The organism is Bradyrhizobium sp. S3.7.6 (assembly GCF_054061875.1).
This window is the reverse complement of sequence record NZ_JBSSEQ010000001.1, coordinates 6,843,081-6,900,751: the sequence shown is the minus strand read 5'-3', so window position 1 is coordinate 6,900,751 and position 57,671 is coordinate 6,843,081. Positions and strand designations below refer to the sequence as shown.

36 protein-coding genes, 1 pseudogene and 3 riboswitches (2 of these 40 cut by a window edge) are annotated in these 57,671 nt (G+C 66.3%); of the genes and pseudogenes, 29 read left to right on the top strand and 8 right to left on the bottom strand.

All coding sequences use genetic code 11. The annotated features are described in order from the left end of the window. On the bottom strand, positions 1-479 hold the 5' end (the start) of the coding sequence (locus tag ACVJ5M_RS33675) for an ABC transporter substrate-binding protein (RefSeq protein ID WP_063984444.1). 553 nt of this gene lie to the left of the window's left edge; the window shows 479 of its 1,032 coding nt (coding positions 1-479); its start codon is at positions 477-479; its stop codon lies off the left edge, out of view. Between the two features lie 295 nt (positions 480-774). Between ACVJ5M_RS33675 and ACVJ5M_RS33670 the strand changes: the two genes are divergently transcribed. The 3 genes and pseudogenes from ACVJ5M_RS33670 (at position 775) to ACVJ5M_RS33660 (ending at position 20,339) form a co-directional block, all read left to right on the top strand. Continuing rightward, positions 775-1,530, top strand: a complete 756-nt coding sequence (locus ACVJ5M_RS33670) for a hypothetical protein (RefSeq protein ID WP_063986535.1) — start codon at positions 775-777, stop codon at positions 1,528-1,530. Between the two features lie 71 nt (positions 1,531-1,601). Next, positions 1,602-18,633: pseudogene (locus ACVJ5M_RS33665) on the top strand (leukotoxin LktA family filamentous adhesin). A gap of 11 nt (positions 18,634-18,644) precedes the next feature. Further along, positions 18,645-20,339, top strand: coding sequence for a ShlB/FhaC/HecB family hemolysin secretion/activation protein (locus tag ACVJ5M_RS33660; protein WP_063984442.1), 1,695 nt, complete (start codon positions 18,645-18,647; stop codon positions 20,337-20,339). A gap of 160 nt (positions 20,340-20,499) precedes the next feature. Here ACVJ5M_RS33660 and bluB read toward each other — a convergent pair whose 3' ends face one another. From bluB to cobU, 3 genes are read right to left on the bottom strand one after another with little or no spacing between them, the layout of a single operon-like run. Next, positions 20,500-21,132, bottom strand: a complete 633-nt coding sequence (gene bluB / locus ACVJ5M_RS33655; protein ID WP_063984441.1) for a 5,6-dimethylbenzimidazole synthase — start codon at positions 21,130-21,132, stop codon at positions 20,500-20,502. A gap of 4 nt (positions 21,133-21,136) precedes the next feature. After that, positions 21,137-21,919, bottom strand: coding sequence for an adenosylcobinamide-GDP ribazoletransferase (gene cobS, locus ACVJ5M_RS33650; protein WP_283018574.1), 783 nt, complete (start codon positions 21,917-21,919; stop codon positions 21,137-21,139). After that, positions 21,916-22,422, bottom strand: a complete 507-nt coding sequence (gene cobU / locus ACVJ5M_RS33645) for a bifunctional adenosylcobinamide kinase/adenosylcobinamide-phosphate guanylyltransferase (RefSeq protein WP_063984439.1) — start codon at positions 22,420-22,422, stop codon at positions 21,916-21,918. The genes cobS and cobU overlap by 4 nt, the downstream gene beginning before the upstream one ends. Before the next feature lie 121 nt (positions 22,423-22,543). Here cobU and cbiB point away from each other — a divergent pair, with 121 nt between their 5' ends. Continuing rightward, entirely contained in the window at positions 22,544-23,485 is a 942-nt protein-coding gene (gene cbiB, locus ACVJ5M_RS33640) for an adenosylcobinamide-phosphate synthase CbiB (RefSeq protein WP_063986534.1), read from the top strand. An 11-nt stretch (positions 23,486-23,496) separates the two neighbouring features. Further along, positions 23,497-24,462 (top strand): threonine-phosphate decarboxylase CobD, encoded by a 966-nt coding sequence (cobD, locus tag ACVJ5M_RS33635; protein WP_063984438.1) that lies wholly within the window; start codon positions 23,497-23,499, stop codon positions 24,460-24,462. Here cobD and ACVJ5M_RS33630 read toward each other — a convergent pair. Both ACVJ5M_RS33630 and cobO read right to left on the bottom strand, forming a co-directional pair. Further along, positions 24,451-25,899, bottom strand: coding sequence for a cobyric acid synthase (locus ACVJ5M_RS33630; RefSeq protein ID WP_063984437.1), 1,449 nt, complete (start codon positions 25,897-25,899; stop codon positions 24,451-24,453). The genes cobD and ACVJ5M_RS33630 overlap by 12 nt on opposite strands. Positions 25,900-25,922: 23 nt before the next feature. Next, the gene (gene cobO, locus ACVJ5M_RS33625) at positions 25,923-26,558 is read right to left on the bottom strand and encodes a cob(I)yrinic acid a,c-diamide adenosyltransferase (protein WP_028148472.1); all 636 of its coding nucleotides are present in this window, start codon (positions 26,556-26,558) and stop codon (positions 25,923-25,925) included. Positions 26,559-26,598: 40 nt separating this feature from the next. Then, positions 26,599-26,822: riboswitch (cobalamin riboswitch) on the top strand. 96 nt (positions 26,823-26,918) lie between these two features. Here cobO and ACVJ5M_RS33620 point away from each other — a divergent pair. The 7 genes from ACVJ5M_RS33620 to cobJ are packed head-to-tail and all read left to right on the top strand — an operon-like array spanning position 26,919 to position 34,841. Next, positions 26,919-27,293, top strand: a complete 375-nt coding sequence (locus ACVJ5M_RS33620) for a DUF1636 domain-containing protein (protein ID WP_354099333.1) — start codon at positions 26,919-26,921, stop codon at positions 27,291-27,293. Beyond that, positions 27,290-28,339 (top strand): cobalamin biosynthesis protein CobW, encoded by a 1,050-nt coding sequence (gene cobW / locus ACVJ5M_RS33615; protein ID WP_063984436.1) that lies wholly within the window; start codon positions 27,290-27,292, stop codon positions 28,337-28,339. Before ACVJ5M_RS33620 ends, cobW begins: the two co-directional genes overlap by 4 nt. Then, positions 28,339-31,587: a cobaltochelatase subunit CobN gene (gene cobN, locus ACVJ5M_RS33610; protein WP_063984435.1), complete on the top strand. Its 3,249-nt coding sequence runs from the start codon at positions 28,339-28,341 to the stop codon at positions 31,585-31,587. Before cobW ends, cobN begins: the two co-directional genes overlap by 1 nt. After that, entirely contained in the window at positions 31,584-32,747 is a 1,164-nt protein-coding gene (gene cobG / locus ACVJ5M_RS33605) for a precorrin-3B synthase (RefSeq protein ID WP_063984434.1), read from the top strand. Before cobN ends, cobG begins: the two co-directional genes overlap by 4 nt. Beyond that, positions 32,747-33,376, top strand: coding sequence for a precorrin-8X methylmutase (locus ACVJ5M_RS33600; RefSeq protein ID WP_063984433.1), 630 nt, complete (start codon positions 32,747-32,749; stop codon positions 33,374-33,376). The genes cobG and ACVJ5M_RS33600 overlap by 1 nt, the downstream gene beginning before the upstream one ends. Positions 33,377-33,378: 2 nt before the next feature. Beyond that, a complete protein-coding gene (locus ACVJ5M_RS33595) occupies positions 33,379-34,110 on the top strand; it encodes a precorrin-2 C(20)-methyltransferase (RefSeq protein ID WP_063984432.1) in 732 nt (243 codons plus the stop codon). After that, positions 34,107-34,841, top strand: coding sequence for a precorrin-3B C(17)-methyltransferase (cobJ, locus tag ACVJ5M_RS33590; protein ID WP_063984431.1), 735 nt, complete (start codon positions 34,107-34,109; stop codon positions 34,839-34,841). Before ACVJ5M_RS33595 ends, cobJ begins: the two co-directional genes overlap by 4 nt. On the opposite strand, the gene ACVJ5M_RS33585 is transcribed toward cobJ, so the two are convergent. Beyond that, positions 34,817-35,563 carry a cobalt-precorrin-6A reductase gene (locus ACVJ5M_RS33585; protein ID WP_063984430.1) on the bottom strand — a complete coding sequence of 249 codons (747 nt, stop codon included), beginning with the start codon at positions 35,561-35,563 and terminating at the stop codon, positions 34,817-34,819. The two genes, cobJ and ACVJ5M_RS33585, sit on opposite strands and share 25 nt — an antisense overlap. Here ACVJ5M_RS33585 and ACVJ5M_RS33580 point away from each other — a divergent pair. The 8 genes from ACVJ5M_RS33580 to cobT all read left to right on the top strand — a co-directional run bounded on the left by ACVJ5M_RS33580 (position 35,562) and on the right by cobT (position 42,764). Beyond that, the gene (locus ACVJ5M_RS33580; protein WP_063984429.1) at positions 35,562-36,743 is read left to right on the top strand and encodes a bifunctional cobalt-precorrin-7 (C(5))-methyltransferase/cobalt-precorrin-6B (C(15))-methyltransferase; all 1,182 of its coding nucleotides are present in this window, start codon (positions 35,562-35,564) and stop codon (positions 36,741-36,743) included. The two genes, ACVJ5M_RS33585 and ACVJ5M_RS33580, sit on opposite strands and share 2 nt — an antisense overlap. After that, positions 36,740-37,108 carry a cobalamin biosynthesis protein gene (locus ACVJ5M_RS33575; protein WP_063984428.1) on the top strand — a complete coding sequence of 123 codons (369 nt, stop codon included), beginning with the start codon at positions 36,740-36,742 and terminating at the stop codon, positions 37,106-37,108. Before ACVJ5M_RS33580 ends, ACVJ5M_RS33575 begins: the two co-directional genes overlap by 4 nt. Next, on the top strand, positions 37,105-37,887 hold the full coding sequence (cobM, locus tag ACVJ5M_RS33570) for a precorrin-4 C(11)-methyltransferase (protein ID WP_063984427.1): 783 nt from the start codon (positions 37,105-37,107) through the stop codon (positions 37,885-37,887). The genes ACVJ5M_RS33575 and cobM overlap by 4 nt, the downstream gene beginning before the upstream one ends. Further along, positions 37,887-39,197, top strand: coding sequence for a cobyrinate a,c-diamide synthase (locus tag ACVJ5M_RS33565; protein WP_456679574.1), 1,311 nt, complete (start codon positions 37,887-37,889; stop codon positions 39,195-39,197). Before cobM ends, ACVJ5M_RS33565 begins: the two co-directional genes overlap by 1 nt. Then, the gene (gene cobA / locus ACVJ5M_RS33560; protein WP_456679573.1) at positions 39,194-39,925 is read left to right on the top strand and encodes a uroporphyrinogen-III C-methyltransferase; all 732 of its coding nucleotides are present in this window, start codon (positions 39,194-39,196) and stop codon (positions 39,923-39,925) included. The genes ACVJ5M_RS33565 and cobA overlap by 4 nt, the downstream gene beginning before the upstream one ends. A 45-nt stretch (positions 39,926-39,970) precedes the next feature. Further along, positions 39,971-40,188: riboswitch (cobalamin riboswitch) on the top strand. A 37-nt stretch (positions 40,189-40,225) separates the two neighbouring features. Next, a complete protein-coding gene (locus ACVJ5M_RS33555; protein WP_063984424.1) occupies positions 40,226-40,903 on the top strand; it encodes an energy-coupling factor ABC transporter permease in 678 nt (225 codons plus the stop codon). A 48-nt stretch (positions 40,904-40,951) separates the two neighbouring features. Further along, complete coding sequence (gene cobF, locus ACVJ5M_RS33550; protein WP_063984423.1) at positions 40,952-41,701, top strand: precorrin-6A synthase (deacetylating); 750 nt, start codon at positions 40,952-40,954, stop codon at positions 41,699-41,701. A gap of 10 nt (positions 41,702-41,711) precedes the next feature. Beyond that, positions 41,712-42,764, top strand: a complete 1,053-nt coding sequence (gene cobT, locus ACVJ5M_RS33545; protein WP_063984422.1) for a nicotinate-nucleotide--dimethylbenzimidazole phosphoribosyltransferase — start codon at positions 41,712-41,714, stop codon at positions 42,762-42,764. Between the two features lie 6 nt (positions 42,765-42,770). Here the strand turns inward: cobT and ACVJ5M_RS33540 are convergent, their stop codons facing one another. Next, positions 42,771-43,343 carry a histidine phosphatase family protein gene (locus ACVJ5M_RS33540; protein WP_063984421.1) on the bottom strand — a complete coding sequence of 191 codons (573 nt, stop codon included), beginning with the start codon at positions 43,341-43,343 and terminating at the stop codon, positions 42,771-42,773. 71 nt (positions 43,344-43,414) lie between these two features. Then, positions 43,415-43,616, top strand: a riboswitch (cobalamin riboswitch). Positions 43,617-43,733: 117 nt separating this feature from the next. Here ACVJ5M_RS33540 and ACVJ5M_RS33535 point away from each other — a divergent pair. From ACVJ5M_RS33535 to ACVJ5M_RS33495, 9 genes are all read left to right on the top strand, one after another. After that, on the top strand, positions 43,734-46,106 hold the full coding sequence (locus ACVJ5M_RS33535; RefSeq protein ID WP_354099331.1) for a TonB-dependent receptor: 2,373 nt from the start codon (positions 43,734-43,736) through the stop codon (positions 46,104-46,106). A 12-nt stretch (positions 46,107-46,118) separates the two neighbouring features. After that, positions 46,119-47,540 (top strand): PepSY domain-containing protein, encoded by a 1,422-nt coding sequence (locus tag ACVJ5M_RS33530; RefSeq protein ID WP_231144490.1) that lies wholly within the window; start codon positions 46,119-46,121, stop codon positions 47,538-47,540. A 121-nt stretch (positions 47,541-47,661) separates the two neighbouring features. Continuing rightward, complete coding sequence (locus ACVJ5M_RS33525; RefSeq protein WP_063984418.1) at positions 47,662-48,402, top strand: maleate cis-trans isomerase family protein; 741 nt, start codon at positions 47,662-47,664, stop codon at positions 48,400-48,402. An 11-nt stretch (positions 48,403-48,413) separates the two neighbouring features. Continuing rightward, positions 48,414-49,823 (top strand): dihydropyrimidinase, encoded by a 1,410-nt coding sequence (gene hydA, locus ACVJ5M_RS33520; protein WP_063986533.1) that lies wholly within the window; start codon positions 48,414-48,416, stop codon positions 49,821-49,823. A 179-nt stretch (positions 49,824-50,002) separates the two neighbouring features. Further along, positions 50,003-51,436 carry an NAD-dependent succinate-semialdehyde dehydrogenase gene (locus ACVJ5M_RS33515; protein WP_038934240.1) on the top strand — a complete coding sequence of 478 codons (1,434 nt, stop codon included), beginning with the start codon at positions 50,003-50,005 and terminating at the stop codon, positions 51,434-51,436. 153 nt (positions 51,437-51,589) lie between these two features. Continuing rightward, the gene (pdxR, locus tag ACVJ5M_RS33510; protein ID WP_063984417.1) at positions 51,590-53,137 is read left to right on the top strand and encodes a MocR-like pyridoxine biosynthesis transcription factor PdxR; all 1,548 of its coding nucleotides are present in this window, start codon (positions 51,590-51,592) and stop codon (positions 53,135-53,137) included. A gap of 425 nt (positions 53,138-53,562) precedes the next feature. Then, positions 53,563-55,572 carry a hydantoinase/oxoprolinase family protein gene (locus ACVJ5M_RS33505; RefSeq protein WP_063984416.1) on the top strand — a complete coding sequence of 670 codons (2,010 nt, stop codon included), beginning with the start codon at positions 53,563-53,565 and terminating at the stop codon, positions 55,570-55,572. Then, complete coding sequence (locus ACVJ5M_RS33500; RefSeq protein ID WP_354097020.1) at positions 55,569-57,149, top strand: hydantoinase B/oxoprolinase family protein; 1,581 nt, start codon at positions 55,569-55,571, stop codon at positions 57,147-57,149. The genes ACVJ5M_RS33505 and ACVJ5M_RS33500 overlap by 4 nt, the downstream gene beginning before the upstream one ends. Positions 57,150-57,159: 10 nt before the next feature. Further along, on the top strand, positions 57,160-57,671 hold the 5' portion of the coding sequence (locus ACVJ5M_RS33495; RefSeq protein WP_063986532.1) for a class-III pyridoxal-phosphate-dependent aminotransferase. The gene runs 784 nt beyond the window's last position; 512 of the gene's 1,296 nt are visible here — the first part of the coding sequence; its start codon is at positions 57,160-57,162; its stop codon lies beyond the right edge, outside the window.

Below are 57,671 nucleotides of genomic sequence, written 5' to 3'. Positions count from 1 at the left end.
TTGGTGAAGCCGGTGACGTTGCCGCCGGGATGCGCGAGGCTTTCGACGAAGCCGTTGCCGACCGGATCGTTGGCGGTCGCGAAAACGATCGGGATGGTTTTGGTGGCGGCAAAGACTGCGGCGGTTTCGATGGTCGAGCCGGTCAGGATCACGTCCGGCTTGAGCTCGAGCAACTCCTGGACCGCGGTCTTGAGCTTGTCCGGTCCGCCGAAGGTCGAACGAAGTTCGAGGCGGAAGTTGACGCCCTCGACCCAGCCTCGCTGTCTCAAGCCGACGATGAGACCACCCAGGCGGGAGGTCGGGCTGTCGGTCATGCTCCGTCTGGTCAGTTCGTCGTCGAGCGGCAATCCCGTCAGCGAGGCAACGATCCGCATGCGATCTGACGTTGCGCCGAGCGCAATCCAGCCTGCAGCGGTTGTGCCTGCGAGGCGAATGAAGCCGCGGCGATCGAGCGCGAACGCGGAAGGCCGTTCGGTCATGGAATTCTTTGCACGATGGTCTGTCCCAACCGGATGCTTAACGCGAAAGGGCGGTGTCCACAATTGATGAAAAAATGCGCTTATGAATGTTCATTCGCAGCATTCGGCAGTCCGATACCGTATTCCTACCCCGCCAAAGAGTCGCTGTTTCGAGCTTTGTCTGCTCCGTGACGATCTGCAACGCATTGTGGCGTTGCAACATTTTCCGTCTCGTTGAGACGACGGTTCGGAGAAGTCGATTTCTGAGCGGCTGATTTTTTGAAGCGTTGTTTCAGGTTTGTTTCGAAGGTTGTCGATGCGCAAAATCTATCTTCTTCCGGCCCTCGTGGGCCTGCTGACCTCAGTTGCAGCCGGGCCGCTCGCGGCTCAGGGAGTAGTGCCGAAGCAGAAGGCTGCGCCGGCACCCAGAGCCGCCGCTGCCGGTGCGCCGCCGGCTGCCGCCGCCGGTGCGCCGGTCGCTGCTGCGACCGAGACGCCGACCGCCGGTGCGGACGACAAGACGGCCAAGGCGATCGACGGCTTCCGCTCCGCCAAATTCGGCATGAACGAATCCGACGTGCGCGCGGCGATGACCAAGGACTTCAGCGCCAAGCCCGACGCGATCAGGGCGCAGGACAACGCGTCCGAGCTGACGCACAGCCTGCTGCTCTCCGTTCCCGAGCTGCTGCCGAACGGCGGGACTGCCGAGCTCTCTTATGTGTTCGGCTACAAGTCCAAGTCGCTGATCCAGATCGGCGCGGTCTGGTCGAAAGGGACCGACACGGCGATGACGCCGGAGAAGCTGTTCTCCAACGCCAACATCCTGCGCGCCCATTTCATGGGCGAAGGCTTCAAGCCCGATTCGATCGCGATGAACATGCCCGTCGCCGGCGGCATCGTGATGTTCCGTGGCAGCGACGCCAAGGATCGCTCGGTGATCCTGCTTCTGCAGGGCACGTTCGAGAACAAGGAGAACAACCAGCGTGTGCTGACCCCGACCAGCCTGCTGCTGTTCTACGTGGCCGACGCCAAGAGCCCCGACATCTTCAAGCTGCCGCCCGGCCAGTTCTGATGCCGGACGACCTCACGACATTCTCCCACCCGGTTGTGGATCGGCGCCAATGCCGATGAAGAGGATATGACATGCGCGGACCATCTGCGACGCGACACAACGACGGGCTGACGACGCTGCGGGGGCTGGCACGCTTCCGTTCGATGTCGCTGCTCTGCGCGATGCAGATGGTCTTCCTGCCGGTGTTCAGCGTCCGCCTGCAGGCACAGACGGCGAACGTCATCACCCCGGATGGGCGCACGGGCACGTCCTTGCAAACCTCCGGCAGCGTGACCAACGTCACGACGTCGACGATTTCGGGCAACAACGCCTTCAACTCGTTCTCGCAGTTCAGCGTCGGGCAGGGCAACACCGTCAATCTGCAGCTGCCGACCGGCACGCAGAACCTCGTCAACATCGTTCGCGACGCCCCGGTCTACGTCAATGGCACGCTGAACTCCTACATGAACGGCGCGATCGGCGGTAACGTCTATTTCGCCGACCCCAAGGGGTTCGTGGTCGGCCGCAGCGGCACGGTGAATGTCGGCAGCCTCAACGTCTCGACGCCGACGCGCGAGTTCACCGACAGCCTGATTGGCGCGGGCGGGGCGATCAACCAGTCGGCGGTCGGCAACCTGATGGCCGGGTCGTTTCCGGTCTCGCCCGACGGCAACATCCGTATCTATGGCCGCATCAACGCGATCGACGGCGTGCGCCTGACCGGGCAGAACGTCTTTGTCGGCGGCGCCACCCAGCGCGACATCGCCAATCTCGACCACGCCGCGAAGTTCGCAGCCTCCGTCAACTCCAAGGGCCTGCGCAGCGCCAGCGCGATTACCGTGAGCAACGGCTCGATCCATATCGGCGCCGTCAACAATGCCAGGGTCAACGGGCGTCTCACCGCGCAAAGCAAGAGCGCGACGCCGAGCAACATCACGGTTCAGGCCGGCAACAACATCGATGTCGGCAAGAAGGCCAATCTCAACATCGCAAGCGCAAACGGCAATGCCGGAGAGATCCGCCTGAAGGCGGCGCAGAACCTGACCGTCGCGGGCGGCGCCAGGTTCGATGCCAGCGCGAAGACGGGCAATGCCGGTCTCGTCGACTTCAGCGCGAACGGGATCATCGACATTGGGAAAGGCATCAAGGTCGACCTCAGTGCGGACAACGGCAAGGCCGGCACGCTGCTGATCGACCCGACCGACGTGGTCGTGGGTGATGCCGCTCAGGGCGACACCGGCGTGACGCTGTCGAACAGCTCCATCGTGAATGCGCTCGCCGGGCTCAGCGCCGGTGCCGACTACCTCATCCAGGCCGATCATTCCATCACGCTCGCTGCGCATGCGATGATCGATGCCCGCCGTCTCGATGGCTCCGGCCATTCGACCGGCAACGCCAACAACGTCATCATCGACGCGCCGAACATCGAGATCATGAATGGCGCGCAGATCCTGGCCCAGTCGGTCAACTTCGGCGGGACCACCTACGCCGACGGCAACGTGACGCTGAGGGCAACGGCGAGCGACATCAAGCTGTCCGGCCAGGCCACCGCCGCGACGTCGATCACGGTCGACGGCAAGATTACCGGCGGCATCGTCTCGATCAGCGCGACCTCGACGGCCGTGTCGAGTTTCCTGAACGGTTCGGTGGCCGGTGATTTCGCGCTTGTCGGCTCGACGCTTGCCGCCTCGCTGCTCGGGCTCAATGGCGGCTATGTCGCGGCGAGCGCCACGGCGACCATCAACATCAACAGCCATGCCGACATCAACGGGCGCGGCGATGTGACCATTTCCGCACACGCCACGGAGACCGCGTCGGATCCGGCGGTCGCCTCCACCTTGCTCGGCAGCCTCACGCCGGTCGCGGCCGGCGTGGTCGTCGGCAAGATCGACGGCACTGCCACGACCAACGTGGCCTCGGGCGCGACGGTCAACGCCGGCGGCAACCTCGAGATCAAGGCGCTCAATGATGCGACCATCGCCATCTCGGCCCTCGCGGCGTCGACGAGTGCGCAGATTGTCCCGACGGTGGCCTATTCCACGGGATCGGTGACGACGACCGCAAACGTCGCGACCGGCGCGCATATTGCTGCCGGCACGGTGAACACGAGCGGCAGCACCCTGAAGGTGCGCGCGATTAACAACAACTCGTTCTCGACCAGCGCAACGTCGGTGGCGGCACCCGGGACGGGGGCGAGCGGCGCCGTCGGCGGGGCATTCGCCATCAGCGACATCACGACATCCGCGACCGCAACGCTCGGCGCATCGCTCGGAACCGATGTCAACAACCGAATGAACGGGTCCGTTCTGGTCGAAGCGACGTCCGATACCACGCTCAATTCCACGATGGCTTCGTCCATCGCCGGCCTCCCGGCACTGATCGCGGCAATCGAAAGAGGACTGCGTGCCGTCACCGCGCCGACGTCGATCATCAGGGACCATATGGGCTCGCTGATGCCGTTGAGCTTCGATTTCAAAGTCGCAGGCGCGCTCTCGCTGGCCAACAGCACGCAGAGCGCAACCGCTGCGATCGCGCAGAATCCGAGCGGCGGCGCGCCGAGCATCTATGCCAGCGGCAACGTCGCCGTCGCCAGCAACGTCATCGATCGCGGCGTTCGCAGCAATGCGACGTCCAGCGCGATCACGAAGGACCCGGTGTCCGGCGAGAGCACCGCGATCAGCGCGGCCGTCGCCTGGGGCAATTTCACCCACAATTCGAACGCCTATATCGGCGGCGGAACCCTGGTCAACGCGGCGAATATCGCCGTCGATGCCACCACCGAATTGCCGATCACCAACACCTGGCTGAAGTGGGATGGTTTGGGCGCGGTGCTGAGCCACCTCAACGGCAATCTCGGCGTCGGCGGCAACATCCTGACCAGCTACGCCAATGCCACCGCGGACGCTGGCGACACGATCGGCATCGCCGGTTCGCTGAACCATTTCGTCGTGAACAACAACACGACGGCGTGGGTGGCCGGCAGCGCGAGCCTGACGACAACCTGCGCGACCGCGGCCTGCGGCAGTGGCACCGGCTGGTCGGTCGGGATGGACAATGGCGACGTCCATACCTACAACGCCAGCCTCCAGATCGCGGCCACCACGACCACGGCGTCGATCGACGCCGCCGGCAATGTCGGCACGCTCGGCTTCCTGTTCGGCAACACCTCGGGCGGCTCCTCCGTCGGCGGCGCGCTCAATCTCGTCCAGTTCAACACCAATACCATCGCCGGCGTTTCGGACCGTGCGACGCTGCGTGCGGCGGACGACATCGCCGTCAACGCGATCACTTCCGACCGGTTCGTCGCTGTCGCACCGTCGTCCGGCAAGGCTGCCGGCACGCTGGCGCTGAACGGCATCACTTCGCTCGGTTTCCTGAACAACTCGACGCACGCGTCGATCTCGAGCCAGGCCACCGTCTATGCCCCGACCGTCGGCATTCTGGCGCAGCAGGATCTGTCGGTCGTGACGCTGTCCGGCGCGATGAGCTATAACGGGAGCGGCGGTTCGGCGGTCGGCTTGTCGGTCGCCTATCTCGGCGCAAACACCGACACCTCCGCCTATATCGGCGACAACCATTCCGACATCCGGCCCGGCGTGTTCAGCGCCAACGATCCGTTCGCCGGCACCAGCGGCGGAAGCGGGGCGGTCAATGTCGACAATCTGACACTCAGCGCGACCACTTCGGGACGCATCACCGCGGCCGCCGTCGCAGCAGCCGTCTCCGATCCGGCATCGTCCAGCTTCTCCGACAAGGCAGGCGCTGCCGGCGCCGCCTCGACCGGAGGCGCAGCCGGCGTGACGACGGCGGCGGGCAAGATCGGTTCGACCTCGGGATCGAGCACCAGCGGCTTCAGCCTCGATCTCGCCGGCAGCTCGTCGGTGAGCGACGTCTCGCTCCGCACAAGCGCCTATATCAGGAACACGACGGTCAACAAGTACACCACGACCGGCGCCGTGCTGACCAACACGATCGTTCAGGCGCTGAACGACACCATGCTCAACAATGGTTCGGGCTCGGCGGCGCTCAATCTGGCCGGAGGGTCCGCCACGGGGGCTGCGATCGGCGGCGCGATCGCGGCGGCGATGTCGAACAATGCGACGCTCGCCTATATCTACGGCACCACCATGAACAACCAGAGTTCGGTGACGGTGCAGGCGCTCAATGGCGGCTCGGAGACCGTCGTCGCCATCGGCGTGGCGGGATCGAAATCCAACGCGGCGTCGCTGTCGGCCTCGGTCGGCATCATCACCGACAGCGCCAACGCCTATATCGAGAGCTCGACGATCACGGGGCAGGCGAGCGGCGTCAATCGCGCGCTCGAGGTCGACGCCTACCAGACCACGAACATCGCGATCGGCGGCGGCTCGCTCTATATTTCGGGCGGTCAGGCCGGCGTCGGCATCGGGCTGACCTATGCCTCGATCGCCGATCCCACGGGCGGAAACGCGACCGATGCGCATATCCGCAGCACGGCGATCTCGAATTACGACACCCTGTTGGTGATGGCCGACAGCGCCAGCGTGATTGCGGCCGGTGCGGCCTCAGGCGGGGGCGGGGCCAGCGCCAACGGACTTGCCGGCGCGATCGTCGTCAGCGAGATCACGCCGACCACGACAGCCTATATCAACAGCGGCTCGACGGTGAGCATCAATGTCGGCCGCGTGACGGTGCTGGCGGACAGCGGCGCGGTGTCGGCGCTCGACACTGCGCTCGGCAACCTCGTCAAGAAGTCGAACAACAATCTTCTCGCGTCGGATACCTGCACGGTCGCCGGTGGCACGGGCGGGCAGAACTGCATCGACTTCAGCGCGGCTGCGCTCAACGACGGCACGGGGAACGGTCCGGGCGCCAGCATCGTCTCCGTTGCGGGCCTCATCCAGGCCGGCAAGAACAATGTCGGCGCCTCGATCGTCTACAACACGATCGCGACCACGCATTCGGCCTATATCGCCAACGTCCTGATGACGGCCGGCAGCAACGGCAATGTCAGCGTGAGCGCGGTGGATTCCTCCAAGATCCAGGCGGTCACGATCGGCTTCGGCCTTGCGACCGGCCAGTTCGCCGGCGTCGGCGGCACCACGATCAGCTCGATCGCCAACACCGTTTCGGCGGCCATCGGCAACAATTTGTCCAGCACGACGCAATCGTCCGTCACGGCCCGCAACATTTCAGTCAACGCGACCGACAATTCCAGCATTATCGGAACTGCCGCCGTCGCGGGCGCCTCGACGCAGGGCAGCGCGGCGGGCCTTGCGCTCGTCTACAGCAGCATCGCCAACAACGTCAGCGCTGGCGTGACCGGGTCCAAGCTGACCGCTTCGGGCAATGTCGCGGTCGGTGCGAACTCGAACGCCAGCATCTCGACCGTCGCCGTCGGTATCGCGATGTCCTCGCAGGTCGGGCTGGCCGGTTCGGTCGCCACCAATCTGATGGGCACCAACGTCACCGCCAGCATCACCGCCGCCGGCACCAACGGGATCAACGGCGCCGACGTCACCGCGACCAACAACGTCGCGGTGATCGCCGGCAACAACGACAAGGCGGCCGTGTTTGCGGGTGCCGTGTCGATCAGCAAGGGCGCTGCCGGCGGTGCCGGCTCGCTGGTCACCAATCAGATTACCGGGACGACGGCGGCCTATATCAGCGGGGCGAGCACCAAGGTCGACGCGCTCGGGACCAGCACCACCGATACGCTGTCGGTCAACAACGGCACGCTGGTGCATGCCTTCGATCTCGGCGCCGCCCACGCGCCGACCGACTCGACGCCCGATCTCTCCGAGAACCAGGACATCCTGCGCGGCCTTGCCGTGGTCGCGAGTTCGCACCAGGCGGTCGTGACCAACGTCGCGTCGGTCGCCGCGAGCAGCGGCATCGCCATCATGATCAACCCGATCACCAACGTGATGAGCGGGGAGACCAGGGCCTATATCGACAGTGCTTCCATCGACACACGCCTGACCTCGTCGACGCTGGCGCCGCAGATCGAGGTTGCCGCGTCGAGTTTCTCCTATTCCGGCGCGTTCGGTGCCGGCATCGTGGCTCCGACCGGCAACGGCGGCGGCGGTGCCACTATCATCAGCACCACGATGCAGCGCGGAACGTTCGCCTACATCACCAATTCGACTGTCGGCGGCGTGCAGTCGTCGAGCGCGACGGTCGGCGCCGTCACCGTGAAGGCCAATGCCGAGCAGGACGCGTCCTCGATCGCGATCGGCTTCAACACTGGCTCGGTCGGGTTGAACGTCTTCCAGGCGACGACGGAAGCCTATGTCGATGGTGGCGCGCTGACGGCCGCATCGCTGACGGTGAACGCCACCAACAACACCGGCATCTTCTCCGCGAACGGCTCCGGGGCCTATGGCAGCCAGGCCGCGATCGGCGCGGCGTTCCTGGTCCAGGTCTCTTCGAACCGGACCGAGGCCTATGTCGGCGACGAATTCCACTATCAGGGCAATGGCGCCGCACACACGACCGCGCTCAATCTGAGCGGCGCGCTCGACGTCGAGGCCACCACCAAGAATCGCTTCGAGGCCTATGCGATCGGCGGTGCGCTCTCGACCGGCACGGCGGCGATCGCCGGCATGGCGAACATCGAGATCGCCAACAACACCACCATCGCCGGCGTCTACGACACCACGTTACAATCGGTGACGGGCGGTGCGGCCGGCGCGGTCACCATCAACGCGACCGAGGACGTGGCGATCAAGGAGATCGCGGGGGCGCTCGCGGTTGGCGCCAGCGGGGCAGGGGTCGGCATCGGCGCCGCCGCCAACGTCATCAGCTTCAAGAGCCAGACCATTGCAGAAAGCCGCAACAGTAATCTGAACTCGGCTGGCGCGATCAACGTCAATGCGCTCAGCACCAAGGAGGTGCTGTCCTACGCGGTCACCGCGGGCATCGGCGGCAGCGTCGGTATCGGCGCGACGGTCGGAGTCATCATCATCGGCACCAACACCGCCGATGCGGACACCCAGGGCCAGCAGACCGGCCAGCTCAATCAGGGCAACAACGGCACCATCGCGTCCGTGAACAACGGCACCAACCACACGCAAGGCAGCAACGCGGTCGCCAGCGGCACGGCCGGCAATCCGAACAATGCCAACGTCAGCTCGACCTACGACGTCAGCAGCGTGCTGAGCGGCGGCAACGACGCCGTCGTCGCGCAGATCGCTGGCGGCAACGTCACGGGCACGCAGGTCAATGTCACTGCCACCAGCGCCAATGCGGCCAAGATGTATCTGCTCGGCGCCGGCTTTGCGAAAAATGTCGGCATCGGGGCCGGCATTGGCTACACCAGCGTCAACAGCACCGTGCTCGCCAATCTGAGTGACTACGGACGCAACGGCTCCGGCGTGCTGGTGGCCGCAGATACGCCTTTGGCCATCTCGGCACCGATTGTCACCGTTGCGGCGGTGGTCAAGGACGCGACCACCGGACCTTATGCCGGCAAGACCATCGACACCGAGGCGATCGCCGGCGGTGCGGCGCTCTACTTCGGCGCCGATGCGGCTGTCGCGGTCGGCAATGTCAGCAACTCCGTGGTGGCGATGCTTGGCGGCCAGATCACCGGCACGGGCGGCACCGGCACTGGCGCCGCCGTCATGGCGCAGGATTCGACGACCCAGGTGGTCTTCACCGGCGGCGTCACCGGCGGCGCCGTGGCTGTCGGCACTTCGGTCGCGTCGGCAAGCCGAACGAGCTCGGTCGCTGCGAGGGTTCTGAACGGCTCCACCGTCAACGTCACGACTCTGGCAGTTGGAGCAAGCGGCGCCGGCACCTTGACCACGACGTCCACAGCACTTGGCGGCGGCATCGTCGCGGGCGTCGGTGCGGATGCGGAGGCCCACGAGAACTCGTCCGTGTTGGCGGAGATCGGCAGCAGTGCCTCGATCACGACGTCGGCGGCCGGCGTCGGCACGCTGGTGTCGGCGTCGATCGCGCCCAACCTGTCGAGCGAGGCAATCGGCGTCTCGGTCGGTGGCGGTGCCGTCGGCGTCGCCATCGCCAAGTCCACGGTCGGCGCCACGGTTACGGCCGATGTCGGCGACAACGTCAGCTTCTCGGGCGGTGCGCTCGCGGTAACCGCCATGGCGCTGGTTCCGACCGTCGGCACCACGACGTGGGCCAAGGCGCTCGCCGGCGGCGGCGGCTCGCTGATCGGCGCACAGGGCAGCCTTGCCGTGGCGTCCGAGAACGCGACGGTGAGCGCCTATGGCGGGACGGGGATCCGGCTTCCCAACGCCGACGTCACCATCGCGGCCGAGAACGACAGCGCCCAATACGCCGAGGGGACGGGCCTTTCGAGCGGCTTCCTGGCGCTCGGTGCGACGGTCGCGCAAACGTCGTCGAACGCGCACACCTATGCCTATCTGGGTGCGCCCGCCGATATGGATAATCTCAATCACAGCAATTACACGGGCATCCTCCGGATCACGGCCACCGGCACGGACACCAACGTGTCCAACGCGACGGTCGGCGCGGGCGGCACCTATGCCGGCGCGGCGGCGGTCGCGACGACCAGCTCGACCGCCGTGACCAACGCACGGTTCGACGGTGGCGCGACGGACGACACGCTCTACTTCGGCGGCCTCCGCATCAATGCCAAGCACACCACGAATTACGCCGCCAGCGGCGACGCCTATCAGGCCTCGACGGCCGGTGTCTCCGCCGGCAAGGCGCAGAACGACGTCGACTCGACCACCACTGCCGAGATCGGAACCCACCTGATCATCAATTCGGCGGGCGGCAACATGGTCGTCATCTCCAACGACATCGTCACCCAGGGCGGCGGCGGCGCACGTTCGGGCTCAGGCGGCTCGTTCTCGGGGGCTGCTGCGCTCAGTGACTCCCACGTCACCCAGACCGTCACCACCAATATCGGCGCCAGCACGGTGCTGAGCCTCAACGGCGATCCGCGGACGTCGGCGGCGTTCATCAATATCGAGGCCTACAACACGCTGAACACCAACGATACGGCGAGCCTCGCCACGGCCAGCTTCTTCGCCGGCGGCGGCGCCGAATCCAACATGACGGCGAACGCCACGCTCGCGGTCAACATCAATGCCCGCGAGCTGTTCAGCGTGGGCAAGATCTATATCGGCACGGCCGCGAAGATGGCGGCGGCGAACAACGCCAATGCCAGCCTCTACGGCGCGATCGCGGGCGTCGGCGCCAGCACCAACAGCTGGGTCCACGCCAACCAGTCCGTCAATGTCGGCGACAACGCGAAGATCGCGGCCTGGCGCGACATCACCATCTACGCGGGCCTCGCCGGCGACGGCACCGTCTTCAGCAGCGTGCAGGCGACGGCGACGACGGTCGTCTACAACAATACCGCCGTTCCGATCTCCACGCTTTATCGCGGCACGGCCAATGCCGACGACACCACGAGCCTAACGCTGGCCCCCACCTCGAGCATCCTCGGCGCGCGCGACATCTATCTCGGTGCAACGCAAGGGCAGGTCACGGCGGCCGGAAACGGCAGCAACTACAATCCGTATCTGGACATCTTCAGCGCCAAGAACAGCGACAACCACAGCCACACCAGCGGAACCGGCGATGTCGCGCTCAACGGCTTGGTGGTGGCGGGCGTCAATAACGATTTGACGATTACGATCGAGCTCGGTGCGACCGCGCCGACACTGAGCACGACCAGTCCCTATTCCCTGCTGACAAACGGCTCTTCGTCGGTCCTCGAGCTCGTCTCTGACGTCAATCACTTGAGCCCGGTGATGAGCTGGAACCATCAGACGGTCCAGTATGCCGTCGTCGGCAACTTCAATCCTTACCAGCTGGTGGTCAACCAGCTGGCGTCGCTGACCGGCTTGACCGAGGCGCAGGTCCGCTCCCAGCTCGCGGCGGCGACGCCCACGGCGCCTGCCAGCATGTCGCCGACCGGCACCGACCCGACCGGCGACAAGCAGCGCCAGATCGACACGTTGATCAAGCAGGCGCCGTTTACCTCCGACGCGCCCGGCAACGCCTTCGCGTTCGGCGACATCATGGTGTCCGCCGGCAACGTCTCGATCCTGGCCCAGAAGCTCACCGGCAACAGCGGCACGAACCCGGCCGCGCCCGCGGTCATCGCGCGCAGCTCGCCGTTGATCAAGATCGAGAACAAGGGCCTCGACTTTATGAGCCTGGCCAACCTCACGGTCACAGATGTGACCGGAGGCAACATCACCTACCGCCAGATCGACCATGTCGACCCGGATTCGCACTCCAATGTGACCTTCACCGCGATGCCGAGCGCGACGCCGGTCATCGACGTCTCGGCCACCTACAACCGCCTGGATCCTGACTCCGGTCAAGGCATCGACCAGAGCGGCAACGTGCTGACCCGCACGCCCGACATCTATTTCAACGGCGCCGTCAACAACGCGAACGGCCTGCTCAAGATCATCAACAATCTCGGCAGCGTCGTCGCATCGCAGTCGCTCAGTGCCGCGACCGTCCAGATCGTGGTGCCCAAAGGCACCTTCACCTTCCTCGGCGGTATCGGGAGCTTCTACGACAGCGGCAGCGCGGTCACCTCGCAATGGGCCACCACTGAAAACAGGCCGGAAGACACGCTGACCGCGGTGATGACGGCGGCGACCTATCTCGGCGCCTACGGCGACTACTATACCGCTCCGCATATCGCTTCGGGAACCGATCACCCCTATTTCTATTACTGCTGCACCGACGGCAGCCACGGCGTGTATCAACCCGTCGGCAACGCCGACGCCAGCACGATCTTCACCGCGCGCATGCTGATGACGTATTACGACGGCACCTCGCTCTATTCATCGATCTTCCTGCCGGTGGGCAGGGGTACGCCTGGGAACACCAGCACTCCCGATGCCGGCAGCGTGCCTGACATCGCGACCCTCAAGATCATCGAGGGGCAGTCGCAGGACTCGTCCAATGTCGTGCTCGCGCAGTGGAAGAAAACGACTTATGACGGCCGCAACGTCTACACCGATAGCGGTCCGTACAAGACGCCGTTCAACTGTGCGTCAGCCTGCGACAGCTCGGGCTTCTTCCAGGTGATCAACATCCAGCCGGATGCGATCACGCCGAAGACCGCGGACGCGCCGGCCACCGCGACTGCCACCCGGACCATCAGCGGCCAGGCGGTCATCATCTCGGCGTCGGTGATCAACATCAACGGCACCATCCAGGCCGGCTCGAGCAGCAATTACTCGGTCGACATCGGCGCCGCGGCGTACGATGCCATCTACGGCAGCAACGGCCTCAAGAACCGCAACGGCGGCGCGGATTTTGCCGCGGCCCAGGCCAATGCGCGGAACGGCGTCTATTACGACATCTCGGGCTCCGTGACGGCGTCGGCCAGCGGCGACGCCAAGATCGGGGTCAGGTACAACGCTCTCACCGACCAGCTCATCCTGAATGGCGTGGCGCAGGGCGCCGGCGGCTACGTCTACCTCAACGGCAAGATCATCTCGACCTCGACCGACAGCACCCAGACCCAGGGTAACATCGAGATCAAAGGCGGCGCCGGCACGGTCACCGTCAACAACACCAGCGGGCTCCAGCTGGTCACCAACACCATCAATACCAGCGTCACTGCCCAGAGCGTGGTCGAGATCGTCGACCAGCTCAAGGGGAAGACGACGTGGTGGGTTTACGATCCCAAGGCTGCAAGCAGTCAGCAGGTGTCGCGGTACGAGACCAACAGTGTCACTGCGGCCGCGATCGACCCGTCGATGCTTACGGCCAGGACCGGTACGGCGGGCGTCCAGTACCGGACGCAGGAGAACATGCTCTATCAATGGGTCGACACCGCGACGCTGGATCGTCTACCCACCAGCACGCAGTTCGACTACGGCTGGAGCTTCACGCCCAATCAGGTCACCGGCGAGAACTGGACCCGCTCGACCAACCTGGTTTCAGGCACGCAGAGCAGCAACTATCAGAAAGTCACCACCGCCACAGGCAGCTATCACTGGGCGGGAGGCGTGAACCCGGATGGGAGCCCCGTTGGACTCAACACCCATTCCAACGCGTGCTGCGGCGCGGACGCCCAGTACAACTGGTACCAGGCGATCTATGATCACCTGACGCTCACGCTGACCAACACGGTCAAGGCGTCGAACCCGATCAACATCAAGTTCATCGGCGGCAGTAGCAGCGACGTCGTGGTCAATTCGACCTCGGGCATCGTCATCAACGGGTCGATCAACAACCAGCAGGGCACGACGACGCTTGCCGCCACCGGCGCCAACTCGTCCATCACGGTCGCCGCCAATGCCAACAACCCGGTGATCTCGGGGACGAGCGTGACGCTTCGGGGTGACGGCGGTATCGGCACGCTCGGCACCACCAAGGCGCCCGTCCAGGTGCAGCTCTATGGCGGCAGCCTGACCGCGAGCTCGATCGACCGCGACATCGCGATCTCGGCCATCGGCGCGCTGTCGATCAACCAGGTGAAGGTGAACTCGGCAGGCGCGACGCCGCAGGGCAGCGTCTTCCTCTCGGCGACCGGCGACATCAACTCGGCGTCCGCCTACAACGTCGCCAATCCCGTCGTGATCGGCAAGAACATCGAGATCAACTCCACCTCCGGTGCGATCGGCGCGAAGAGCGCCGTCGTCAATGGTGCATCCACCCTGACCAACATCAATCCGCTGGTGATCCAGGCGACGGGGACGATTCAGGCCAACGGCAGCGTCGATGGTGGTGTTCTCGACAGCGCCTCGGCCACCGGCACCTACATCATCCAGTCCAAGGGCGATTTGCGCCTCGGCACGGTCCAGTCGACCGGTGGGCCCGGTCTTCCTTGAGGCGGCGGGCTCCGACAACAACCCGGCCAACATCCTGAACGGCCGGGCGGCGGTTGGTCTGACCCAGGCGCAGAGCCAGCATCTTCAGGACGTTCAGGCGAGCCTCGACCTGCTCAGCGGCAATGCCGCCACCAACGCCGTCAACAGCTACCAGTCGATGGTGACGTCGGCCTACAACGACTACTTCCAGCTCAAGAACATCGCCTTCCCGAACGGCAGCACCTACAACCCGACCTCGGTGGGGCAGACGGTGCTGCGGGCGCAGGTGGCTGCCAAGCTCGGCATCGATCCCGCGAACGTCACGACGACGCAGATGAAGACCGAGGCCACGACGCGGTTCCTGAGGGACCAGTTCCTGCTCGGCAAGATCAGCACCGACGAGCTCAGGACCTCGCTGACGACGTTGCTGGGCAGCGCGCCCACAGATCCGCTGGGGACCGTGTTCGGCAGCTCGCTGTCGTCGACCCTGTTCACCAAGCTGTTCGACGGCGTGGCGACAGCCAATCAGCGCATGCCGAGCAATACGGCGCTGCAGACGGCGCTTGGCGCCTATAATGTGAATTACAGCTACACGCTCGCATCGACCGAGCGGGTCTACAGCATCATCACCGCGGGCTCGCAGTGGACGCAGAGCCAGCTCGCCTACACGGTGTCGTCGTCGGCCGTCGGCGCGGCGCCGCCGCCGATCGACGAGAACGTCGTCGCCAATGTCAGCGCCAACCAGATCATGCTCTACGCGCCGCGCGGCTCGGTCGGTAATTCGGCAGCGCCCCAGACGTTCTCCTTCACCAGCGTCGATTCCTCGTCGCTGACGCCGGAGCAGAGGGGATTGCTCGCCACCGCCGGTCCCGGCCAGCTCACCGTCGGCGCGGTCACGGACCCGACGACCCATGTCACGACCTATACGGTCAGCCTGTCGCAGCAGAACCTCGTCGTCGTCGACAACCCGATCGCGATCTCGGCCAAGGCGCTGACGAATATCTATCTCGGCAGCAAGAACAGCCTCGCGCTCGGCGGCGTCACCGCGAATTACGGCCCGATCGCGGCCGCGCAGGCCAACGGCATCGAGGTGACCGGCCGCGGCGACGTCAAGCTCGACGCCGTCAACAGCATCTCCGCCAACGCAAGCGGGGCCGTGATATCAGGCGATATCGGCAACCTGACCCTGATCGCCGAGCACGGCAATGTCGGTGCCCCCTCGGGGACCGCCGGAAGCAACCCCGCGAGCAATACGAACGCGCTCCAGATCGCGTTCGCAGATCCGTCCAACGACCAGCTCGACCAGGTCTCGTCGGCGCAGGGCATCTACCTGAAGCAGACCACCGGCGATCTCATTCTCGGCAACATCGCCGCCGGCAATGCGATCCAGCTCGCCGCGACCGGCAGCATCTATGCCGAGGCCGGCTTCACCGATCGTACGGCGATCCACATCCTGGGCGCCGACCTCGATCTGCGCGCCGGCGGCAACATCGGCTTCAACGGCTCGACCTTCCAGCCGCTGCAGGTGAATATCTCCGGCGCGGTGACCGGCTCTGCGGTCGGCGACCTCAGCATCCTCGCCGTCACTGGCGATCTCATGGTCGGCACCAGCGGCACCTATGGGACGCTGACGGCCGGCGGCGCGCTGACCCTCAACGCTGCGCGCGGCGGGCTCACCGTCAATGCCGACATCACCAGCGGCGGCCTGATGCAGCTGCTCGCCAACCGCGGCATGAATTTCGGGGCTGGCACCAGCGCTGCGCCGGTGGTTGCGGCCAGCAGCTCGGACGGCGTCACCCTGGTTGCCGCGACGCTGACGATGGGCGCCTATTCGGCCATCAACGCGGCCGGGTTGATCTCGGTGACCACCACGGGCGATACGACGATCGGCCAGCTGAATTCGTCGCTGTCCTATGCGGCGGCTTCGAACGCGCCCTCGATCATCGTCACTGCCGGTGGCGTGGCTTCGCTGGGCGCGATCATCGACAATGGCGACGGCCAGACCAAGTTCGTCGCATCCGGCGCGGGCGCCGAGCTGTCGCTGAGTGCATCGAACGGTATCGGAGGTGCCACGAGCCGGCTCGCCTTCAACGCCGTACAATTGTCGGCGAGCGCGAGCGCCGGGGGCATCCACCTGAAGGCGCTGACCGACACCGAGGCGAGCCTGCTCTCCGCGGTGAAGGGCAACGTGGACATCATCGGCACCGGCGCGCTGACGCTCGACCAGGTGCTGGCGGGCACGGCGACCGGCGCGAGCGGCAGCTTCACTGCCGTCGCGAACAACGGCAGCATCGTCATCGGGACCGCCGACAGCAGCGGCTCGCAGACGGTCCACGCGACCCAGAATGTGACGTTCAAGTCGCTGACGACGACCGGAAATGCCGGCGACGTCGGCAACATCAACGTCACCGCCGACAACGGCTTCATCCTGGCGCAGACGGTGACGTCGGGCGGCGTGACCACGCTGGGCTCGGTCTCGGCCCACGGCTCGGCGACGCTGCTCGCGGCGACGACCGTCACCGGCAACACGCTCGCCACCACGACCGGCTCGGCCGTGCTGACCGCGACCGGCCCGATCGACTGGAACACGCTCAACGCCGGGACGACGCTGGGCGCGACGGCAAGCCAGGGCAGCATCACCTTCAAGACCGCGCAGAGCGGCGGCACGCAGACCATCCGCGCCCATGACAATGTGACGTTCAATGCGCTGACGACGACCGGCATCACCGGCGATGCCGGCAGCATCAACGTCACCGCCGACAACGGCTTCATCCTGGCGCAGACGGTGACGTCTGGCGGCGTGACGAGCCAGGGCTCGGTCTCGGCCAACGGCTCGGCGACGCTGCTTGCGGCCACGACCATCACCGGTAACACGCTCGCCGCCACGACCGGCTCGGGCCTGCTGACCGCGAGCGGTCCGGTCAACTGGAATGTCCTCAATGTCGGCACGACGCTGGGCGTGACGTCAAGCCAGGGCAGCATCACGTTCCAGACCGCGCAGAGCGGCGGCACGCAGACCATCCACGCCCATGACAACGTGACGTTCAACGCGCTGACGACGACGGGCATCAACGGCGACGCCGGCAGCATCAACGTCAACGCGGACAACGGCTTCATCCTCGCGCAGACGGTGATGTCAGGCGGCGTGCCGACGCTCGGCTCGGTCTCTGCCAATGGCTCGGCGAGGCTGATCGCGGCGGGGACCAACACCGGTCATAACCTCACGGCCACGACCGGCAACGCAGTCCTGAGCGGCACCGTCGTTCGTTGGGATAATCTTAGCGCGGGCGGCACGCTCGACGTCACCGCGACGGCCGGAGGGATCACCGTTGGCACCGCCATCAGCGGCGGCACGCAGACCCTGCATGCCGTCAACGATATCGTCTTCAGCCAGCTTACCACGACCGGTATCCCGGGCGATGCCGGCGACCTCTACGTCAAGTCCGACACGGGCTCGCTCCGCGGCGGATCGATCACCGCCAACGGCGAGACGCGTTTCGATGTGGCCGGATCGGTCTCGTTCGACCGGATCAGTGGCGACATCGTCAAGATGACGTCGTCGGGTGACCTGACGATCAACTGGGTCAGCGTCGTGAGGGAGCTCGACCTGGCGGCAGACACGATCAACGTCAGGGGCGAGCAGATCCGTTCGAATCCCGCGATCCCGCTGATCATGAACATCACCGGCTATAACGGCGGCGTCGCGAAATCCGCCAACATCTCGATCGATCCGGACAGCATCATCGTCAACCAGTTCAGGGTGGTGGACGCAAACTTCTGGACCGACGCGCATGCGGTCACGATCCTGAACGGCTATGTCCCGGGCCAGCTCATGCTCACCACCGCCACCCAGCAGGTGTTCCTGAACAACCGGACGCTGGCGCCGACCAACGGGCCGACGCTCCAGCTCTACCAGCCGGGCGGCGTGTTCACGATGAGCCAGGTCGGCAACGCCAATGTCAGCAACGCCTATGTGGTGTTCTACACCGGCGACGTCTCGGCGAGCGTCACCAATTACGGGCCGACGCACACCTGCTGCTACGACTTCACCGGCGCCAGCATGGTGCGCAACATCCCGGTCGACGGCGAGGGCAAGGAGAGCATCGAGACCTGGCTCGCGAAGAAGGATGGCGGGACGTTCTATTTGCTCGGTCTCTCCGGCCAGGCGCGGCTCGATGCGCTGCTGACGCCGCGTCCGGTCGAGACCATCGGCTCCGGTCCCGCCGTCAACATCGAGGGACTGAGCGACCTGCGCAAGCTGCGCCGTCAGGGGCAGCGCGTGGGTCGCCCGGGCTGGAAGGATGCGGCGGTCGAGACGGCGAAGCCGTCCGTTGGCCGTCTCGCACAGGCATGGTAACGAGATTCGGGATGCGGATTTGGGGGGCCGCGTTGGGGGTGGGGCTTGCAGCTTGCTGCATCGCCCCTTCGCGCGCGCAAGTGCCCTCGATCAATCCCGGCGTGATCCAGAACGACGTCGACCGGCAGCGCCGCCAGCTCGAACGGCAGAGCGCGCCGCCCAAGCTCACCGGTCCCGCGGTGATCGGCGGTGAGCGGGAAAAGTCCCAGCTGCTGAAGCCGGGGGGGCCGAAATTCCGCCTGCGCAAGGTCGAGTTCGACGCATCCAAGTTCATCACGCCGGCAGAGCTGGACGAGATCGCGAAGAAATATGTCGGCAAGAACGTCGACATCGCTGCGCTATTGCAGCTCGTTGCCGACATCAACGCCATCTACACCGAGCGCGGCATCGTCACGGGCATCGCGACGCTGCCTGACCAGGATGCAAAGGGCGGTGTGGTCAAGATCAAGCTGACCGAGGGCCGGCTCCAGAAGACGACCATCGAGGGCAACAAGCAGACCCGCACCGATTACATCCTTCAGCGCGTGAAGGAGCCCGAAGGCGAGGTCCTCGACGTTCCAAAACTCAATCGCGACGTGATCTGGTTCAACCGGACCAACGACGTGCAGATCAAGGCGCTGCTCCAGCCTGGCACGAGTTTTGGCCTGACCGATCTCCAGTTCGCCGTGATCGAGCCGCCGGTCGACACCTTGCAACTCTTCACCGACAACCAGGGCGCGGAGAACACCGGGCGCTGGGAGGGCGGAGCCTTCTACAAGCGCCACGGCCTGTTCGGCGTCGACGACCGCCTGACCTTCTACGGCGTCCGCGCCGACGGCAATCTCAACGGCAACGCCGCCTACAGCATTCCGGTCAATCCCTGGGGTGGCCGCGTCGGCGTCAGCTATACCGAAGGCAAGATCAAGATCATCCAGGGACCGTTCGTCGCGCTCGACGTCACCGGACGCTCGAGCCAGGCCGCGGTCAATTTCAGCCAGCCGGTCTGGGTGACGCAGAACTGGCTGATATTGCTCAACGCCGCTGAGACCGAGGGCAAGACGGTCAGCCGCTTCGCCACGGTCTCCGTGACCGACGACCATTACGACAAGGCCACCGCCGGGCTGTCAGTGACCAATTCCGGCAACACCTATTCGATCACGGTCTCGCCGGCGGTGAACTACATCACCTGGCATGATTATGTGCTCGGCAACAACCGCGCGTTCAACACCTATACCGGCTCGCTGATCGCGACCAGCGCGGCGGGGCCGCAGAATTTCAGCGCCAATGTGCTGGCGAGCTGGCAGTACACGCAGGAAAAGCTGCTGCCGGGCGACCAGATATTCTCGATCGGCGGTCCCACCACCGTGCGCGGCTATCCCTCCAACTCCGCATCCGGCGACAGCGGCTATTATTTCAACGCCGAGCTGCACTACAATTGGTCGTCGTGGCTCAAGGGGTTCGACACCTACATCTTCACCGACTGGGGCGCAGTCTATTCGACATTCCCGGGGGTTACCGAGCTCGCTTCGGTCGGCGTCGGCTTCTCATGGACCTATGCGTCGTTCATGACGTTCGAGGCGAATTACGCGACGCCGTTGAAGATGGCCGTCTCGACCCAGAACCATTACGAGGCCTATGGCCGCGTCATCTTCCGACCGTTGTTGATGTTCCAGAAGCAGGAGAGCCCTGCGCCGGTGGCGGCTGCCGCCGGCAAGAGCAGGTCGTAGCGACAAGCCGCCTCTCTCTCCGTCGTCATTGCGAGGAGCCCGCGACAAAATTGCACAGCAATTTTGCGCTGGTACGACGAAGCAATCCAGAATCCCTCCGCGGAGACAGCCTGGATTGCTTCGCTACGCTCGCAATGACGGAGGATGGAGCGGGGGCGCCTCAACGCCGCAGCGTGAATTCCTCCGCGCCGCGCCGGTGTTCCCATTTCGCCTGCTCGAGCTCCGGCTGGTCGCATTCGACTTCCGGATAGCCGATGCAGAGATAGGCGATGAACTTCCAGGTCTCAGGCACGTCGAGAGTGGTGTGAACGCGCTGCGGATTGAGGATCGACACCCAGCCGAGGCCGATGCCGTCGGCGCGCGCCGCGAGCCACATCGCGGTGATCGCGGCCACCACGGAATATTCCGTCGTCTCCGGCATGGTCGCGCGGCCGAGCCCGTGGCCGATGTCGCTCGCCTTGTCCGCGAACACGGCGAGGTGGCCGGGGGCCTGTTCGAGACCGGACAGCTTTAGTGTCGCATAGCGCGCGGCGCGCTCACCGGCATAGGCATTCAGCGCATCGGCGTTGCATGCCCTGAAGTCGTCGATCACGGCGCGGCGCCGTGCGGCATCTTCAACGACAACGAAGCGCCAGGGCTGGCTCAGGCCGACCGAGGGCGAGAGACAGGCGGTCTCGATCAGGCGATCGATGGTGCCGGCCGGCAGCGGATCGGCGCGGAAGCGGCGCACGTCGCGGCGCCACACGAACAGCTCGCGCAAATGTTGGCGGAAGGTGTCGTCGAACTCGACCATGAGATCAGCCTCCCATCCGGAAGGATGCCGCCACCAGCAGAATGAGGATCTCGCCGGTCTGCTCGAATGCGCCGAGGATGTCGCCGGTCTGCCCGCCGATCTGGCGGATGGCAAGCCGCGCCAGCATCAAGCCGGCGAGCGACAGCAGGATCAGGCTGACCAGCGCCTTGCCAGGCCCGAGCGCGAGGGCGAGGGCGAGCGTTCCAGCAGCGAAAGCGATGGCGACGCTGCGGCCCGGCGGCGATCCCGCGCTTGCCGACAGTCCATCAGATCGTGCCGGCGGGACCAGCGACATGAAAGCCGGCACGCCCGCGCGGGCGGCAGTGTGCGCGGCGCACAGCGCGAGCGCGACGGCCCAGGGATTGGCGATCGCCGCGAGCGCGCTCCAGCGCAGACCGAACGACAGGATCAGCGCGCAGACGCCATAGGTGCCGATCCGGCTGTCGCGCATGATCTCGAGCTTGCGCTCGCGCGTCCGGCCGCCGCCGAGCCCGTCGGCGGTATCGGCAAGGCCGTCCTCATGCAGCGCGCCGGTGATGAGCGCGGTCGCGGCCAGCGTGAGCAGGGCGGCGAGGTTCGGTGTCAGTCCGAACCGGCTGGAGACCTTGTAGACCAAGGCGCCCGCGAGGCCGACCAGCAGCCCCGCGACGGGGAGTGCCCAGGTTGCGCGCGCGACGGCGCCGTCAGCCGCGGACTTCGACGATGCGACGGGGAGGATCGTCACGAACGATGCCGCCATCCTGAGATCGGCGATAATCTCTTTGAAAAGCTCGGCGCGCGGCATCATTTCAGTTTCATCGGCAGGCCGGCCACGACGAACTCGACTTCGTCGGAAACCGCCGCGATGACCTGGTTCATGATTCCGGCGGCGTCGCGATAGCTGCGCGCCAGCGCGTTGTCGGGGACGATACCGAGGCCGACCTCGTTGGTGACGAAAATGACGGGGCTCTTCTGGCCGCCCATGAAAGCGGCGAGCTTCATGAGTTCGTGTTCCCAGTCACGCCCCGCATGCATGATGTTGGAGAGCCACAAGGTCAGGCAATCCACCAGCCTTGGGCCGGCGCCATCGGTCTCGATCAGAGCTTGCAGGAGATCGAGTGGTACCTCTCGCTCGATCCAGTCGACGGCCGCGCGCTTGGCTCGATGCTTGGCGATGCGCACCTCCATTTCGGCATCGAGCGCCTCGGCCGTCGCGATGTAGATGGGCTGGCCCGGAAAGCTGCGCGCGCGCTTTTCCGCGTGGGCGCTCTTGCCCGATCGTGCTCCGCCGGTGATCAAGATGACGGCCATAAAGGTCTCCTGTGGGCCTGACTAATCACCAATCGCGGCCAAAGACAAAGCCGAAATCAGGCGGCCGGGGGCTTGCGCTCCGCCTTCGCTTTGCGCAACAGGGGCGGGACAGGAGGTGGGCGTGGGTTTTGCAGGGGCGATGGCGGTGGCGATGGCGGTGGATGCCCTGCTGGGCTGGCCGTCGTGGCTGTTCGCGCGGATCGGCCATCCCGTGACCTGGCTGGGCCGGCTGATCGGCGCCATCGACGCCGCCTGGAATCGCGATTCCGATCCGCCGGCATTTCGCCGTGCTGCGGGCGTGGCTGGAGCGCTTCTGGTGATTGCGATCTCGGTCGCAATCGGCTGGGTACTTCAGTCCTTGCTCCCCTGGGGATGGATGGAGATCATACTCGTGGGTGTGCTGGCCTGGCCGCTGGTCGCCTTGCGCTCGCTCCATGATCATGTCGCTGCCGTCGCGAAGCCGTTGCTGGCCGGCGACATCGCTGCTGCGCGCGATGCGGTTTCGCGCATCGTCGGACGCGATCCCGCAACGCTCGACGAAGCCGGCATCGCGCGCGCGGCTATCGAGAGCCTTGCGGAAAACGCCTCCGACGGCATCGTGGCGCCGGTGTTCTGGGGCGCGCTGTTCGGACTGCCCGGCATTTTGGGCTACAAGGCGATCAACACGCTGGACTCCATGATCGGCCATCGCAACGAGCGCCACGAAGCTTTTGGCTGGGCCGCGGCACGGATCGACGATGTCGCAAACTTCATTCCGGCGCGGCTGACCGGCTTTCTGTTCGTCCTGTTGGCGTCGCGGCGCTCGGAGGCGCTGTCGTGCATGACGCGCGATGCCCGCCGTCACCGCTCGCCCAATGCCGGCTGGCCGGAAGCGGCCATGGCCGGGGGGCTTGGCGTGCGGCTCAGCGGCCCCCGCATCTATCACGGCAGCATCACCAACGAACCCTGGCTCAACGATGGCGCGCGCGATCCGCTTGCCGCGGACATCAGCCGGGGGTTGACGATCTACCGCCGCGCCATGCTGCTGCTCGCCGGCATCCTTGCGATCCTGGCCTTCGCGTGAAAGAACGGGGCATGCGCGAGCACGGTGGAAATCTCGATCTGGCCCAGCAGCGATTTGGCGGGCGCGCGGAGGACTGGATCGATCTGTCGACCGGGATCAACCGCCTGCCTTATCCCGTGGGCGAGGTGAGCGCGCGCGCGTGGAACGCGCTGCCGTCGCGGGCCGAGATCGAGAGCCTGCATCAGGCCGCGCAGCACGCTTACGGCACAAGCGCGCCGCTCGTCGCGATGGGTGGTGCGCAGGCCGCCATTCAATTGCTGCCGCAACTGGCGCCAGCCGGCCGCGCGCGCATCCTTGCGCCGACCTACAATGAATATGCCGGGGTCTTGTCGATTGCGGGTTGGGATGTCCAGGAGGTCGGCGAGCTCGACGCGCTGGCGGGCGCGGATCTCGCCGTCGTCGTCAATCCCAACAATCCCGATGGCCGGCGTTTTGCGCCAAAGGATTTGCTGGCGCTGCTGCCGCGCGTCGGCCGTCTCGTCATCGACGAGAGTTTTGCCGATGCTGCCCCGCAGCTGTCGCTCGCATCCGAGGCGGATCGGCCTGGACTGCTGGTCCTGCGCTCCTTCGGCAAATTCTATGGTCTTGCCGGCCTGAGGCTTGGGTTTGCGCTCGGCAATGCGGCCGACATCGCCAAGCTCGCGGCGGCGTCAGGTCCGTGGCCGGTGTCGGGAGCGGCGATCGCGATCGGCTGCCGCGCCTTGCGTGACGACGCCTGGGCCGAGGCGACGTCAGCGCGGCTCGCACGCGACTGTGCCCGCCTCGACGACATCGTGCAGTCGCAAGGCTGGCGGCTCGTCGGTGGTGCGCCGCTGTTTCGTCTCTACGAGACGCCTGATGCGCTTGCTGCGCAGGAGAAACTGGCGCGTAGCCAAATCTGGTCGCGCGTATTCGCGAAAGAGCCGGCATGGCTGCGCCTCGGGCTTCCCGGCAGCGAAGCCGAATGGACGCGCCTTGCCGAGGCGCTAGCGCGCTAGCGCGAGCAGGCCGCCGACGTCGAGATGCTGTTCGATGTGATCGGCGAGGGCATCGAGCGCGCTCTCAACCCTGCTGTGATAAGGCTCGTCGCCTGCCGGAATGTCGAGCTTTGCGAGATACGCCTTGCGGAAATCGTCCGACGTGAACAGGCCGTGCAAATAGCTGCCCTGCACGCGGCCATCGCGCGAGATCGCGCCCTCCGGCTCCCCATTCAGTTTCGCAAACGGGCGCGCGCGATCCGGTCCGTCGGTGCGGCCGATGTGGATTTCGTAGGCGTCGATCGGCTGGTCCGTGGCGGCATGCACGGCCGCGACGCGCGTCAGCGTCTTCTGCGGGCTCATCATTGTGGCGACGTCCAGAAGTCCGAGACCCGGCGTATCGCCTGCGGGACCTTCGATGCCGTCAGGGTCGGCGACGCTGCGCCCGAGCATCTGATAGCCGCCGCAGAGGCCAAGCACATGGCCGCCGCGGCGATGATGCGCCAGGAGATCGATGTCCCAGCCCTGCGCGCGCAGGAAGGCGAGATCGCCGCGGGTGGATTTCGAGCCGGGGATGATGACGAGGCGGACGTCGCCGGGGATGGCTTCGCCCGGCCGCACCATCACGAGATCGACGCCAGGTTCGAGTTTCAGCGGATCAAGATCATCGAAATTGGCGATCCGCGACAGCGCGAGGCAGGCGATCTTGCACTGGCCTGGCTTGCGCGCGTCGCTCAGCCCCAGCGCATCCTCGGCCGGCAGCTCGCCGGCGCGCGCGAACCAGGGCAGTACGCCGAGGCCGCGCCACGCGGTCTTCTGCTCGATCAGCTTGTAGCCGTCGTCGAACAGCGAGGGGTCGCCGCGGAACTTGTTGATGACGAAACCCTCGATCATCGCGGCATCGTCGGGGTCGATCACCGTCTTGATGCCGACGAGCTGGGCGATGACGCCGCCGCGGTCGATGTCGCCGACCAGCACGACGGGCACGTCGGCCTTGCGCGCAAAGCCCATATTGGCGATGTCGGCCTTGCGCAGGTTGACCTCGGCCGGGCTGCCGGCGCCTTCGACCAGGACCAGATCGGCGCGCGCTTTCAGCCTCTCGAAACTTTCCAGCACCGCGCCCATCAGCGACGGTTTCATCGCCGCATATTCGCGCGCCCGCGCGGCCGCGATGCGCTTTCCCTGCACGATCACCTGCGCGCCGACGTCGGTCTCGGGCTTGAGCAGCACCGGATTCATGTCGGTGTGCGGCTCGACACCGGCGGCGAGCGCCTGCAGAGCCTGCGCGCGGCCGATCTCGCCGCCGTCGACGGTCACGGCCGCGTTGTTCGACATGTTCTGCGGCTTGAAGGGCAGCACGCGCAGGCCGCGCCGCGTGAAGGCGCGGGCGAGGCCGGCGACGATGAGCGACTTGCCCACGTCCGAGCCGGCCCCCTGGATCATCAATGCGCGCGCCATGGTGTTTTCAGAATCTGGCGTCGTCAGAACTCGACGCCGGCTTGCGCCTTGATGCCGGAGCGGAAGGGGTGCTTGACCAGCGTCATCTCGGTGACGAGATCGGCGATCTCGATCAGCTCGTCCTTGGCATTGCGCCCGGTGAGCACGACATGCGTCATCGGCGGCTTGTGCGTTTTCAGGAAGTCGACGACCTCGGCGATGTCGAGATAGTCGTAGCGCAGCGCGATGTTGATCTCGTCGAGCACGACCATGCGCAGATTGGAATCTGATATCAGCTCCTTGGCCTTCGCCCAGCCGGCCTGCGCCGCGGCGATGTCGCGGGCGCGGTCCTGCGTCTCCCAGGTGAAACCTTCGCCCATCGCATGGAACTGGCAGAGCTCGCCGAAATGGCCGGTGAGCAGGCGCCGCTCGCCGGTGTCCCAGGCGCCCTTGATGAACTGCACGACCGCGCAGGGGAAGCCATGGGCGACACAGCGGACGATCATGCCGAAAGCGGAGGAGGACTTGCCCTTGCCGGCGCCGGTGTGGACGATGATGAGGCCCTTCTCGCCGCTCTTGGTCGCCATGATCTTGTCGCGGGCGACCTTGATTTTCGCCATTTTCGCGGCGTGGCGGGCGTCGGTTTCCTCGGCCGTTTGGGTATCCGGTTCAGGCGTCATCTGACAGGGTCCTTCGGCTTGACAAGAGGCGGCCGGGGGCAAATGGTGGCCCGGCGTTGGTTCCTGTCCTATGACAGGCGAAGAGGGAATGCGATAGGGTCCGAATCGACAAGATTCGGCTCCAAACTGCAGCCGCCCCCGCGACCGTGACCGGAGAGATGCCCGAGGCCACTGATCCCCCGCAGGGGATCGGGAAGGCGGGGATCGAAGGGCCAAAAGCCCTGCTCCGCAAGCCGGGAGACCTGCCAGCGCGGACGAGTTTTGGACCGGCGGACGGGGTGTTCCGCGACGGGGAAACGGACCTTCGGGGGAATGGTCCGTGTGCCTCTTCGCCTCCCGCTGTTTATCCTGGAAGAGGCGATGACCGTCACACTTCACGTCTGTATTACCTGCCGTGCCGGCCAGACGCTCGACGAGGGTGAGACGACGCCCGGCAAGCGCCTGCATGGTGCGATCCTCGACGCCGGCGCGCCTGAGGGCGTCAATGTGGTTCCCGTTGAATGCCTGTCGGCATGCAGCCAGGGTTGCTCGGTTGCGCTCAGCGCGCCCGGCCGCTGGTCCTATGTCTATGGCCGTCTGTCAGAGGCCCATGCGAGCGACGTGGTCGCGGGTGCTGCGGCCTATGCCGCCGCGCCCGATGGCCTCGTGCCCTGGCGCAGCCGTCCCGAAATCTTCCGCAAGCAGTCGCTTGCCCGCATTCCCCCCATTGCCGTGTTGCCGGAGGCCGCCGAATGAACTCGCTCGCAAAAGTCCCTGTGACGGTGGTCACCGGTTTTCTCGGCTCAGGCAAGACGACGCTGATCCAGCATCTGCTCGCAAACCCTGACGGCAAGAAGCTCGCGGTGCTCGTCAACGAGTTCGGCAGCGAGGGCGTCGACGGCGAGATCCTGAAATCCTGCGCCGATGCCAACTGCCCGGAGGAGAACATCGTCGAGCTCGCCAATGGCTGCATCTGCTGCACCGTTGCGGACGATTTCATTCCGACCATGGAAAAGCTCTTGGCGCGGCCGGTGCGGCCCGATCACATCCTGATCGAGACCTCGGGCCTGGCGCTGCCGAAGCCGCTGTTGAAGGCGTTCGACTGGCCGGAGATCCGCTCGCGGATCACGGTCGACGGCGTGATTGCGCTCGCCGATGCCGAGGCTGTCGCCGCCGGCCGTTTTGCGCCGGACCCGGCTGCGGTGGAAGCGCAGCGCGCGGCGGATGGAAATCTCGATCACGAGACGCCGCTGTCGGAAGTGTTCGAGGACCAGATCGCCTGCGCCGACATCGTGCTGCTGACCAAGGCTGATCTTGCGGGGCCCGCAGGGATCGAAGCCGCCAAAGCCGCCATCACCGCGGAGATGCCGCGCCGCGTGCCGATGCTATCCGTCACCGATGGCGCGATCGATGCGCGTGTCATCCTTGGCCTCGGCGCTGCCGCAGAGAACGATCTCGCCGCGCGCCCCTCGCATCACGACGGCGAGGAGGATCACGAGCACGACGATTTCGCCTCCGTCGTGATCGATCTTCCGGAGGTTACCGACATCGAAGCATTGGTCGCATCGGTGCAGCGTCTTTCGCGCGAGCAGAACGTGCTGCGCGTCAAGGGCTATATCGCGGTCGCGGGCAAGCCGATGCGCCTGTTGCTGCAAGCGGTCGGCGAGCGCGTGCGCCACCAGTTCGACAAGCCCTGGGGCGCAGCTCTCAGGCAGTCGAAGCTCGTCGTGATCGGCGAGCACGGCGATATCGACGAGGCCGCGATCAAGGTCGGACTTGGGCTTTCAGGATCTGGTATCTGATGCACGTCGTCTTCCGCGAGAGCCGCGGTCTCGAGGAGACTGCGACGCCAAGGGACATCGGCCAGGACCCGGCCGATCTCGTGGTGCTCTCGTACTCGGATTCCGACCTTGCCGCGTTCGCGGCCGGCTGGCGGCGCGGCCGCAACAGCCTGCCGTCGCTGCGGCTCGCCAATCTCGCGGAGCTGCGTCATCCGTTGTCGGTCGACACCTATGTCGAGCGCACGCTGTCGCAGGCACGCGGCATCCTGGTGCGCCTGATCGGCGGTGAATCCTATTGGCCGTACGGGCTCGCGGCCCTGCAGCAGCTGGCGAAGGACCGCAATATCGTGCTGGCCGTGCTGCCGGCCGACGGCCGCGACGACACGCGGCTCGATGCCTACTCGACCCTGCCGGTTTCGACGCTGCGCCGGCTCAAGGTGCTCTGTGACACCGGCGGTCCTGTTGCAGCGCAGGCCGCGATCGCGCAGCTCGCGTTGGCCTCGGGCCTTTACGCAGGCCCGGTCGTCGGCGAGATGAACCTGCCTGAGATGGGCTTTTACGATCCCGCGCGTGGCGTCATTGCTGCGCCGATGGCAGGCGAGGGAAAGCCGCTCGCGTTCGTGACCTTCTATCGCTCCTATCTCACCGCCGCGGATACCGGGCCGGTCGACGCCCTGATCGCGGCGCTGCGCGAGCGCGGCTTTGACGCGTACGGCGCGTTCGTCACCTCGCTGAAGGCTCCGGGCGTTGCGGACTGGCTGCGGACCTATTTCGCGACGAATCCTCCGGCCGCGATCGTCAACGCGACGGCGTTCTCGGCGATGGGCGACGACGGCACGACACCGTTCGATGCTGCATCATGTCCCGTCTTCCAGGTCGCGCTCTCATCGGCACGGCGCGAAGACTGGGCGGAGTCGCTGCGCGGCCTGTCGCCCGGCGATCTCGCGATGCATGTGGTGCTGCCGGAGGTCGACGGCCGCCTGTTCGCGGGCGTGGTGAGTTTCAAATCGGCCGCGGAGCGTGATCCCGATCTGCAATTTTCGCATCTGGCGCACCGGCCCGACGAGGAGCGCGTCAAGGCCGTCGCCGCGCGCGTTGCGGCCTGGCGGCGCCTCGCGGCGACGCCAGCCGCCGAGAAGCGGGTGGCGCTCGTGCTCTCGAACTACCCGGGCCGTCCGCATCAGATCGCGCATGCCGTCGGGCTCGATGCGCTGGCGTCGGTGGAGGCATTGCTGTCTGACCTGACAGAGGCCGGCTTCGATGTTGTGCCGGTCTCCGCACTTGGCGAAACGTTGCTGAAGCAGCAACTGACCTGGAGCGTCGCCGACTACCGCGCGGCGCTCTCGCGCCTGCCGCAAGCCTTGCAGGATGATCTCGCGCAGGCCTGGGGCGCGCCGGAGGATGACCCGAGCTGTCGCGACGGTGCATTTCAATTCGCAGCCGTCGCAAGTGGCCGATCGATCATCGCGGTTCAGCCCGAGCGCGGCGATGCGACCACGCGCGATGCCGACTATCACGATCTTGCCCGCACACCGCGCCATGCCTATGTCGCGTTCTATCTCTGGTTCCGCGGGCAGGCCATCGATGCCGTTGTGCACATGGGCGCCCATGGCACGCTGGAATGGCTGCCCGGAAAATCCGTGGCGCTGTCCTCACATTGCTGGCCGGAAGCCCTGATCGGCGATCTGCCGGTCATCTATCCCTTCATCGTCAACGATCCCGGCGAGGCCGCGCAGGCCAAGCGGCGCTTGGGTGCCGTCACCATCGGCCATCTGCCGCCGCCGCTGGAACAATCCGCGGTGCCGGACGGCCTACGCCGGCTCGAACGTCTGCTGGACGAATATTCGACCGCCGATGGCCTCGACCCCGCCAGACGTCAGCGTCTGATCGCCGCGATTCGCGACGAAGCGCGTGCGGCGGGCCTCGAGGACGATCTCGGTCTCGATGCATCGGCTGCACCGGCGGAAGCGATCCCGCGGATCGATCGCTTCGTCTGCGATCTCAAGGAGAGCCAGTTCGGCGACGGGTTGCACGTGTTCGGCCGCGGCACTTGCGCCGACGCGGAGCGCGATGCGTTGCGTTCCGCCCTCGCGGGGCAGCGCGTTGCGCCGGGGCCGTCGGGCTCGCCGTATCGCGGACGCCAGGACGTTCTGCCCACGGGGCGCAATCTCTTTGCCGTCGATCCGCGAGCGGTGCCGACGCCGTCGGCGCATGCGCAAGGCATCAGGCTTGCGGAAGAGCTGCTGCGTCGCCATTTGCAGGATCACGGCGACTGGCCGAAAGGCCTCGTGGTCGATCTCTGGGGCTCGGCGACGATGCGGACCGCCGGCGAGGAGTTCGCCATGGCGCTGCATCTTGCCGGCCTTGCGCCGCACTGGGATCACGCCTCCGGCCGCGTCACCGGCTACGACATCATCGCGCCGGCCGAGCTCGGGCGCCCCCGTATCGACGTCACGCTCCGCGTGTCGGGCCTGTTCCGCGATGTCTTCTCCGGCCTTGCGCAATTGTTCGAGGCCGCCGCCGAGACGCTCGCAACGCGCGAGGATGAGGGCGACGAGAATCCCTATCGCCACCGCGCCTCGCGCGTGTTCGCGCCGCGTCCCGGACAATATGGCGTCGGCCTGTCCGCGATCCCCGATGCCTTCACGGCCGAGACGCGTGATGCCGCCGGCGAAGCCTGGCTTTCGGCATCGTCCTGGGCGTTCTCGGCGGACGGTGCGATGCAGCCGGATCGTGCCGGCATCGAGACGCGGCTCGCAGCCGCCGATGCTTTCGTGCACGTCCAGGACTTGCCGGAGACCGATCTTCTGCTCGCCGCGGATTACGCCGCGCATGAAGCAGGCATCGCGGCGGCCGCAGCGCATCTCGGTGCGGCAGGACCATCGCTCTATCACCTCGATACGACGCGGCCCGAGCAGCCGCACGCGCGGACGCTGACCGAGGAAATCTCCCGTGTCGTTCGCGCACGCGCGGCCAATCCGGCCTGGATCGCCGGCATGATGCGGCATGGTTTTCGCGGCGCCGCCGAGATTACCGCGACGCTGGAGCACATGGCCGCCTTCGCGCATCTGGCCGGCGCCGTACCGCCGCATCTGTTCGATCTCTACTACGATGCGACGCTCGGCGACGCCGATGTCCGCAGCTTCATGGCCCGCGAGAATCCGGCGGCGCTCGCCGCGATGGAGACCTGCTTCACACGCCTGCACGAAGCCTCGCTCTGGCGAACGCGCCGCAATTCGATCGCGGCTGCGCTGAAGGAGGCTTCATGAGTGCGGCCGCGATCAAGGGCTGGTGTCCCGGCGCGTTGCGCCCGATGCAATCGGGCGATGGGCTCGTGGTTCGCGTGCGCCCGTTCGGCGGAAGGCTTGAAGCCGCCCAAGTCGCCGGCCTTGCCGAGCTCGCCGAACGCTACGGCAATGGTCTCATCGATGTGACGAGCCGCGCCAACCTCCAGATCAGAGGCGTCAGCGAGCAGGGCCATCGCCGGCTGCTCGATGGACTCGCGTTGCTGCGGCTGCTCGACCCCGATTCCGACATCGAAGCCCGGCGCAACATTTTGGTGACGCCGTTCTGGAACAGCGGTGACGAGACACAGGCGCTCGCCGCGGAGCTTGAGGAAGCGCTCGCGGACAGCACGCTCGATCTTCCCACAAAGTTCGGCTTCGCCATCGACGATGGAAAGTCGCGCGTACTCGCCGGCGATTCCGCCGACGTGCGCATCGAACGCGATCGCGGCGGCCGGCTCGTGGTGCGGGCCGATGGCGCAAGGCTGGGCCGCTCCGTCGCGCGCGGTGAGGCCGTGAGTACGGCGCTCGCGCTCGCCAACTGGTTCATCACGTCCGGCGGCGCGAAGGGCGGGCGAGGGCGCATGGCAGCTCATGTCGCGGCCGGCGCGGAATTGCCGGAGTCGTTGAGCGGCGAAACCGAGCCTGCTCCGGTCATGGCGGCGTCACGACCCGGTCATTATCCGCATGGCGCCCTGGTCGGCGTCGCGTTCGGGCAGATGCTGCACACGACGCTCCATCAGTTTTCCGGGTGCGGACATGCGCTGCGCATGACGCCATGGCGGATGGTGTTGAGCGAGGGCAAGCGCGAGATGCCGAGTGGGGCAGGCCTCATCACCGAGCCGTATGATCCGGCGCTGCGCGTCATCGCTTGTAGCGGCGCTCCGCGCTGCCGCGAGGCGCATGCCGATACCCGCGCGCTCGCTTCCGCCCTTGCGCCGCGCATCGCCCTCGATACGCGGCTGCACGTCTCCGGCTGCGCCAAGGGCTGCGCGCGTTCCGGTGCGTCCGCGGTGACGCTGGTTGCGACCAGCGCCGGATTCGATCTCGTCCGCGACGGCTCGACTCGCGATGAGCCGGTTCTGCGCGGCCTCAATGGTGCCGACATCGTCAGCGATCCCTCCATCCTGGTCGGAGGCCACTGATGCCGCACACCTACGAGACCGACGGTGCGGCGATCTATCGGCAGTCTTTTGCTACCATCCGGGCTGAAGCGGACCTTGCGCGCTTTTCGCCGGACGAGGAGCAGGTCGTGGTGCGGATGATCCACGCCGCCGGCATGGTGGGCCTCGAGGCGCATATCCGCTTCACATCAGGCATGGTGACGGCCGCACGCGCGGCCTTGCAGAAGGGCGCGCCGATCCTGTGCGACGCGCGCATGGTCTCGGAAGGAATTACGCGCGCGAGATTGCCTGCGGCCAACGCCGTGATCTGCACGCTCGGCGACGAAGCCGTTCCCGCGCTCGCGCAGTCCATGCGCAACACGCGCTCGGCCGCGGCGCTGGAGTTGTGGCGACCGCATCTCGACGGCGCAATCGTTGCGATCGGTAACGCGCCGACCGCGCTGTTTCATCTCCTCAACATGCTCGAGGACCCGGGCTGCCCACGGCCTGCGGCGATCATCGGTTGTCCCGTCGGCTTCGTCGGCGCGGCCGAATCCAAGGCTGCGCTGATCGCCGATCCGCCGGTGCCGGCGCTGACAGTCGAGGGCCGCCTCGGGGGCTCCGCGATCGCGGTCGCCGCCGTGAATGCACTGGCGAGCCGGAGCGAATAGCCATGGGACGCATCATCTGCTGCGGTCTCGGCCCCGGCGATCCTGATATGATGAGCGTGCGCGCCGATCGGACGGTGCGGGCTGCGAAGCATGTCGCCTATTTTCGCAAGAAGGGCCGGCCCGGCCAGGCGCGGCGGATCGTCGAAGGCATGTTGGCTTCCGACGTCACCGAATACGCAATGGAATATCCTGTTACGACGGAGCTCGCTTTCGATAGCCCGGAATATGTGCAGCTCCTCGCCAGCTTCTACGACGAATGGGCGGAACGGCTGGCGCGGCTTTCGCGGGCGGTCGATGTCGTCGTGCTCTGCGAGGGCGATCCTTACTTTTACGGCTCCTTCATGCATCTGCACACGCGCCTGCAAGGCCGTGTCGAGATTGAGGTGATCGCGGGGATTCCCGGCATGGTCGGTTGCTGGAACGGCGTCGGACAGCCGATCGCGCTTGGCGACGACGTGACGACGGTGCTGATGGGGACGCTCGCCGAAGACGAACTCGAGCGGCGCATGCGCGATTCCGATGCGCTGGTCATCATGAAGACCGGCCGCAATCTCGCAAAGGTGCGTCGCGCGCTGGCTTCCGCCGGCCGGCTGGACGATGCCTGGCTGGTCGAGCGCGGCACCATGCCGGGCGAGCGCGTGGTGCGGCTCGCCGAGATCGATGCCGCCGACTGTCCATATTTTGCGATCGTGCTCGTGCACGGCAAGGGCCGGCATCTGGACGCCGCCGAATGACGGGCACGCTGACCATCGCGGGCCTCGGGCCGGGCAGCGATGCGCTGGTGACGCCCGAGGTCTCCGCCGCCCTTGCCGCCGCCACCGACATTCTGGGCTATGCGCCCTATGTTGCGCGCGTGCCGCCGCGGGCAGGGCTCACCTTGCACCCCTCTGACAATCGCGAAGAGCTGCAGCGCGCAAGCGAGGCCCTGCGGCTTGCGGCCGAAGGCGGGCAGGTCGTCGTCGTCTCCTCCGGCGACCCCGGCGTCTTCGCGATGGCGTCGGCCGTATTCGAGGCGCTCGAACAGGCGCCGCAATGGCGCGAGCTTCCCATTCGCGTTTTGCCTGGTATCACAGCGATGCTGGCGGCAGCCGCGCGCGCTGGTGCGCCGCTCGGCCATGATTTCTGCGCGATCAATCTCTCGGACAATCTCAAGCCGTGGGCGGTGATCGAGAAGCGCCTGCGGCTGGCCGCGGAAGCCGATTTTGCCATTGCGATGTACAATCCGCGCTCGGCAAGCCGGCCGGAGGGTTTTGGCCGCGCGCTTGCGTTGTTGAAGGACGCCGGCTGCGGCGAGCGCCTCGTGATCTTCGCGCGCGCGATCAGCGCCGCCGATGAAAGGATCGAGACCGTCACGCTGAACGAAGCGACGCCTGAGATGGCCGACATGCGCACGCTGGTGATCGTCGGCAATTCGCAGACGCGCCGCGTCGGCCGCTGGGTCTATGCCCCGAGGCAGGCGCGATGACCGAGCCACTGCATGATCTCGGCCACGCTCTCAACCCGCTGGCGATCGGGCAACTCGGGCCGCGCGATCACGATCACGGGCAGGCCGAGCATGCGGGCCGCGTCGATCTTGGCGCGTGCGCCGTCGCCGCCGGAATTGCGGGCGACAATCCATGCGATGCCGCGCGTGCGCATCAACTCGAGCTCGCCGTCGAACGTGAACGGCCCGCGCGACACGATCACGTCCGCAGCGAAAGGCAGCGGTGCTTCGGGCGGATCGACGAACCGCAGCGTGTAGGTGTGCTGCGGCTTGCTCGCGAATGGCGCGATGTGCTGCCGGCCGATGGCGAGGAACATTTTTGCCGGCGTCTCGGGCAGCGCAGCGACCGCGGCGGTGACGTCGGCGACTTCGATCCAGTTGTCGCCGGGCGCCTTCGTCCAAGGCGCGCGCTCGAGCGCGATCAGCGGCGTGCCCGTTTGCGCGCACGCCTGGACCGCGTGGCGGCTCATCTCGGCAGCGAAGGGATGTGTGGCGTCGATCACATGCGTGATGCGCTCACCGCGAATATAGTCCGCAAGCCCGCTCACGCCGCCGAAGCCGCCGATGCGGGTCGGCAGCGGCTGATCGGCGGGCGCGCGAGTGCGACCGCCATAGGAATACACGGCGTCGATGCGCGCGCGTGCGACTTCCGCGGCGAGCAAGCTCGCATCGGCGGTTCCGCCCAGAATGAGGGCGCGCGTCATGGCTGATCCCTGGCTGACCATCATCGGTATCGGCGAAGATGGCCTTGCCGGGCTGTCCGAGGCAAGCCGAAAGGCGCTTGCCAAGGCAGAAACTGTTTTTGGTGGCGAGCGTCATCTCGCGCTTGCTGATGTGGAGGGGCGCGGTCGCCCGTGGCCGGTGCCGTTCGACGCAGACATCGTGGTGAGCTGCCGCGGCCGGCCGACGGTGGTACTCGCCTCCGGCGATCCGTTCTGGCACGGTGCCGGTGCAAGTCTCGCCGAGAAGCTCGATGCCAACGAGTGGATCGCGCATTCGGCGCCATCGACCTTCTCGCTCGCCGCCGCGCGGCTCGGCTGGCGCCTCGAAGCCATTGCCTGTCTCGGGCTTCATGCCGCGCCGTTCGAGCGTCTCGTGCCGTATCTGGCGCCCGGTGCGCGCATCATTTGCCTCATGCGTGACGGCAAGGCGGCCGGTGATCTCGCCAAATGGCTGAGCGAGCGCGGGTGGGGCGCCTCGGCGTTCTGGACTCTCGCCGCGCTCGGCGGGGCGCGCGAAAGCATCGCTGAGCATCGTGCCGACGGCTTTGCGGGCGATCTCGCCGAAAACCTGGTCGCAGTGGCCGTCGAGGCGAGGGGCGGGCAAGGCATTCCCCGCAGCTCCGGCCTGTCCGACGATCTCTTTGCTCACGACGGCCAGATCACCAAACGGCCGGTGCGCGCGCTGGCGCTCTCGGCGCTGGCGCCGCGTCCCGGCGAGCGGCTGTGGGATATCGGCGCGGGTTCTGGCTCGATCTCGGTCGAATGGGCGCTGTGCGGCGGGACGGCGAGCGCCATCGAGGCGCGCGAGGATCGTGCCGCGAATATCCGCAGCAATGCAACAGCGTTCGGATTGGCGCATCGGATCACCGTCATCACGGGGAGCGCGCCCGAAGCTCTTGCCGGACTGGAAGCGCCGGACGCGGTCTTCATCGGTGGCGGTCTCGATATCGAGATGTTCGATGCCATCTGGTCACGGCTTGTGCCGGGTGCTCGGCTCGTCGCGCATGCGGTGACGCTGGAAACGGAAGCGCTGCTCGGCGAGCTGCACCAGCGCCATGGCGGCGAGTTGATGCGGGTCGAGATTGCCCATGCCGCGCCGCTCGGCCGCTACCGGTCCTGGGAAGCGTCGCGGCCCGTGGTGCAATGGAGTGCGGTTCGATGAAAGTCGCCGGACTCGGATTCAAGAAGGATGTCACGCTGGCTTCGCTGCGCGAGGCGCTGCTGGCGGCCGGTGGTCCCGAGGGCCTTGCGGCGGTCGCGACTGTTAGCGACAAGGCGGAAGCGGAGCCGCTCAAACAGCTCGCGCGCGAATGCGGCGTGCCGATCAAGGCAGTCTCGGCTGAAGCGTTGGCTAACATCCACACGCCGACGCAGTCAAAACTCGTCGCGGAAAAGTTCGGCACGGGCTCGGTCGCTGAAGCCGCTGCGCTCGTTGCGGCTGGCCCTCGCGCGCGATTGATTGCGACGCGGGCGGTCTCGCGGGATCGCACCGCGACCGCCGCGATCGCGGAAGGAGACGGCGCATGACGGTGCACTTCATCGGTGCCGGGCCGGGCGCTCCGGATTTGCTGACGTTGCGCGGACGCGACTTGATCGCGGCCTGTCCGGTCTGCCTCTATGCGGGCTCGCTGGTGCCCGAGGGCGTGCTGGCGCATTGCCCGCCCGGCGCCCGCATCGTCAACACCGCACCGCTGTCGCTCGACGAGATCATCGCGGAGATCGCTGCCGCGCATTCGGACGGCAAGGATGTTGCCCGCTTGCATTCGGGCGATCTCGCGATCTGGTCGGCGATGGGCGAGCAGCTTCGCCGCCTGCGCGCGCTCGGTATTCCCTACACGGTCACGCCGGGCGTGCCGTCCTTCTCGGCTGCAGCAGCTGCACTAGAGGCTGAGCTGACGCTGCCCGGTCTTGCCCAGTCAGTGGTGCTGACGCGCACGCCGGGCCGCGCCAGCGCGATGCCTGAGGGCGAAAAGCTCGCAGCGTTCGCCGCCACCGGAGCGGTGCTCGCGATCCATCTGTCGATCCATCTGCTCGACAAGGTCGTCGCAGAGCTCACGCCGCATTACGGCGCGGATTGCCCCGTCGCGATCGTCTGGCGTGCGAGCTGGCCGGACCAGCGCATCGTTCGCGCCACGCTGGCGACGCTCGATGCCGCCGTCGGCACCGAGATGGAGCGCACGGCGCTGATCCTGGTCGGCAAGACGCTTGGTGCTGCGGATTTTGACGAGAGCCGTCTCTATGCCGTCGACTACGACCGCCGCTATCGGCCGGTCGGTGCCGATCCGCGCTTTCCGGAGGCATCGTGATGCCGGCAGGGCTCGTCATCTCCGCGCCGGCCTCCGGCGTCGGCAAGACCACGCTGACGCTGGCGCTGGCGCGCGCCTGGCGCAATCGCGGATTGAACGTGCAGTGCTTCAAGAGCGGGCCCGATTATATCGATCCCGCCTTCCATGCCGCTGCGACGGGGCGCGCTTCCGTCAACGTCGATAGCTGGGCGATGGATCGCGGGGCGATAGCTCATCTCGTCGGTCGCGGCACTGATGCCGATGTCGTGCTCGCGGAGGGCTCGATGGGCCTGTTCGACGGCGTCGCCGCGCGCGGCGTCTCCGGCACCGGCGCCACCGCCGACATTGCTGAGATGCTGGGCTGGCCGGTGCTGCTGGTGATCGATCCCTCCGGACAGGCGCAGACGGCGGCGGCGATCGCCGCAGGCCTTCGTGACTATCGCGCCGGTGTGCGCCTTGCCGGCGTGGTGCTCAACCGCGTCGCCAGCCCACGTCATGAAGATCTCGTGCGGCGTGCACTCAACGACGCCGGCATCGCCGTGTTCGGCGCGCTGCCGCGCCATGCCGAGATCAGCCTGCCGAAACGGCATCTCGGCCTGGTGCAGGCCGAGGAGCAGGCCGAGATCGGCAAGCTGATCGACGAAGCCGCGCGCTTCGTCGCCGAGCATGTCGATCTCGATGCGGTGCTGCGATCGGCAGCGAGCTGGTCGCCGCAACCGGCGGCAAACGGCATGAATGTGACGCCGCCCGGGCAGCGCATTGCGTTGGCCCGCGATGCCGCGTTCTCCTTCATCTATCCGCACATGCTGGAAGCCTGGCGCGCGGCGGGCGCCGAGATATCGACCTTCTCGCCGCTTGCCGATGAAGCGCCTGACGCGAGTGCCGATGTCTGCTGGCTGCCCGGCGGCTACCCTGAGCTGCACGCGGGGAAGATCGCGGCCAATGCTCGCTTTCGCTACGGTCTGCGTGCCTTCGCTGACAAACGGCCGGTGCACGGCGAATGCGGGGGCTACATGGTGCTGGGAACCGCTCTGACCGACGCCGACGGCGTCCGTCATGAGATGACGGGCCTGCTCGGACTGGAGACGAGCTTTGCCAAGCGCCGCATGCATCTCGGCTATCGTCTCGCTGCGCTCGCCGCGCCGATGCCGGGCCATCAGGCCGGCGCGCGCCTGCGCGGTCATGAGTTCCACTATTCGACGATTATCGCGCAGCCGGATACGCCGCTGGCGGTCGTGCACGATGCAACAGGCGCGGTCATCGCCGAGACCGGCTCGCGCCGCGGTCATGCCACCGGCACGTTCTTCCATCTGATCGCGGAGGATCGGTGAGCGGTTTTGTCACTTTCATCTCGGCCGGCCCCGGCGACCCGGAGCTCCTCACGCTCAAAGGTGCCGCGCGGCTGCGCGATGCCGACGTCGTGCTCTATGACGACCTCGCCTCCGGTGCGATCCTCGATCTGGCCCGGCCCGGCGCCAATCTCGTCGCGGTCGGGAAGCGGGCAGGGCGGCCCTCGACCAAGCAGCACCACGTCAACCGCCTGCTGGTCGACTATGCCGCGGCTGGTGTCCGTGTGGTGCGGCTGAAATCGGGCGATGCGGGTATCTTTGGCCGGCTCGAGGAGGAGCTGGAGGCGCTGCGCGAAGCTGGCATCGGCTACGAGATCATTCCCGGAATCACCTCGGCCTGTGTCGCCGCTGCGCAAGCCGGCATTCCCCTGACCCGGCGCCACACCTCGCGCCGGGTGCAGTTCGTGACCGGGGCCGATGTCACCGGCGAGCTGCCGCAGAATTTGAACTGGGCGGCGCTGGCTGATCCCGAAGCGACCACCGTGGTCTATATGGGCCGGCGCACCTTTCCGGCGCTTGTCGCAAAATTGATCGAGCACGGCCTCGCGCCTGATACCCCGGCGCTGTTCGCCGAATCCCTCGGTCGTCCCGACGAGCGGCTGGTCCGCACCACCATTGCCGAGCTGGCCGAGCAACTTGCGCGGGGCGGCGCTGCCTCGATGGCCGCCGTGATCCTGTTCGGCGCACTGGCCGGGGATTATCCGTCATGACCGTCCCGGCCGCCCTTCGCCCCTTGACGCCCGGCTGGCGAAAGGGGCACACAGGAGATGCATGGTGCTCGAGGCGGCGCAAACCGCCGGAGCATAATCGGGAATGGGGGTGGGCGGACAGTTGCGCCGCCCAAAACCCCAGCCGCCCCCGCGACTGTAAGCGGTGAGGGACTCCGATCAGCCACTGGGCCGCAAGGCCCGGGAAGGCCGGAGAACCCCAGTGAACCGCGAGCCAGGAGACCGGCCGTGCATGTCTTGTGGCCAAGGCCGTCGGGTGTGACGGCAGGAAGGAACTGAACCATGCATATCGAACCCGGAGTCGTATCGGGCGCCAAGCTCGTGTTGAGTTACGCAACCGGCATCGCCGTCGGCGGCGTTGCGCTGAAGCTCGCGGTCGAGACCGTGCGCGAGCAGGGCATCACGTCGTTCGCGGCGCGGACGCTCGCCACCACGGGCCTCGTGTTCGTCTTCTTCGAGATCCTGCCGCACTTCCCGGTCGGCGTCTCCGAGGTGCACTTCATCCTCGGCTCGACCCTGTTCCTGCTGTTTGGGGCAGCGCCCGCGGCCTTCGGCCTTGCGTTCGGACTGTTGTTCCAGGGCATCTTCTTCGAGCCGCCCGATCTGCCGCAATTCGGCATGAACGTCACCACGCTGCTGGTGCCGCTGTTCGGGATCCAGGCGATCGCCGCGCGGATCATTGCCCGCAACACCGCCTATGTCGATCTCAGGTATCGCCAGGCGCTGGCGCTTTCGACCACGTATCAGGCCGGCGTCATCGCCTGGGTCGCGTTCTGGGCCCTCTATGGCTCGGGCTTCGGTGCGACCAACCTCGTCAACATCGCGACCTTCGCGGCCTCCTACGCGCTCGTCATCGTGATCGAGCCGCTGGCCGACCTCGGTGTGCTGGCGCTGGCGAAGTCGCTGCGCGGCGTCACCGCGCCCGGCCTCGTTACCCCGCGTTTGCATAACGCGGCTTGAGAGAGACAAGCGAACGGGCGGCCGTGATGGCCGCCCTTCGCACTCACGATGCTCACGCTCTCCCTGATAGGCATCGGTTGCGGCGATCCCGAGCAGCTCACGCGCGCCGCCGTTCAAGCCATCAACGCGGCCGATCTCATCCTGATCCCGCGCAAGGGGACGGCGAAGTCCGATCTCGCAGATCTCAGGCGGACGATCTGCGCGGATGTGCTCACCAATCAAACGACGCGCATTGCCGAGTTCGATCTTCCCGTGCGCGATGCCGGTGAAGCGGATTATCACAAGGGCGTGGACGATTGGCACGAGGCCGTGGCCGCGGCCTGGTCGCAGACGATCGCCAGCCATCTCGGTGATGATGGCAAGGTCGCGCTGCTGATCTGGGGCGATCCTTCGCTCTACGATTCCTCGCTGCGCATTGCGCGGCGGCTCGATCCCTTGCCTGATATCGAAGTTGTGCCCGGCATCACCTCGATCCAGGCGCTGTGCGCGGCGCATGCGCTGCCGCTCAACGACATCGGCGAACCCTTCCTCGTCACGACGGGGCGCCGCTTGCGCGAGGGCGGCTGGCCGCAAGGCGTCGATACCGTGGTGGTGATGCTCGACGGCGGCACGGCGTTCCAGTCGCTCGATCCTGCGGGGCTGCACATCTGGTGGGGCGCTTATCTCGGCATGCCCGATCAGATCGTCATGTCGGGCGTTCTGGCCGAGATCGGCCCGCACATCATCGCCGCGCGACAGGATGCGCGCGAGCGGCACGGCTGGATCATGGACAGCTACATTCTCAAGCGCAGGCCGTAAGCGAGGCAGCATGCTCCCTGAATGGGTCACCCGGAAATGCCCCGATGTCTCCGCTGTCCATCGCGAGGCGGCGCTCGCGCGTCAGGCGCAACTGACGAAGCCGGCTGGCGCGCTCGGCCGGCTGGAGCAGCTTGCGGTCGAGCTTGCGGGCCTGCAGGCGACCGAGCAGCCGCGTGCCGCGCGGGTGCCGATCATCGTCTTCGCCGGCGATCACGGCATCGTCGCGCAGGGCGTGTCGGCCTATCCGCAAGGAGTGACCATCGCGATGATGGCGAATTTTGCCTCGGGCGGTGCCGCGATCTCGGTGCTGGCGCGTGAGCTTGGCTCAAACCTTGAGGTCGTCGACGCCGGTACGCTGGCACAGGAGGAGATGGCAGGAATCGTCACCGACAAGCCGCGCAGCGGCACGCGCGACTTCAGCGTGGAAGCCGCGCTCACCCCCACGGAGCTGGCATTCGCCTTCGAAGCCGGTCAGCGCGCAGTCGCGCGCGCAGACGCCGGCAGGCCCGATCTCCTGATCTTCGGCGAGATGGGCATCGGCAATACCACGACGTCGGCGGCGATTGCGGCGAGCCTGCTTGGCATCAGTGCCGAGGAGATCGCGGGCAGCGGTACCGGCGTCGATGCGGCCGGCCGTGCGCACAAGGCGCGCGTGATCGACGCTGCGATCGTGCGGCATGGCGTTGCAGGTGCTTCGCCGGAAAAGATCCTGTGCGCCGTCGGCGGCCTCGAAATCTCGGCGATCTGCGGCGCCATCATTGCGGCTGCACAAGCCCGCATTCCCGTGTTGATCGATGGCTTCATCGTATCCGTGGCCGCGTTGGCGGCGGTGCGGCTGAACCCGTCGTGCCAGCCATTCCTGCTGCCGTCGCATCAATCGGCGGAGCAGGGGCATCGGCTGGTGCTGCGCGCGCTGAACGTGCAGCCGTTGATCAGCCTCGATCTCAGGCTCGGCGAAGGATCGGGTGCCGCCATCGCGCTGCCGCTGGTGCGGCTCGCGTGCAGCCTTCACAACGGCATGGCGACCTTCGCGCAGGCCAACGTGCCGGATCGCCCGGCCTGATCCAGCTCAAGCCGCGCGCTGATTGACCGCGACGACGCGCCAGCCGGTGGCGAGCCGGTCGATCCGGGTCAGTGACAACGGATCGATCACGAAGCGCAGGGCCGCTTGTGGTGTCAGATCCAGAGCAATGCAGAGTGCGGCGCGGATCGTGCCGGAGTGCACGACGAGCGTTGCTGAGCCGGCGCCGATTTGCGCGAGACCCAGCCGGACGCGCGCGACCTGATCCTCAAAACTTTCGCCGCCCGGCGGCCGGCCGCGCGCCGGATTGCTCCAGAACTGCGCATAGGCCTCGCCGCCGGTCGCCGCGAGCTCGTCATGCCGCAGGCCGGTCCAGTCGCCAAAATCCTGCTCACTGAATTCGGGCACCAACGCGGGTTCGAGTCCCAGCGCGCGCGCCGTCTCAACCGTACGTCGCGCCGGGCTCGCCAAGCTCGCAGCATCTGGCGGAAGCCTCTGCCGCAACGCCTCCAGCTGCACGCGATCGCCGAGATCGGCGGGCGCGTCGGCTGCGTGGATCGTCCCTTTGGCGCCGTCGACGGGCGCATGCCGTATCAGCCAGAGGAAGGTCTCGCCTTCCATGCCTATCTCCAGGGAAGTTGGTCGCTGTGGTAATAACGTCGCACCGGCACATTGACTCTGTCTTGTCGGTAATCCTAGATGGCTTTGACGGTTTCCCCGAGTGGGGATGAAAAGGGAATGCGGTGCGGGGATTTTGTCCCCAATGCCGCGGCTGCCCCCGCAACTGTAAGCGGCGAATCTTGCGTCACGAGCCACTGGGTATCTCGGTCCCGGGAAGGCGATGCAAGGTACTGACCCGCGAGCCAGGAGACCTGCCGTCAGCCGTGGTCACACGCGAAGATGTCGGTCGGGGAGTACAGACATTCGGCTTCATCGGAAGGCTCATAAGCCGGAAGATGGGACCTTGGTTCGCGGTGACGTGCCACTGACGTCACACCGAGGTCCCGAACTGTGTCTTCCATTCGTCTTGTACGACCGCGTTGCTTCCTGCTCGCTTCCGCCGCGCTTACGTCATTTGCCACCCTCGATCTGCCTGCCGCCGTGGCGCAGCAGGCCCGCGAGCCGCTGCCGCCGGTCGAGGTGTCGCCCGCCCAATCCCGCAAACCGGCAAAGCCGGCGGCCCGGGACGCGCAGAGCCCACGCCGCGCAGCATCGCGCAGGCCAGCGGCCGCATCGGCCGCGGCCAAGCCCGTCGTGCCGACCGCGGCGGCGCAGACGCCGCTCAACACCAATGTGGTTGCCGAGAGCGCCTCGCGCCTCGGCCTGACCGTGCAGGAGACACCCGCGACCGTCGAAGTCATCTCGGCCGCGACCATGCGGGAGCAGGGCTATCGCACCGTGTCGGAGGTTGCGCAGGGCGCGGTCGGTGTCACCTCCGGCGACAATCCGGCCGAGCCCGCGGCTTTCTCCATGCGTGGCTTCACCAACAGCCAGATCAACATGCTCTACAACGGCATCAAGATCGGTCCGCAGAACATGACCTCGCGGATCACGGATACGGCCAATCTCGCAGCCGTGGAATTTTTGAAAGGTCCGGCCTCGCTGATGTCGGGCGAAGGTGCCGCCGGTGGCGCAATCAACTTGATCACGAAGCAGCCACACACCGGGCCGATCCGGAATGAAGCTGACTTTTCCTGGGATTCGCTCAACTCGTTCGGCGTCCATTACGGCTCGGGCGGCAGCACTAACGTGCAGGGGCTCGACTACCGCTTCGACATCAGCCGCGCCTCGCTCAATGGCTTTGCCGACGACACCAATACCAAGACGTTGGATGTGTCTGGCCAGCTCAATTACCGCATCTCCGACAGCCTCAAGATGTGGGGCGCGATCGAGTACCGGGAAGATCGCTCGAAGGCCTATTGGGGCGCACCGCTGGTACCGATCGCCTTCAGCGGCTCGCATGCGACGAGCGGCATTGTTTCGGGCAATTACGTCTCGAACTTCAACAAAACGAAGCTCGGTGCGATCACGATCGACGATCGTACCTTCAACACCAATTACAACGTTCTCGACAACCGCAACGTGGCACAAGAGGTGTGGCTGCGCGGCGGCTTCGAACTGAAGCTGGCGCCTGACCTGACGCTGAAAAGCCAAGCCTATGCCTATGGCGCGGAGCGTACCTGGTTCAACAACGAGATCGAGGCTTTCAATGCCAGTACGGGCCTGCCCAACTCGAACATGGTCGATCGCGAGCGCTTCTATGTTGCACATAGCCAACGCCTTGTCGGCAACATTACCGACCTGATTTGGGACGCTAATATCGCAGGCTTCGACAACCGCCTGGTCACGACACTTTCGTCCAGCTATCTCGATTTCGTCAGGCCAGGCGCGGCCAACTTCCCGGACGATTACGTCTCGCTCGTCAATCCCGACCGTGGCCTTTACGGCCTGCTCACGACGCAGCAACAGACCGCGCGCATCGACAACGAAGCGCTGTCGTTCGAGGACCGGCTGAAGCTCACGCGAACCTTCGCGCTGGTCGGCGGCCTGCGCGTCGAGCATATCGGGCTTGACCGCAACTCGACCGACTCCGCCGGGCTGGAAAAGGCGAACTTCCCGTTCTCGACGTCCTGGGTCCCGACGACGGGGCGTATCGGCTACACTTGGGAGGCCGTTCCGGGCCTGACCTTCTTCAGCCAGTATGCGACCGGCGCCGATATCTCGGCCAACAACATCTTCCTGCTCGGCCCGACCCAGCCGCTCGACCTGACCACCGCGCGCACCTATGAGACCGGCGTCAAGCACCTGTTCTGGGACAACAGGGCGGAGTGGTCGTTCTCGGCCTACGACATCCTGCGCAAGAACGTCTATGCAGCGGCCGGCGGCATGCAGCTCAACATCGCAGGCCGGCAGGAGTCGAAGGGCGTCGAGCTCGCCGCGGCCGTACGCCCGATCGATCCCCTGCGGCTCTGGGGCAACATCGCTTATGTCGATGCACGCTATGCCGACTACAATTTTGCCGGTGGTTCGTTCTCCGGCAACACGCCGCCGAACGTGCCGCGTGTCGTGGCCAATGCCGGTGCGTCGTACCGGTTCTTCACGCCCTGGCCGGTGGAGCTCGGCATCACGGGCCGCTATGTCGGCGACCGCTACAACACCGATGCCAACGTCGTGACGATGAAGGCCTACACCGTCGCCGACGTCTACGCCTTCGTCGACATCCCGAAGACGGTGTTCAACGCGGTCGACCAGGCCCGTCTGGGCTTCCGCGTGCGCAACATCACCGACAAGCGCTACGCGATCTGGGGCGATCCGTTCTATCCCGACCAGATCCTGCTCGGTGCGCCCAGGACCTATGAGCTCTCGGCCGCGTTCAAATGGTAGGGCGCTGACCACATGATGAACGCGATCGTGCTGCTGCATCGCTGGCTCGGGATCGCGTTCTGCCTGCTGTTCGCGATGTGGTTCGCGAGCGGAATCGTGATGCACTTTGTCCCGTTTCCGTCATTGACGGAGGCGGAGCGCTTTTCCGGACTTACGCCGGTTGATCGCGGAGAGGTGAGGATTACGGTCGCGGATGCCGTCGCCGCGAGCGAGATCGCGGACGCCACGCGCGTTCGCCTGGTCCAGCGGAGCGACGGGCCGGTCTATGTCGTGTCGGACCGGTCGCGTGTGGGCGCGGTCCATGCCTCCGACGGACGGGATGCATCGGTGACGTCCGCCGACGTCGCGGTCGGTATCGCGCGGGATCATGCCCGGCAACGCGGGCTCGATGCCGCGCGGGCGGCGATGATTTCGGGCGCGGATTATGATCAATGGAGCGTACCCAACGGCTTTGATCGACACCGGCCTCTGTTGCGCGTCGCTCTTGGCGATGCGGCCGGAACCGAGGCCTATGTCTCCTCGCGCACCGGCGAAGTCGTGCTGGATACGACCCGCAGCGAGCGCGGGTGGAATTGGGCCGGCAGCGTCCTGCACTGGATCTATCCGACGGTCCTGAGGAGCAACTGGTCCCTTTGGGATCAGGTGGTCTCGACATTGTCGCTGGTGGCTTTTATCGCCGCGACGCTCGGCGCGGTGCTCGGAATTACCAGGATCAGGATTCGAGGGCGTCGGGTCTCGTCGCCTTATCGCGGGTGGCACGCACTGCATCACATCATTGGTCTCGTCGCGACCGTTTTCGTGCTGACCTGGAGTTTCAGTGGCTGGCTCTCGATGGATCACGGCCGGCTGTTCTCGCGTGGGGAGCTGACCCCGACCGAAGCGGGCGTGGTGTATGCCACGCCTGACTGGACGACGGCCTCTCCGGTCGGTCAGCCGTCGGCTCGCGAAGTCGAATGGTTCGCCGTCAGCGGTGTCGTCTACCGGCGCGACCGGATCGGCCTCGCCAGTCAGACCTTGACCAAAACGGCGGAGGCGAGCCGCAGCGGGCCGGTGGCATTCCTCGGCGAGAAGGATGTCCATGACCTGACGACGCGCCTTGCGCCGGACTGTGGCGCCCCGTCCGTTCTTGCCGACAATGACGACTATCCCGCGCACTCGGCTGTCCCCGGAGCGCCCGTCTATCGCTCCCGATGCGGCGACCTCTGGTTCGACATCGACGGTGCCGACGGCCGCGTGCTGCAAAGACTGGATGCCTCGCGGCGGGCCTATCGCTGGTTCTATGGCGCGCTTCACACGCTCGATTTTCCCGTTCTCATGGCGCATCCGCGTCTGCGCGATATCATGGTCGTCGGGCTCTGCTTGCTCGGGCTGGCATTTTCCGTCACCGGCATCGTGATCGGCTGGCGGCGCTTGCGGTCGACGTTCGCGGCTTGAGCTGCGTATCGAGCAAATCATATGCGCCATGCAAATTGCGGGTTGCGCGGGCGATGGCAGGCGCGGATGATCGTCCGAGGGGGCGCAGCGGTGCGCTCTCTCAATGGGGCGATCGTGATCGATGTCAATTCAGCGCAAGCGCCTCGGCATGATGACCCCGTCGTCAAACTCGGTGCTGGAGCCCGTCACCAATTCCATGCTGCATGGCGTGGCCGGCGTCACCGCTCATTTTTCGCGCTTCCGCGTTACCGAGATCGCGCTCGATGCCGCGGCGCTGAACCAGTTCGATGCCTCGGTGATGCTGCCGGTGGCGGATCTGTTGGCGGACGCCAAGGTCGATGCCATTGCCTGGAACGGCACATCGGCAAGCTGGCTCGGTATCGACCGCGATCGGAGCCTGTGCGAAGCGATCGCGGCGCGGACCCATGTCCCGGCGACGACCTCCACGCTCGCCTGCATCGACGCGGTCCGCGCGCTCGGCGCCGGACGTGTCGGCCTGGTCTCACCCTATACGGACGACGTGCAACGGCGGATCGGCGATGGCTGGGCCGAGGAGGGGATCGCCCCTCACGCCGAGCGGCATCTCGGCCTGCGCGATAATTTTTCCTTCGGTGAGGTCACGCCCGCGACGATCGCCGACATGATCCGCGCGGTCGCGGCGGACGGTGCCGATGCCGTCGTCATTCTCTGCACCAATCTCGACGGCGCCGCGCTGGCTGCCGCACTCGAACGGGAGTTGGGCATCGCCGTGCTGGACTCGGTCGCGGTCACGCTGTGGCGGACGCTCGAGCTCGCCGGTGGCGACATCGCGGCCCTTGCGGCGTGGGGCCGGATCTTCCAGACATCAGCGATCATCAAGTGACGGAGACACCTGTGACGCAGCTCGATCTCGCCATTCGCGGCGGCACCATCGTGACGGCCAGCGACGAGTTTCGCGCCGATATCGGCATTCGCGACGGGCGCATCGTCAGCATCGCCGACCGCATTGAAGGTGCGGCGCGCGAGATCGACGCGACGGGTCTGCTGGCGCTGCCGGGCGGGATCGACAGCCACGTCCACATCTCCCAGGCCTCCGGACCCGACGTCGTGATGGCCGACGATTTTGCTTCGGCAACGCGCGCGGCGGCGGCCGGCGGCAACACCATGGTGCTGCCCTTCGCGCTCCAGGAGAAGGGGACGTCGCTGCGCACCTGCGTCGAGAACTACCGCAAGCTCGCCGAGGGCGAATGCTACATCGATACCGCCTTCCACCTCATCATCTCCGACCCCACCGCAGTCGTACTCGGGCAGGAGCTGCCGGCTCTCGTCAAGGATGGCTACACCTCGTTCAAGGTGTTCATGACTTATGACGACCTCGTGCTCAGCGACAAGCAGCTGCTGGAAGTGTTCGACGTCGCGCGCCGCGAGGAGGCGCTGGTCATGGTCCATTGCGAGGGTTACGACGCGATCCGCTTCCTCACCGCGAAGCTCGAACGCGAGGGCCATATCGCGCCCTATTATCACGGCACCTCGCGGCCGCAGGCCGTCGAGCGCGAGGCGACGCATCGCGCCATCAGCCATGCCGAGGTGATCGGCGTCCCCATCATGATCGTGCACGTCTCCGGGCGCGAGGCGATGGAGCAGGTGCGCTGGGCCCAGCAGCGCGGACTGCCGGTGCATGCCGAGACCTGCCCGCAATACATCACGCTGACGGCCGACGACATGAAAGGCCTGAACATGGACATGTCAGGCGCAAAGTATGTCTGCTCGCCGCCGCCGCGCGATGCCGAAAGCCAGCAGGCGATCTGGGAAGGCATCACCACCGGCGTGTTCCAGACCTTCTCGTCCGATCACTGCCCGTTCCGCTACGACGACCCCAAGGGTAAGCTGACGCCGAATTCCCGCACCTCGTTCCGCTGGGTGCCGAACGGCATCCCCGGCGTCGAGACCCGGCTGCCGATCCTGTTCTCGGAGGGCGTGTCGAAGGGGCGTATCAGCTTGCAGAAATTCGTCGAGCTGACCGCGACCAATCATGCGCGGATCTACGGGCTCTATCCGCGCAAGGGCTCGATCGGCGTCGGCTTCGATGCCGATATCGCGCTGTGGGATCCGAAGCTGACAAAGACGATTCAGCAGGCCGACCTGCACCACGGCGCGGACTATACGCCGTGGGAGGGCTTTGACGTCACCGGCTGGCCTGTCACCACCATCGCGCGGGGCCGCGTGGTGTACGAGCAGGGCAGGATCGTCGGCGACAAGGGTGCGGGCGAGGTGCTCAGCCGCGGCAAGTCGAGCCTGGTGTGACGGAAAAATAACCGCATCGGGACGACGCCATGTCGTCTGTTGCGCATACCATCCTCGCGCTGCTGCGGCATCATTGATCTCTTTTCGCCGGCCGCCTTTCGGTGTAGCTCTGCGCTCACTTATGAGGCGGCCGGGCGCCAATGCTGATCGCCGCCGAAATCATGCAGGAGACACCAGGGATGTACCCGAAAGTTCAGATGTTCATCGCCGGCGAGTGGACCGACGGCACTTCCGGCAAGTCGGAGGACATCCTCAACCCCGCCACCGGCCAGCCGATCGGCAAGACCCCTCACGCCTCGCGCCAGGACCTCGACCGCGCGCTGGAGGCCGCCAAGGCCGGCTTCGAGATCTGGCGCAAGACCTCGCCGTTCGACCGCTACAAGCTGATGCGCAAGGCCGCCGACATCATCCGCTCGCGCGCCGCCGAGATCGCACCCGTGATGACCATGGAGCAGGGCAAGCCGGTCGTGGAAGCCCAGGGCGAGACCATGCTCGCCGGCGACCTGATCGACTGGTTCTCCGAGGAAGCCCGCCGCGCCTATGGCCGCATCGTGCCGCCGCGGATGGGCAACGTCTCCCAGCTCGTGACCAAGGAGCCGGTCGGCCCGGTCGCCGCATTCACGCCCTGGAATTTCCCGATCAACCAGGCGGTCCGCAAGATCTCGGCCGCGCTTGCCGCCGGCTGCTCGATCATCGTCAAGGGCCCGGAAGAAACCCCGGCAAGCTGCATGGAGCTGGTGCGCGCCTATGCCGACGCGGGCATTCCGGCCGGCGTCGTCCAGCTGGTGTTCGGCGTGCCGTCGGAAGTGTCGGAATATCTCATTCCGCACCCGATCATCCGCAAGATCAGTTTTACGGGCTCGACCGCGGTCGGCAAGCATCTGGCCGCACTCGCCGGCCTGCACATGAAGCGTGTCACCATGGAGCTCGGCGGCCACGCGCCGGCAATCGTGTTCGCGGACGCGGACCTCGACAACGCCGCCAAGATTCTCTCGGCCAACAAGTTCCGCAATGCCGGCCAGGTCTGCGTCTCGCCGACGCGCTTCCTGGTGCATGAGAGCGTGTATCAGCCCTTCGTCGACAAGTTCGTCGCCGCCGCCAAGAGCCTGAAGGTCGGCAACGGCCTCGACAAGGACACCCGCATGGGTCCGCTGGCGAACCCGCGACGCGTCGACGCGATGGAGGGTCTGGTCTCCGACGCTGTGCAGCGCGGGGCCAAGGTGCAGGCCGGCGGCAAGCGCATCGGCAACGAAGGCTTCTTCTTCGAGCCGACTGTCATCACCGACGTGCCGCGCGATGCCCGCATTATGAACGAGGAGCCGTTCGGACCGCTTGCCCCGATCACCTCGTTCCGCAGCTATGACGAGGTGGTGGCCGAGGCGAACCGCCTGCCGTACGGCCTTGCGGCCTATGCCTATACGACCTCGACCAAGACGATGCAGGCGATCGGCTCCGATATCGAGAGCGGCATGGTCTCGATCAACCACCATGGCCTCGCGCTGCCGGAAGTGCCGTTCGGCGGCATCAAGGATTCCGGTTACGGCTCCGAAGGCGGCCTCGAGGCGATCGAGGGTTATCTCAACACGAAGTTCGTGACGCAGGCGAGCGCGTAAAGAAAAGTCGCGTTGTCATTCCGGGGCGCGCGAAGCGCGAACCCGGAATCCATCGCGCCGCGCGTAAAGAGGGAAAATGGATTCCGGGCTCGCGCCAAGCGGCGCGCCCCGGAATGACGGTGGATAGGACCTGCGTTGCCTGACGGGCGAGACATGGACAACAGCCGTCACCCGAGCAAGCGCGTGTCCCTTGCCGGGATGCATATCGACCGGAATTCGGCGGTGCCGCTGCATCTGCAGATCGCGGCGCACATCCGCGACGGCATTTTGCGCGGCGTCTTTCCGGCTGGAACGCAATTTTTGGGATCCCGCGAGATCGCGCGCGAATTGGGCTGCTCGCGCACGGTGGTGTTGACCGCCTGGGATCTGCTCTACGCCGAGGGCTATCTTGAATCGATGCCGCGCGGAAGTGTCATGGTGGCGTCCGTGGCGACCCCACATGCCGAGCCTGCGTCCGCGACCTCGTCTACGGCCAAGCCCGCCCACATGTCGGAGCGCTGGCGCTCGCTGCTTGCCTTCGACTACGAGACCAACTGGCCGTCGGAATTCAGCCCGGGCGCGCCTGATATCTCGACCTTCCCATTCAAGGACTGGTCGCGCCTGCTGCGCCAGTCCTGGCAAAATCCAAGGGAGCAGGAGTGTCTCGATCTTCCCTCGGAAGGCCATCCGCGCTTGCGGAGCGAGATCGCGAATTTCCTCGGCTCGGTGCGCGGGCTCGTTTGCTCGCCGGAAGAGGTCGTCGTCACCTCGGGCACATCGGGCGCGCTTGATTTCTGCAGCCGGATGATCCTCGATCCCGGCGACGAGGTCTGGGTCGAGGAGCCCGGCTTCGTCGAGGCCCGGTGGGCGCTGACGGCCGCTGGCGCGAAGCTCGTTCCCATTCCGGTCGATGACAAGGGCCTCGTCGTCTCAGAAGGGATCCGGCGCGCGCCGGGCGCGAAGCTGATCGTGGTCACGCCGTCGCATCAATATCCGCTCGGCGTCAGCATGGGGCTGGAGCGGCGGCTCGAGCTGCTCGATTGGGCCAACAAGAACGACGTCTGGGTGATTGAGGACGATTACAATTCGGAGTTCAGGCACCAGGACAGCATGATCGCCTCGTTGCGCTCGCTCGATCGCGAGGGGCGGGTGATCTATTTCGGCACCTTCTCGAAGATCATGATGCCGAATTTGCGGCTTGGCTACATCGTCGCCAACAGGCATTTCATCGAAGGCTTTTCCAGGGGCCGCGCGCGTATCGATGTGCACACCTCCGGCATCGGTCAGCTCGCGCTGGCCGAGTTCATGCGGGAAGGGCACCTGCTGCGGCATCTGCGCGGGATGCGGCGGATCTACGCCGCACGCCGGAAGGCACTGATCGATGCGATCACAGCGCTGATGCCTGACGATCTCACCGTATCCTCCGCCGTCACCGGATTGCATCTGGTGGCGCTGTTCACTGAAGCAATGCAGGCACGCATGAGCGACCGCGAGGCGGCCGCGGTCCTGAAGCAGGCCAGCATCCACGTCCAGCCGCTCTCGCAAAACTTTCTGGAGCAGCCGACGCGGCAGGGCCTGGTGTTCGGCTACGGGCGGCTGCGGGTCGAAGATGCCTCGCCGCTGCTTGCGAGAATCGCGGCTTGTATCGGCAGCGGCTGCCGCAGTGCATCATCGGACCCGCCAATATCCTCCCTTACTGTTCGTACAATAAAGAGAAGCTGAGCCGACCGTCGTGCATAGCTCGTAGGCATGCGACTATCCCGCATCGCCGTTCAACCGCCTGGAAATTAGACAGACGTTTTTGAGTGCTCCGATTGCAGTGCAGCGGGCGTCACGATTTGCACGGAGAAATCCGTGGTGCACTGCACGTTTGTCGCGCGGAACGGTTGGCGTTCGTGTGCTCTCTGCGCGGGCATGGCTGCACCAAAACGTGCAGCCGGTGTTGCACCGCGTGATGCCGGTCCTGCGCTGGTCTAGTGGTTTGCGACAACTCTGGCCCTATCCCGAGCCCATCGCTCTGTCGCACGCTCGCAGGCGGTGGCATGACAGGGGATGATGATGAGCGCTCTCGGTTTGGCATTGGACGTTGCGATGGACGGCAAGCACCCGGCGTCCGGTTCGGACGTCATCCGTAACTGACCCCGCACATGAGTTCCTCCGAAAATCACTGGGAAGTCGGCACCGATATCGGCGGCACCTTCACCGACATCATCGCCATCAGGCGCGACTCCGCGGAGGCGCGGATCGCAAAGGTGCCGTCGCGCCCCGACGCGCCGGTTCAGGCGATGCTGGAAGCGATCGAGGCGGTGGGCCTGCGCAAGAGCGAGGTCAAGCGCTTCGTGCACGGCACAACGCGCGTCACCAACGCCATCGTCGAGAACCGGCTGCCGAAGGTCGCGCTGGTCGCGACCGAAGGGTTCGCCGATGTGCTCGAGATCGCGCGCTATCGCCGCCGCGATCTCTATCGTCTCGACATTCCGCCGAAATCACCGCCTTTGGTGCCGCCCGAACGATGCTTTGGGCTCGCCGAGCGCCTCGATCACGAAGGCCGGGTGCTGAAGGCGCTGGATGAGACCGAGATCGAGCGCCTGGTGGCCTGGCTGAAGCAGACCGGCGTGCAGAGCGTCGCCGTGGCGCTGCTTCACGCGTATGCCAATCCCGTCCACGAAAAGATGCTCGGCGAACGGCTCAAGGGCGTCGTCGCCCACGTCTCGCTGTCGCACGAGGTCAATCCCGAGGCGCGCGAATACGAACGGACGTCGGCGACTGTGTTCAACGCGGCCGCGATGCCGATCGCGGTGGAGTATCTCAGCGAGCTGGAGCAGCGGTTGCCGATCGGCGCCGGCTTGCAGGTGTTTCATTCGGCCGGAGCCATGGTCCCGATCTCAGCCGTGAAGCGGCGGCCGCTGGTGATGGCGATGTCGGGGCCGGCGGCCGGCGTCTCCGCATCGGTCAGCATCGCGCGCCAGCTCGGTACATCGCGCATGCTCACCTTCGACATGGGTGGCACCACGACGGACGTCTGCCTGATCGTCGACGGCCAGGCCGAGATGACCGACGGCCGCATGCTAGGCGACAAGCCGCTGCGTCAGCCGATGCTTGCGGTCCATTCCATCGGGGCCGGCGGCGGATCGATCGTGCGAAACGGTCCCGGCGGCCTGACGGTCGGGCCGGAGAGCGCCGGCTCCGAGCCGGGGCCGGCCTGCTACGGCCGCGGCGGCACCGAGCCGACCATTACCGACGCCAACGCCGTGCTCGGCTATCTCAATCCCGAGACCAAGCTTGGCGACCGCATCGGCATCGACATCAAGGCAGCGGAACGCGTCATCGAGCCGATTGCGCGCGCCTTGGGGCTGAGCCTGACCGAAACCGCGCTCGGCATCATCAAGGTCGCCAACGCGACCATGGCCCGCGCGCTTCGCCGCGTCACGGTCGAACGCGGCATCGACGGACGCGACTGCACGCTGCTCGCCTTCGGCGGCGGCGGCCCGATGCATGCCGCAGGCCTTGCCGATCTCTACGGGATTGCAGAGGTCGTGGTGCCGAGCGCATCCAGCGCCTTTTCGGCGCTGGGCTGTCTCACCGCTGATTTCAGCTTTCTCCAGCAGCAGACGCTACGCGCCGCCCTAGATGGCATCGATCTCGCGCGCGTGTCGGAGCGGATCGGGACGCTGATGGACGATGCTTCGGCGCCGCTGATCGCCAACGGCGTTGCGAGGGCCGAGATCCAGGTCGAGCTTGTGGCGCTGATGCGCTACGCGGCGCAGAATGACGCCATTCCGGTGCCCTTCACGTTGCCGCTCGACGTGACCAAGCTGAAGAAGGACTTTCTGGCGCGGCATCACGAACTGTTCGGCTATGCGACCAGCGAGCCCTGCGTCATCGAATCCGTGCGCGTGCAAGCGCGGCGCCCGTCGACGACGGTGGTGAGCCGGCCGGCGACTGCGGTGAGGGCGGTGTCGTCAGGCAAGCGCGCCTGCTCATTCGACGGCCTCCACGATATCCCAACCGCCATCATTGATCGCGCCAAATTGACCGATGTCGTCAGCGGCCCCGCGATCATCGAGGACGCGTGGTCAACGGTGGTGGTCCCGCCGGGCTGGCAAGCTAAACCCGATGTATCAGGCAATCTGTTCCTGACGCGGAGGACGGCATGAAGCTCGATCCGTTCGTTGTCGAGGTTATCAGGCACGGGCTCTCGGCCGCGGCCGAGGAAATGAGCCTGGTGATGACGCGCTCGGCGCGCTCGCCGCTGCTGCGCGAGGCCGGCGACCTGTCATCCGCGATCACGGATGGCCGCGGCGGCCTGGTCGGGCAGGGCCGCGACATCCCGATCCATCTCGGCGCGATGGCCTACACCATCCCCGAGTTGCTGAAGGTGATGCCGCGCGACAGCCTGAACGACGGTGACGTCGTGATCTATAATGTCGGCGCGCTTGGAGGCAATCACCTCAACGACGTCAAGGTCGTGCGTCCCGTCTTCGTCGACGGCGAGATCGTGGCGTTTGCGGTGAGCCTCGCGCACTGGCCCGACATCGGCGGCACCTGGCCGGGCAGCTATTTTGCCAAGGCGATCGACACTTTCCAGGAGGCGATGCGGATTCCGCCGGTGCTGATCGCCACGTCAGCCGGCGTCAACACGCCGATCGTACAGCTGCTCAAGGCCAACGTCCGCGATCCCGAGTCCTGCGAGGGCGATCTGCTCGCCCAGACAGCCGCGACCAAGGCCGGCGAGAAGCGCATCGTCGAGCTTTGCCGCGAGCACGGCAAGGCGGTGTTCACGGCGACGCAGTCGCGGCTGCACGATCTCTCCGAAATCGAGATGCGGGAGGCGCTCCGCGACCTGCCTGATGGCGTCTACGAGGGCGAGGATTATCTCGACGACGGCAGCGTCAACAATGCACCTGCGCGCATCCATGTGAAAATCACCATTCGCGGCGACGAGGCGACCTTCGACCTCTCCGGAAGCTGCGATCGCGTCTCCAATTTCTGCAACACGACGCCGTTCATGGCACGCTCAGCTGTCGCCTATGCCGCACGCATCATGAGCGGGCGCGACATGCACCAGAACGCGGGCGCGCTCCGGCCTTTGACCATCATCACGCGCCCGGGCTCGATCCTGGAGCCGGGCTGGATGGCGTCCGTGGCCGCCGGCAACCACGAGACGTCCATGCGCATCGTCGATGCGATTTTTCGCGCGATGCAGGACACCATCCCTGAGCGTCTGTCGGCGGGCGGAGCGACCACGGCGGGCGTGCTGTTTTTTGCCGAGCCGCGGCAGAACGGCTCGTGGAAGATGCTCTACGAGGTTCACGGCGGTGGTGAGGGCGCGCGGCATGATCGGGCCGGCATGTCGGCGACGCGCGTGCATCTCTCCAATACGTCGAACACGCCGGTCGAGGTGATCGAGGCGAGCTACGCGATCCGCCTGGAGCAGCAGGCCATTCGCCGGCAGTCCGGCGGCGCGGGCGCCCATCGCGGCGGTGACGGCTCCGTTCGCACCTATCGCATCCTCGCGCCTTCGATGCACCTGACCACCTGCATCGAGCGCATGGTGATTGCGCCGTTCGGCATGCAGGGCGGCGAAGCTGGCAAGGCCTGCCGCATCTCGCTGGTGCGGAAGGGCGAAAACGTTGCGATCGACGGCAAGTCGAACCTGGTGTTGCAGCAAGACGATCTCGTCACGATCGAGATGTGCGGCGGCGGCGGCTATGGCGCCGCGGCCGCGGAGTGAGGGGATTGCGATGAGCAGATTGTTGCGAACCGGGCTGAACGCGGGCGAAGCCGCGCCGATGGCCGTCGTCGGCGGCGAGGGCGTCTACTTTCACCTGTCCGATGGCCGCAAGCTGATTGACGGCAGCAACACCGGCGGCGGCCTCGGCCATCGTCACCCGGCGATGGTGGAGGCGATCCGCCGCGCGGCCGATACGCCCGTCGTGAACGAAGGCTGGACCTGGGTCGGCCGTGAGCAGGCGGCCGACGATCTGATGGCCACCGCATTTAAAGGCGAAGACGACTGGGTCGGCGCGGTGCGCTTCTGCATCAGCGGCAGCGAGGCCAACGATATGGCGCTGTCGCTCTGCCAGGCGCTGACACAGCGGTCTGCGCTGGCGACGCGCGAGCGCGCCTATCACGGCATCACTGGCCTCTCCCGTGCCATGACGGTGCAGCCGCAATGGCACGGCGGCCTCGCGGTGCACGCGGGCGGCTCGAAGCTGCCGGCGCCGATGGCACCGGTGAGGGTCCTGCCCGCGCC

Excerpts from the sequence above, each read along its gene's own strand:
- ACVJ5M_RS33670 (WP_063986535.1), top strand. The coding sequence starts at position 775 with ATGCGCAAAATCTATCTTCTTCCGGCCCTCGTGGGCCTGCTGACCTCA.
- ACVJ5M_RS33660 (WP_063984442.1), top strand. The coding sequence starts at position 18,645 with ATGCGGATTTGGGGGGCCGCGTTGGGGGTGGGGCTTGCAGCTTGCTGC.
- bluB (WP_063984441.1), bottom strand. The coding sequence starts at position 21,132 with ATGGTCGAGTTCGACGACACCTTCCGCCAACATTTGCGCGAGCTGTTC.
- cobS (WP_283018574.1), bottom strand. The coding sequence starts at position 21,919 with ATGATGCCGCGCGCCGAGCTTTTCAAAGAGATTATCGCCGATCTCAGG.
- cobU (WP_063984439.1), bottom strand. The coding sequence starts at position 22,422 with ATGGCCGTCATCTTGATCACCGGCGGAGCACGATCGGGCAAGAGCGCC.
- cobD (WP_063984438.1), top strand. The coding sequence starts at position 23,497 with ATGCGCGAGCACGGTGGAAATCTCGATCTGGCCCAGCAGCGATTTGGC.
- ACVJ5M_RS33630 (WP_063984437.1), bottom strand. The coding sequence starts at position 25,899 with ATGGCGCGCGCATTGATGATCCAGGGGGCCGGCTCGGACGTGGGCAAG.
- cobO (WP_028148472.1), bottom strand. The coding sequence starts at position 26,558 with ATGACGCCTGAACCGGATACCCAAACGGCCGAGGAAACCGACGCCCGC.
- ACVJ5M_RS33620 (WP_354099333.1), top strand. The coding sequence starts at position 26,919 with ATGACCGTCACACTTCACGTCTGTATTACCTGCCGTGCCGGCCAGACG.
- cobW (WP_063984436.1), top strand. The coding sequence starts at position 27,290 with ATGAACTCGCTCGCAAAAGTCCCTGTGACGGTGGTCACCGGTTTTCTC.
- cobN (WP_063984435.1), top strand. The coding sequence starts at position 28,339 with ATGCACGTCGTCTTCCGCGAGAGCCGCGGTCTCGAGGAGACTGCGACG.
- cobG (WP_063984434.1), top strand. The coding sequence starts at position 31,584 with ATGAGTGCGGCCGCGATCAAGGGCTGGTGTCCCGGCGCGTTGCGCCCG.
- ACVJ5M_RS33600 (WP_063984433.1), top strand. The coding sequence starts at position 32,747 with ATGCCGCACACCTACGAGACCGACGGTGCGGCGATCTATCGGCAGTCT.
- ACVJ5M_RS33595 (WP_063984432.1), top strand. The coding sequence starts at position 33,379 with ATGGGACGCATCATCTGCTGCGGTCTCGGCCCCGGCGATCCTGATATG.
- cobJ (WP_063984431.1), top strand. The coding sequence starts at position 34,107 with ATGACGGGCACGCTGACCATCGCGGGCCTCGGGCCGGGCAGCGATGCG.
- ACVJ5M_RS33580 (WP_063984429.1), top strand. The coding sequence starts at position 35,562 with ATGGCTGATCCCTGGCTGACCATCATCGGTATCGGCGAAGATGGCCTT.
- ACVJ5M_RS33585 (WP_063984430.1), bottom strand. The coding sequence starts at position 35,563 with ATGACGCGCGCCCTCATTCTGGGCGGAACCGCCGATGCGAGCTTGCTC.
- ACVJ5M_RS33575 (WP_063984428.1), top strand. The coding sequence starts at position 36,740 with ATGAAAGTCGCCGGACTCGGATTCAAGAAGGATGTCACGCTGGCTTCG.
- cobM (WP_063984427.1), top strand. The coding sequence starts at position 37,105 with ATGACGGTGCACTTCATCGGTGCCGGGCCGGGCGCTCCGGATTTGCTG.
- ACVJ5M_RS33565 (WP_456679574.1), top strand. The coding sequence starts at position 37,887 with ATGCCGGCAGGGCTCGTCATCTCCGCGCCGGCCTCCGGCGTCGGCAAG.
- ACVJ5M_RS33555 (WP_063984424.1), top strand. The coding sequence starts at position 40,226 with ATGCATATCGAACCCGGAGTCGTATCGGGCGCCAAGCTCGTGTTGAGT.
- cobF (WP_063984423.1), top strand. The coding sequence starts at position 40,952 with ATGCTCACGCTCTCCCTGATAGGCATCGGTTGCGGCGATCCCGAGCAG.
- cobT (WP_063984422.1), top strand. The coding sequence starts at position 41,712 with ATGCTCCCTGAATGGGTCACCCGGAAATGCCCCGATGTCTCCGCTGTC.
- ACVJ5M_RS33540 (WP_063984421.1), bottom strand. The coding sequence starts at position 43,343 with ATGGAAGGCGAGACCTTCCTCTGGCTGATACGGCATGCGCCCGTCGAC.
- ACVJ5M_RS33530 (WP_231144490.1), top strand. The coding sequence starts at position 46,119 with ATGATGAACGCGATCGTGCTGCTGCATCGCTGGCTCGGGATCGCGTTC.
- ACVJ5M_RS33525 (WP_063984418.1), top strand. The coding sequence starts at position 47,662 with ATGTCAATTCAGCGCAAGCGCCTCGGCATGATGACCCCGTCGTCAAAC.
- ACVJ5M_RS33515 (WP_038934240.1), top strand. The coding sequence starts at position 50,003 with ATGTACCCGAAAGTTCAGATGTTCATCGCCGGCGAGTGGACCGACGGC.
- pdxR (WP_063984417.1), top strand. The coding sequence starts at position 51,590 with ATGGACAACAGCCGTCACCCGAGCAAGCGCGTGTCCCTTGCCGGGATG.
- ACVJ5M_RS33505 (WP_063984416.1), top strand. The coding sequence starts at position 53,563 with ATGAGTTCCTCCGAAAATCACTGGGAAGTCGGCACCGATATCGGCGGC.
- ACVJ5M_RS33500 (WP_354097020.1), top strand. The coding sequence starts at position 55,569 with ATGAAGCTCGATCCGTTCGTTGTCGAGGTTATCAGGCACGGGCTCTCG.